Raw genomic sequence first — 55,221 nt, 5'->3', positions numbered from 1 at the left:
TCGTTCAAGGGCAGCCAGTCGGGCAGGATCACCTGGATCGCACCAGGTGCCAGCGCGGCGGCTCGACGTACGCGATCCAACTGCAGCTGGGCGGACGGGTGGCTCGCGCCGATCTGGAACGGCTTGCCCGCTCCCGCGAGCAGCTCGTTGATCCGGTCGAACTCGTCCTCGGTCAGCGTTTGGAACTCGCCCGCCGTGCCGTGCGCATACAAGCCGTCCAACTGACTGGCGCCCAGCACATCTACTTGAGCCTGCAGACGCGCGAAGTCGATGGAGTCGTCGGCGTTGAGGGGCAACAACACAGTGGCCCACACACCGCGCAGCGAATCGGCGGTGAGTGGGCGCACAGGATTTAGGAAGATCTCAGCCGGTCATGCGGGCGCGGCGGCGAGCCGCGAGTTCATCATTCGCGTGCTGATCGCCGTCCTCATGACCGTCGGCCCGCTCGGTGGGCAGCTCGGACAGCGAGCCCTCGACCTCGCGCCAGACACCGCCGAGGGCGATGCCGAACACCCCCTGGCCGCCGGCCAGCAGATCGATCACCTCGTCCGGCGAGGTGCACATGTAGACCGAGGCGCCGTCGCTCATCAGCGTGATCTGGGTCAGGTCGTCGATGCCGCGCTTGCTCAGGTGGGCGATCGCGGTCCGGATCTGCTGCAGCGAGATCCCGGCGTCCAGCAGCCGCTTGATCACCTTCAGCAACAGGACATCACGGAAACCGTACAACCGCTGCGTCCCGGAACCGGTCGCCGGGCGCACGGACGGGGAGACCAGGCCGGTGCGGGCCCAGTAGTCGAGCTGACGGTAGGTGATCCCGGCCGCATGGCACGCCGTCGGTCCGCGGAACCCGACATCTTCCGGCATCGGCCGCAGGTCGTCGTCGAAGAGCAGGCCCTGGACGCCGGCGGCAGCGACCGCCTCGGCGCGTGCTTCGGACGTCGACTGCGCCGTCAGATCCGTGTCGCCGGTGCGTGTCACGCCTGAGCCTCCCTGGGTACCGACTGGAACGGGTCACTTCCGTGGAGTGACAACACCCCACAACTCCTTCAAGGTAAGCCGCCGACCAGGGAGGGTCAACGACAACCGCACCGAGCCGTGAGCGTGTCGCGGTTGCCGCTCGAATCGTTACCTACCTGGTCTTGTACCACGCGGGTCAAAACCAGCCCGGTCCTCAGCTCTTGTCGAAGTCCTCCGGAGTCACCTGGTCGAGGAACTCACGGAACCGCTCGACCTCCTCTTCCTCCTCCACCTCGTCGGTGTTGTTCGTCTCACTGTCCGGAACCGGGATGCCCGCCTCGGCCAGAATCTCCTCGGTGCAGAACACCGGTGTCCCGGTGCGCAGCGCCAGCGCGATCGAGTCCGACGGCCGGGCCGAGATCTCGGTCTTGTCGTCGAACACCAGGATCGCCTCGAACACGCCATCGGTCAGATTCACGATCCGGACCTGACTGAGCGTGTGCCCGAGCACTCGCAGGGTCTCGGCGAACAGATCGTGCGTCAACGGCCGCGGCGGCTCCATGCCCTGCTGGGCGAAGGCGATCGCGCTGGCCTCGGCCGCGCCGATCCAGATCGGCAGGTACCGCTCTCCGCCGACCTCCCGGAGCAGCACAATCGGCTGACTCGAGGGCATCTCAACCCGGACTCCGACCACGTCGACTTCGCGCACACCTTCAGCCTACTCCGCGGGGCAGGCCCGGGCAGTCCCCGGCGGGTGCCGTGGCCGATGGGCTCAGTGTGGTAGGCGGGAGCGGACCAGGGCGGCATGCAACCGGACCGCCAGCGCCGCGAGCTCGCCGGTCTGTTCGGTACGGCGTGGCCCGGTGACCTGCTCGATCAGGCCGGCCTCGCGGTCGGCCGCCGTACGGAACAGGCGCAGGTGCCGTGGCTCGATCCCGTAGCCGGCCAGTTCACCGGCCAGCTTGGCGACCAGGATCGCGTCGCCGTCGTAGTGGTTGCCGCGGGCCACCACCAGCCCGTGGCTCTCGACCTGGTCGAGCAACTCGGCGGAAATGCCCGCGGCGGCTCGCAGTTCGTCCCGGGTCAGCTTGAGCTCGATGCCCGCGGCACCGAAATCCTCCGCGACCGGCAGACCGGGCGTCTCCGGCAACGAACCCGGCGCGACCGGAGGACCCCCGGGCGCCGGGCGCAGGCCGCGGTCGATCGCGCCGAGATGTTCCTTGATCACCTTCAGTGGCAGGTACTGGTCGCGTTGCGCGGTCAGCACATAACGCAGCCGCTCGACATCGGCCGAGCTGAACTTCCGGTAGCCCGAGGCGGTCCGGGCCGGCGTCACCAGCCCCTCGGCCTCGAGGAACCGGATCTTCGAAATGGTGACGTCGGCGAACTCGGCCCGCAGGAGCTGCAGCACCTCCCCGATGCCGCGGCCTTCGGCGGACGATTCAGGCTTGGCCACTGGCGTAGTACACCAAGCGGTACTTGCCGATCTGGACCTCGTCGCCGTTGGTCAGCAGGACCTCGTCGATCCGGTCGCGGTTCACGTAGGTCCCGTTCAGGCTGCCCACGTCGCGCACCTTGACGCCGTACGGGTCCCGGCGGAACTCCGCGTGCCGGCGGGACACGGTGACGTCGTCGAGGAAGATGTCGCTGTCCGGGTGCCGGCCGGCGGTGACCACGTCGACGTCGAGCAGGAACCGGCTGCCGGCGTTCGGACCGCGCTGGACGATCAGCAGGGCAGAGCCGGCCGGCAGTGCGCCGACCGCGGCCTCGTCCTCCAGCGACAGCGGCTCGCCGGCCCGCTCGGGCTCCGGCTCGGCGCCGATCGGGGTCAGCATCGCTGTGTCGGTGACACCGGGGGTCGGCGGCGTCGCCGGGGCTGCCGCCGGGCGATCCGCGCCAGGAAGCATCGCTCCGCACTGCGAACAGAACCGGCTGCCCTCGGAGTTCTCGTGCCCGCACTGGTTGCAGAACGGCATGCTGTGATCCTCCCGATCGCCGGCGGTCCGGCGACGTTTTCGTAGACCCCGTATGAACAAGTGTGGACGCAGATTCGCGGACCTCAACCCTCGACCAGCGGTTGAGGTCCGGCCAACCTATCAGGAGCCGGCAAGCCGGCTCCGGTCAACTCCGGTCGAGCTGACCCAGGTAGGTCTCGGCGTCCATCAGCGCCTCGACCTCGGCGGTGTCCTCGACGTCGATGTCGAGCAGCCAGCCCTCGCCGTACGGGTCGCTGTTGACGAGGTCCGGCTGGTCGGCGAGCGACTCGTTGACCGCGGTCACCGTGCCGTTCACCGGGGCGAACAAGTCGCTCACGCTCTTGGTCGACTCCAGCTCGCCACAGGCGTCACCGGCCCGTACGGCGCTGCCCACCTCGGGCAGCTGGACGTAGACGATGTCACCAAGCGCGTCCTGCGCGAAGTCGGTGATGCCGACCCGCACCGGGGCGTCGCCGCCGGCCTTCACCCATTCGTGCTCGGCCGTGTACTTCAGGTCTTCGGGATACACCTTCGTTCCTCTTTCGCTCGAACAGCTACTTGGTCGGGCTGGGCGCCGGGCGAGCGTAGCGATGCTCCTCCGCGGCGTGCAAGGCGGTGATCTGGACCTGCGGAACCTCGGTCACCTCGGCTGTTCCGCCGACCTGCGGACCGGTCACCTCACTGACCAGGCCGCCGGGGAAGTTGGCCGCCTCGGCCAGATTGTGCGACTCCCCGATCGCCTCGATCACGTACGGCGAGTTCAGCTTCTGGCCGTCGATCCGGATTCCCGGGGCGTCGTCGACGAAGTCCGTACTCGCGACCACCCGGGCGGCGCCGTTGATCTGGATCGCCTCGGCGCCGGCGTCGCGCAGTTCCTCGATCGCGTCCAGCAGGTTGCTCGATGTCATCTTCGCCTCGGGGTCGTTCAGCGTGATGCGGACTCCCGGGCCCTGGGCGGGCAGTGTGCCGGCCAGGATGCCGAGCGTGCGGACCTGGGCTTCGGCCTGCTCGCGGGCGGTCTGGGCCTTGTCCGCACTCGAGGACAGCGAATTCTTCCGCTCCTCCAGCTCGGCGATCTCGCTCTCCAGCCGGCGGGTGTTCTGCCCCAGGCCGTCCAGGATCGCGATCAGGTCCTCACGGCGCGCGTTCTGGTACCCGTCGTCGGCGCGGTTGACCCGGACCTGGACGACGGCCACGCAGGCGACCAGCGCCAGTACGACGGCGACGATCGCCTGGCCGCGGGACGGCTTGAACCCGGTCCGCAGCCGGCGCAGTGCCAGGTTCGGCGTCCGGGGCTTGGGCTTGGCCTGCGGCATCGGGGTCGGCTCGTCCGGATGCGGCTGCTCGACCGGGTCCGGCTTGTTGGTCTCGGGGGTGTCGTCGCTCATGTCAGGCCCGGAAGATGTGCCGCCGGATCGCGGCCATGTTGGTGAAGATGCGGATGCCCAGGACGACGACCACGCCGGTGGACAGCTGGGAGCCGACGCCGAGCTGGTCGCCGAGGTAGACGATCAGCGCCGCGATCAGCACGTTGGACACGAACGACACGACGAACACCTTGTCGTCGAAGATCCCGTCCAGGAACGCGCGCAGCGCCCCGAACACGGCGTCGAGCGCGGCCACCACCGCGATCGGCAGGTAGGGCTGGGCCCACTCCGGGACATCGGGCGCGACCAGCAGGCCGATCACGACACCGATCACCAGTCCGAGTACGGCGATCATCTCGGTCCACTCACCTTCGCGTATCGCAGCGCGATGGTCGCATCGGCCGGCACCAGCAAGGAGTCCTCCGTCGTGATCGTCATCCGGACATCGAAGTTGCTGACCAGGTACTGCACCCACTGGCCGCCCGAGCTCTGCGAGAACCGGGCCGGCATGGTCGTGGTGTCACCGATCGCGAGCACCGTGTACGGCGGGGTGAGCGAGCTGTAGTCGACCGTGATCGCACTCCCGGCGCCGCGGATCGCGGTCATCGAGGTCAGCCGGTGACCGTTCACCGAGATCGCCTCGGCGCCCGCGGTCCACAGCCCGTTGACCAGCTGCTGCAGGTCGACGTCGAGCAGCCGGCCCTCTTTGTCGGCGTCCTTCGCGTCGTCGATGACCGCCTTGATCCCCGGCCCGGTGGCCGCGATCGCGCCGGTCTGCAGCTCGACGGCGTCCAGCTGCTGCTGCAGCACCGCGCCCGAGCTCGTGTTGCTCAGTGCACTCGCCTGCAACCGGCGTACCTCGTCGGCCAACTGCGACTGCCGGGTGCGCAGGCCGTTCAGCTGGGTGTCGGCCTGGTTGATCCGGGTGATCAGCTCTCTGCGCTGCTTCTCCGCCTCGGGCGCGCTGCGGTAGTTCTGCGAGGCCGCGACCGCGAGGAGGAACCCGAGGACGAGCAGAGCCACCACCAGCATCACGCGGTGCCGGGTCTTCGCCGGGCGGCCGTCCTGTTTCGGGCGGGTCCGGGCCGCCACGGCGTACCCCTCGTCGAGCGGGTGGGCCATGAGGTTGTTCAGCAGCGACATCGACGCGTCGACGCGCCGCGGCTTGGGTGGGCCCTCTTTCGGTGGCGCTGACTGGGTCACGGTTCTACCCGGCCGGGTCGTTGATCGGTTTCACCGTCTGGACGAGGTGGCGGAGCTGGGCGAAGTACAGGACACCGGCCCAGTAGTACAGCCCGGTCCCCCAGATCGCGAACGCCCAGCCGAACACCCTGGCGAGCAGGTTGAGGGTGCTGTCGCCGTCACCGAGCAGGAGCAGCGGGAACGCGTACAGCAGGCAGAAGGTGGCCGACTTGCCGAGGAAGTGCACCGGCAGCGCGTTGAAGCCGCGGCGGTGCAGCGCCGGCAGGGTGAAGGTGAGCAGCAGGTCCCGCAGCGGCAGCGCGATCGCCAGCCACCACGGGATGATGTCGCGCAGTGCCAGGCCGATCACTGTGGCGAAGATGTAGAGCCGGTCCGCGACCGGGTCGAGCATCTGCCCGAGCCGGGTCGTCTGGTTCATCCGCCGGGCGATCTGGCCGTCGGCCCAGTCGGTGAACCCGGACACGGCCAGCACCAGCAGCGCCCAGCCGTCCTCCTGCGGCCCGAGGATCAGCCACAGGAACAGCGGCACTCCCAGCAACCGGAGGAAGCTGAGCGCGTTCGGGATCGTGAGTACCCGATCGGACACTTCCACATCCGGCACGCGACCCCTCCCTCTCACCCTGGATACCGGTCGTAACTGTACTTGGGCGGCCGGACAGGTTTACGCCCGGCCATCCCGGGGCATGCCCCAACATTCCCCTGATACCAGAACGCGACGCCACCGATCCCGCTACGCCCGCTGCAAACCAGTGACCCGATCGATACGCAAGGGTGATGCTTAGCCTCGATCCGTGGATCCTGGCAGCAGCGAGCAGGTGCTCGGCGGAGTGCAGCGCAAGGCGGAGGGCGAGGCTCGGAGTGGGTTTCTCCGTGCCTCGTCCTCCAACGCCGCGATGTGCCCGCCGAGTGCCGCGCAGCGCGCCAGGACCCACGGATGGAGGCTTAGCTTGGAGAACGGGAGGGGTGGCGATGAAGTTCCTGGTGCTGATCTACGGCAATCCGGAGTCGCGCAAGGTCTGGGACGCGTTGAGCGACGAGCAGAAGAAGGAAGGGATGGCCGGGTACGCCGCCCTGCACGAGGCGCTCGCGGCCCGCGGAGAGCTGGTCGCGTCGGAGTCGCTGGACGACCCCGCCGCCACCAAGCAGGTGCTCATCCGCGACGGTCTCCCGATGACCACCGACGGCCCGTTCGCCGAGGTCAAGGAGCAGTTGGCCGGGTTCTACCTGCTCGACTGCGACTCCATGGACCGTGCCGTGGAGATCGTCGGGCAGATCCCGGAGGCGCCGTTCAGCATCGTCGAGGTACGGCCGGTCCGCGATCTGTCGGCGTACACCTGATGCCGATCGAGGAGCTGCTGCGCGAGCAAGCACCTCAGGTCCTGAGCGCGCTGGTCCGCCGGTACGGCGACTTCGACGCGTGCGAGGACGCGGTCCAGGAGGCGCTGCTGGCCGCGTCGCAGCAGTGGCCGGGTGACGGCGTACCGGACAGCCCGCGCAGCTGGCTGATCACGGTCGCGTCGCGGCGGCGGATCGAGGTACTGCGTAGCGAGGCAGCTCGGCAGCGGCGCGAGGAGACGGTCGCGTTGGAGACTCCGCCGCCGGATCCGGCGCCGTCGGTCGACGACTCGCTGACGCTGCTGATGCTGTGCTGCCACCCGGCGCTCACGCCGCAGTCGCAGATCGCGCTCACTCTGCGGGCGGTCGGCGGCCTCACCACCGGCGAGATCGCCCGGGCCTTTCTGGTGCCGGAGGCAACGATCGGGCAGCGGATCAGCCGGGCGAAGGCGAAGCTGCAGGGTGCCCGGTTCGCGCTGCCGCCGGCGGCCGAGCAGCCCGAGCGACTGGCCGCCGTACTGCAGGTGCTGTATCTGATCTTCAACGAGGGGTACACCGCGTCGTCCGGCTCGTCGCTGCACCGGGTCGAGCTCAGCACCGAGGCGATCCGGCTGGCCCGGCAGTTGCGCGAGCAGTTGCCCGACGAGGGCGAGGTCGCCGGGCTGCTGGCGCTGATGCTGCTCACGGATGCCCGCCGGCCGGCCCGTACGACGGCCGACGGTGCGCTGGTGCCGTTGCCTGAGCAGGACCGCTCGGTGTGGGACGCCGGCGCGATCGCAGAAGGTACCGAGCTGATCGCCTCGACCCTGCGCGCCGCACCGGTCGGGCCGTATCAGCTGCAGGCGGCGATCGCGGCGGTGCACGACGAGGCGAAGCGCGCCGAGGACACCGACTGGCGCGAGATCCTGATGCTGTTCGAACTCCTCGAGACGATGGCACCCGGCCCGATGATCACGCTGAACCGGATCGTCGCCGTCGCCATGGTGCACGGCCCCACGGCCGGGCTCGCGCTGCTCGACGACGCCGACCCGGCGTTGCGGGACCATCACCGGCTGGCCGCCGTACGCGCGCACCTGCTCGAGCTCTCCGGCGACCGCGACGCCGCTCGGGATGCATACCAGGAGGCGGCGCGGCTGACGCAGAGCGTCCCCGAGCAGCTCTACCTCCAGGGTCGCGCGGACGCCCTCTAAGGTGCGAGCGGACGGCCCCAGCTCAGCTGGGCGACCACCTGCAGTTCCAGCACGCCTTCCTTCGCGTACGGCGTGACCGCCTGCTCGACCGCGGTGTCGAACTCGACAGCCTCCTCGTCGGACATCAGGTCCCGAGCGAGTGACGAGGTCGAGTGGAACTGCTCGATGTAGTCGGCAACGCGCTGCTCGAACGTGATCGGCGTGGTCCGCACCGTGCCCGTCGGCTCCAGCAGTCCCCGCTCCTGGATGGCATCGACCACGCTGTACGCCGGGTTGTAGTTCTGGTTGCGCGAATGACGCTTGGTCGTGACCGCGACGTCGTCCCACCACGGCATCTCCACAGGACCGTGCTCGATGATCACCAGCTGCGCGTTCGGTGCCAGGTGCGGGACGATCCGGGCGAACGTCTCCTCCCAGGGCATCCAGTGGATGCTCGCGCCCGCGGTGACCAGGGCGTACGGACCGTGCAGCTCGGCAGTCTCGATGCCGCTCACCTGCCAGCGCAGGTTGGGGTGATCACCGCCCGGCCGGTCGCGGCCCGCGTCGACCATCGCCGGAGAGATGTCGATCGCGTCGACCCGCTCGACCCTCGGCGCCAGCGGCCGCGCGATCGCTCCCTCGCCGGCGCCGATGTCGAGCACCGTCCTCGGCTCGTCGGTGATCAGCGCTGCGAGCCGGTCGAACACCTCGTCCGGGTACGGCGGACGATGCTGATACGCCTCTGCCACGGCCTCGTACTGGAACGTTCCCGCCAGGTCGCTCATGCCGACAGCCTCGCACGAACCTCGTCCATCGCCCGGTCGGTCGACCAGCGGGCCAGCTCCGGCCAGGTGTGCTCGCGGCGCAACGCCTGGATCAGGCGAGTGCCGACGAAGTAGCCGATGCGCTTCGGGAAGCCGGTCTGTCCGCTCATCGTGAGGTAACGACCGCTGACGGCGTCGTCCTCGGAGTCGAGGTCCGCCAGGATGGCCGCCTCAGCCTCCTGCCGCCGGCTCTCACAGTCGGCGAGCCAGTCGTCGTACCCGGGTCCGAACCAGAGGTGCTCGGCGAGGTCGTACTGCGGGAAAAGCTCCGCGGTCAGTGCGGTGGCGAAGCCCTCGCTGTAGATCGACTGGCCGAGGGGTCCGTCGTCGGGCCAGGGGTGCTCCGGCAGTGGGAGCTGCAGCGCATGGGCGATCTCGTGGGCTGCGAGGATCTCGGCCGACCGCTCGTCCGGGATCATCTCGACCGCCAGGTACAGGGTGCCGTTGTCGACCCAGCCGTTCGACGTACCCAGTCCGACCATCGCGACGCCGTGAATGTCGACGTGCTCCGCCTCCAGCACGGGTACGACGCGTGCCGCCGCCTCCTCGATCCAACGGGTGGCGTGTGGTGCGTTGGCGCGGATGCGTGCTTCTAGTTCGGGGTAGGTCGCAAGGGCCTTCTCCAGCCGCTCGGGCTCGAGGGTGCGTCCCGTGCGGGTGAAGTCGTTGAGCACTTCCGGGTGCTGCCCGGCGTACTCGTCCCACTGTCTGTTCGGGTTGGTCCAGAACTCCAGGAAGGCGGGCACGAGGTCCCGGACGACGACTGTCATTCACTCCCCCACACGGTCGAGTGTTCGGCGAAGTACTCCGGCTCGCTGTGCACCGGAATCACGCAGAGCAGGTGCCCACCGGGTGCCCGCAAGGTATGACAGCCCTGCCAGCTTGATACCTCGACGGCACCCAGCCCGGTCAGCCGCGCGACCTCTGCGGCGACGTCGTCGGTCTCGATGTCCAGGTACCGCGGCGCGTCGTCGATCGACTGGATCGCCAGCACATACCCGGGCACTCCGTCGTGCAACGACGTGAACTGCGGCTCCCCGGGCGGCGACGAGGTCCGCACCCCGAGCGCCTGCGACCAGAACCCGACCGCTCCGGGCACCTCGTCCTGGTGCACATCGATCAAGAACGTCGACACCCTGCTCCTGTGCATGCAGCCAACCTAGACGGGCCGCGGTCCTCCGATCGCGGCATTTCCGGTCGGCCGGCTGGGGCCGGCTCGGTCGGCTCGGCCCGGGTCAGTCGGCTCAGTCGTAGGTGGCTTGGGCTTGCCAGGTGGTTCGGTGCAGGGTGAAGAGCCAGGCGCGGGTGTCGGCGGTCTGGAACTGGAAGCGAGCCTGGCGGGACTCGGTGCTGGGGTCCCACCAGCGTTCGTGGGTCAGCCAGGGGCCGGCCCAGGCGGTGATCGGATGCAGCTTGTTGCTGTCGGCAACTTGTGGGGCCGGGTCCAGGCGGAAGGCGGTGGGGGCGCCGGTAAGGGCGCCGCGGGCGCTGACCGAGACCTCGCTGCCGTCCTCGGCGTACACCTTCGCCCGCAGCGGCGCGGGGAAGATCGTGGTGGGTGCGAGCGTCGGCCAGCGAGCCGGGTCGACGGAGCTGATCGCGCCCGGCCACGGCTGGTCCGGCGGATGAGCCGGCACCGGGCGGTCGCCCCACGGGATCAGGGTCTGCCGCTCCGCGAACCCCCGGCCGCCGCCGATCACCACCGACGCGACGGCACCGTGACCGAGCATGCTCTGCACGCGGGACAGCGCCCGGTGGATCCGCTCGTCCGGCCCGCCACCCCACAGCCCGTCGACATGGGCACCGACCGGGTCCGCCTGATCGGGGACCAGCCGCAGCCGCACGACGGGTGAGGTCAGCTCGCTGGTCGCCGTACCGCTCCCTTGCAGCTGCCAGCGGACCCGGTCCACCACGTCGGCCGCGGAGAACCAGCGCGGATGCAGCCACTCCCGCTCATGGATCCGGCCGGACTCGGTGCCGACCTCGACCCGGAGCGTCGTACACACCAGGCCGAGCTCGGTCAGCCGGGCGATCAGCTCGTCGGCGACCGAGCGGACCGCGAAGGCGACCTGGTCGACCCGGTCCACGGCCGGCTCGAAGTCGAGGGTCCGGGTGAGCTCGGGCGGGATCTCCCGGGCCACCACCGGACGGTCGTCGGACCCACGGGCCAGCCGGTGGGCGAAGGCACCGTCGGGACCGAACCGGGTCAGCACCTCGGTGCCGGACAGTTGCGCGAACGCACCCAGCGACCGCAGTCCGAGCCGGCGGAGCAGATCCGCGAGCTGCGGTTGCTCGAGTACGTCGACGGTGAGCGGCGCGAGGAACTCCGGCGACCCGCCGGGCGGGACCACCAGGATCCGCGTCCGTGCCGAGCTCGCCCGGGCCGCCTGCTCGGCCGCGAACGGGCCGTCGGCGATCCCGACCCTGCCGCCGAGGACCTCGAAGGTCTCGAGCCGGTCGAGCAGCTTCTCCGCAGCCTCGGACTCACCGCCGTAGAACCGGGTCGGGCCGCGCGCCTTCAACGCACACATGCCCGGACGGATCACCTGGATGCCGGGGGTGATCGCCTCCAGGCAACTGATCACCGGGTCGAACGCCCGGGCGTCGATCACCGAGTCGTACTTCAGGACGACGAGCTCGGGGCAGCGTGACTGCGCGTCCCGGGCGCGCAGACCGCGGCGAACCCCACCGGCCCGCGCCGCGGCGGAGGTGGCGAGCACCTTGCCCTTCTCGAGGATGGCGATCGGTTCGTCCGGGGAACGGCCGGCGGCCACAGCGGCCGCGGTCACCGGCCAGTCCGGCACCCAGATCACCAGCGTGCGCGTCAGCCCACCACCCATCAGCCCACCGCCACTGTGCAGGACAGCCCGTGGTCGCCCATCAGCCCACCGCCTCCTCCGGCCAGGCCGTTCCTTCGGCCCAGGCCGTTCCTTCGGCCCAGGCGGTCTCTTCGGGCCAGGTGGTCTCTGCCGGCCAGCCTGGGGCTTCCTCAGGGGCGGGGTCGACCGAGCGGATGGTGCCGTCCGGGGCGGGGAGCCAGAGCTGGTGCCGCCGGGGCCCACCGACGACTCTGCGGCCGCTCACCACGACGGTCGCCTGCCGCGCCGAGAGCAGCCCTTCGCCGTCGCCCAGGCCGGTCCAGGCGTTGCTCTCCACCTCCAGCCGTGCCTCGCTCCCCGGCCAGGAACCGACCGAGATCAGCGTCGCCTTCCGGGTCCGCAGGCGGGCGGCGAGCCGGGACGCCTCCCCCGGGGTCACCTCGCCGGGCGGCCTGACGACGACCACGGTCAGGGCGTCGACCAGCGCTGCGACGACGTTGAGCCAGTCCTGCCCGGGGTCCGGCACCAGCACCAGGCGCTCCAGGTCGACCCCGAGCCCCCGCGCCGCCTCCGCGCCGAACGACGGCATCCCGACCACTCCGCACCAGGCGCCCTCGGCGGACGGACCGGCCATCATCGCCATCACCAGGGCGGTCGAAGTACGCACGGAGTAGACCGCCCCGCTGCGCAGACCGGCCCCGGGCAGAAGCTCGGCGACAGCAGGCAGCGTAGGCAGCTGCCGATCCACCTCGCCGGCGTCCAGCGCCTGCTGCACCCGCCGCATCCGCTCCGCAGAAGGCACGAACCGAGCAGGCTCGGCGGACGAGCTGGAGTGGGACAAGGGGAAGCGGGAGGAGGTGGGGTCGGACAAGTCGCCGGGCGGGGCGGGGCGAGCAGGGTCGGTGGGAGGGGCGAGGTGAGCGAGTTCGCCGCCGGAGGGAGGGGCGGAGGGGGTGGGGCGGGTGGTGGGGGCGAGTTCGGGGTCTGGGGGCTGGGTTTGGGCGGCTTTCTGGGCCTTGGCTCGGGTGAGGAGCTGGCGGGCGTGGTCGAGCGCCGTGACCTTCTGGTCCGGCTTCTGGTCGATCGCGCTGACCCCCGTCATAGACCTATGTTCGAACACCTGTTCGATCATGTCAATGCGGCCGTCCACAGCCCTCGCGACAGCCGGAGTCCCGGCATGCGACGGGTCGATCATCCGCGGTTCATCACCGCTGTGCAGCGGATCGAGGACAGTATCGACGCCGCCTGGCAGCGGTTCTGCGCCGATTCCGGCGTCCACCAAGGTACGCCGGACGAGCGCGAACTGGCCGAGGTCGTGCTGCAGGACACCTCCGAGTTCGAGTGGCGCGTGGTGGACGGTGCGCTCAAGCAGCTGACCTGTCCGGAATGCGGCTCCGGCCTGGGCGCAGGCCCGACCGGTTGCACGAGTTGCGACCGGATCAACGGCTACCGGTTCGCCGCCCGCGAAGCACCTGATCAACCAGCTCACCGACGACGAACTGGAGCAACTGATCACCCCAGCGGACCTCCCCGCGCGCTGATCGAACATAGGGTGGGAGGCATGCCGAGGACCATTGCCACCAACACCAAGACCGATCTGGACGGACTGCTGGAATTCGTCCGGCCCCGTCACCACATGCTGCTGATCACCACCCGCGCGGACGGTACGCCGCAGGCGTCGCCGGTGTCCGGTGGTGTCGACGGCGAGGGCCGCATCGTCATCTCGTCGTACCCGGAGCGGGCCAAGAGCACCAACGTGGAGCGCGACCCGCGGACCAGTGTGGTCGTGCTGTCCGACGAGTGGAGCGGCGCGTGGGTACAGGTGGACGGCCGGGGCGAGGTCATCCAGCTGCCGGACGCGGTGGAGCCCCTGGTCGACTACTACCGGTCGATCTCCGGTGAGCACCCCGACTGGGACGAGTACCGCGAGGCCATGCGGACGCAGGGCAAGTGCCTGATCCGCATCACCCCGGAGCGCTGGAGTCCCATCGCGACGGGTGGGTTCCCGGCCCGGCTGGCCGACTGACCACGGGATGCGTACGGCGCTCGTAGTCCACGCCCACCCGGACGACGAGGTCTTCGCCACCGGCGCCGCGACCTGGGTGCTGAACTCCACCGGCTGGCGCGTCGTCCTCCGCGTCGCCACACCGGGCATGGGTACGGCGGCCGAGCGGCTGACCGGCTCGTGCGAGCTGCTCGGGATCGACGAATGGGACTGGCTCGGAGAGTCCGGTCAGTGGATCGACGACGGCGGCAGGAACGGACCGCGGACACTGGCGCGTGCTGACCAGGGCGAGGTCGCGGAAGCGGTCGAGAGGACCGTCCGCGACATCTCGCCGGAGCTGGTGCTCACCGTCGGCAGCGACGGCCTCACCGGTCACCCGGACCACATCGCCGTCTCCCGGGCCGTGCAGCTCGCCGTCCAGGGACATCCGTGCCGCACTCTGGGAGCCCGGCTGCGCGCCGAGGACGTCCGCGCCGGCGAGGAGCTCGTGCGCCAACTGCTGCCGGACGAGCAGGTCGGCTCCGGACAGGTGGTCGGCTGCCCCGACAGCAGAGCCCTGGAGGAGATCTCCGGCGCACCCGAGCTGTCCCGACGCCGAGCGATGGACCAGTACTACGACGGTCTCGGGACCAAGGCGCTCCCCGACCTCGTCACCACGTACGGCGGCCGCGGCGACGGGCTGCTCCTCAGAGCGGTCTTCGACGCCACGGGTTGGCAGCAGGACCGGTTCGAAGTAGTCGCCTAGGGCTTGGCGGAGCGGCGGGCCATCGTCTCGCTGATGCGCTGCATGGCGCCTTCCAGGTGGTCACGCAGCGCCGCCTCCGCGCCCTCCTCGTCGTGCGCGACGCACGCGTCCAGGATGGCCTGATGCTCGCGCCGGGTCTGCTCGATCCGCGCCTTCGTCTGCCGGGATCCGAACCGGTAGCGCTCGCTGTTCTGCCAGACCGGCTCGATCGCTCGCGGCAGCCACCGGGATCCGCCGGCCCGGTAGATGGCGAAGTGGAATTCGGTGTGCGCCTGCCGGGATGCGATGTTGTCACCGAGCTTCGACAGCCGCACGTGCTCGGCCAGCGCGTCGCGGGCCTGGGTCGCGTCCGAGTCGGCGAACCGGGTCGCGGCCGCCCGGACCGCCAGCGTCTCCAGGGAGAGCCGGGTCTGGTGCGTGTCGCGCAGATCCTCCATCGAGAGCTCACGCACCCACGCGCCCTTGTGCGGCACGATCTCGACCAGTCCGAGCGCCGCCATCCGCCGCAGTCCTTCGCGGATCGGCATCTGGCTCATGTCCAGCCGCTTGGCGAGCTCCTCCAGGCGGAGCGCCGTACCACTCGGGAGCTCACCGGAAAGGATCAGTTCGTGCAACTCGGCGGCGGCTTCTTCGGCGAGAGTACGACGGCCGGTCGGTCCCCCAGGTGTGAGCTCGAGTCGTCGGGTCATCGGGTACGGGCTGCCTCTCTCCTTCATCGCAGACAAGCTCTGGGAGGTAACCGTATCCGCCACCGGGTGATCTCGGGCATTCCGACAACAGATTGCCCAGCCCGGGGCATCACCGGTGTAGGCCAGGCAGCCTAAATCAGGCAGTCAGTTCAGCGTCGTCAAGTCCAGCAGAACGCGTCCGCCGATCGTCGACCCGTCCAGAACCTCGCCCACGCGGTCCGCCGCCACCAGTACGGCGTCCGCTCTGGGGCGTGCGAGCGCGATGTCCGCCAGCGCCTGGCCGACCGCACCGGGCTCGATGGTGGTCCGCTGGACGTTCACCGGCAGCACCCGCAAGTCCCGGCCGATCAGCTGGTGCAGGTCGATAGTGGTGAACTCGCCGGCCTTGTAACCGAGTACGGCGATCCGTCCACCCGGAGTGATGTGTCCGAGCACTCCACTGGTCACAGGACCGCCGACGGTGTCGATCGCGGCGTCGCACCACTGCAGCTCGCGGCCGACCTGCCCCAGCTCGTCCACCCGGACGATCTGGTCGACCAGCCCGGACACCGCATCGACAGGCTCCCCGGCCCAGGCCAGTCCGATCACCCGCGACGCACCAGCCGACCGCGCCACCGCAGCACACAGGCGCCCGACCAGTCCGCCGATCCCGGTGATCACTACCGACTCACCCTCGAGTACGCCCGCTACCCGCCGTACTGCGGTGTGGGCGGTCAGCGCGGGAGTCAGCAGGGTCACTGCGGCCGCGGGCTCCAGCCCAGCCGGCAGACGATGTACGGCGGCGTCCGGTACGACGGCGTACCGGCCCCAGAGGCCCTGCCTGGTGACGCCGACGCCCTCGCCGCGGATCACCACCGGAGTCCCTGCCTCGTGGAAGGCAGAGCCAACCACGACACCGGCACCCTCTGAGCCCGGAACGAACGGCTGGGTCGGCTGCTTGCCGGCCACCACCGACCGGTCCTGTTGGGTCACGGCGGCAAGCCGCATCTCGACCAGCGTCTCCCCCGGCCCCGCGGCCAGTTCGATGTCCTCGGTCTTGAACTGCAGTCCCGGCCCATGACTTCGCAGGACCGGCCCCCGTACGTTCATGCCTCTACCCCGTTCACGATTTGATATCTGATCACACCCACGCGCTGACGAAGAGCGCGTCTCACTGAGCGACAACCTCCTGAGCCAGCGGCCGGGTCAGCTCGTCGGCCGCGGTCGCCCGGGCGGCCACGATCGAGTCACTGCCCATCGGGAACGGCCAGTCGCTCCCGGCCAGCACCCGCTCCGCCCCGAAGGTCTTCCCGAGCAGCTCCACCACCCCCTCGTCGTACACCAGATCGTCCACGTAGAACCGGCGCAACGCCTCCGCCACCGGCAAGGAGGGCGCGACGATGCCCGGCCGCGCCTGGTCGATCCCGCGCTGCCACCGCCCCGCCACCGCTGCCGTCACCCCACCCCCATGGCACAAACAGAACCGGATCCCCGGAAACCGGCCCACCACATCCGCGAAGACCAGTGACGCCGCGGCCAGGCCGGTCTCGTACGGATTCCCCAGCAGGTTCGTCAAGTAGAACGACTGGAGGCGCTCGTCGTCACTGTGGCCCGGGTGAACAAGAGTGAAAGCCTCGATTTCGTGCAGCACCCGCCACACCGGGTCCAGTCCGGCGTAGCTCGGCGTACCCAGGGCGAAGCCGCTGAAGACGCCCTCACCGGCCAGCGACGCGGCAACAGACGGTGCCTCGGCATCCAGTAACGGCAGGTGGCCGAGCACGCGCAACTGCGGTGTGGCGAGCTCCCGAAGGCCCTGGTTGACCAACTCGGCCCACTCGACGCCGGCGTCGTAGCGGAACAGTGCAGGCGGCACAGACACGACCGCGCCGTCCAGGTCCTGCTCGTCGATCCAGTGCAGCAGTGCGGCCGGGTCTGCCAAACGCTTGAGCGGCAACCGCTCCCCGTCGACCAACAGCGAGCCGCTGTCGACGGCCAGCCCGAACTCACCCTTGTACGCCGCCGACAGGACGGTCGGCGGGATCAGGTGGGTGTGGATGTCCCAGCCACCCATGTCAGCGGGCGTCCTCGTCGTTGTCGTAGAACGACGGGCGCTCCGGATAGTGCGGCCCGTCGTACACCTCCAGCAGGATCGAGGTCTCCTCGGCCCGGGTCGGACCGTGCACCACACCCTTGGGGTTCCAGTAGAAGCTGCCCTTGGTCAGCGTGGTCCCGGTCGGCAGGTACACGTACCGCCCGGACAGGCAGAACATGAACTGGTTCGACGCGTGCTTGTGCTCCGACGGGATCCCGGACCCCTTCTCGAACCGCACCAGCGCGATCGACGCCTCGGTCTCCGGGTCGCGCCACAGCATCTTGTGCGACAGCCCGGCGAGCGACTTCTCCACCCACTCCAGGTCGTCCGTCTGCAGCAACACCTCCCGCAGCGGCTCGTCGAAGCTCACGGGACCTCCCGGCCGGTCACATGTGTGTACAGCTCCTCGGCCACACCGGCGGCCATCGGAGCCACCGCGGCGATGTGTCCATCCGGCCGGACCAGTACGACGCTCTCCGCGGGTACGCCGTACCTGTTCGTGGCAATGCTGCCCGGGTCGAACAGGGACCGGTCCCGGAGACCGGAGTCGTGTGGCGCGTCCCAGCGGGAGACGGCGTAGTGCTTCAACGCCGGCGAGTCGTTGACCGGGATGTCCGGACGACGCCGTACGTCGGTGAAGTACAGCGCGACGAACGAGTCGCGGCACAGGTCGTGGATCGTCACGCGACCAGTCGGGCTCTGCAGCACGAGGTCTGGCGCTCGGTCACCGGCCCGTACGGCTGGAGGGGCTGCGGCGGTGGCCACCATCGACCAGTCCCCTGTGCCCTCCACGTCCAGCCGGACGCTGAGCAGCGTGCGGTTGTACGCCGTCGCCCAGTCGCCCGCGGTCTCGGTGACGGCACCACGCTGGTGCGACATGTACATGCGGGCGGCCTCGGCCATCTCACCCGAGCCGTTGATCGCCACCGGGCGCTGCTCCTGCTCGTAGCCGTCCAGCAACGACGGATCGGCCCAGCCGCGCAGTACCCAGGCCAGCCGCCACGGCAGGTTGGACGCGTCCAGAGCACCCGTGTTCAGGCCCAGCGCCCACATCGGCGTGATCAGGTGTGCCGCATCGCCCATCAGGAACACCCTGCGGTCCGCAGTCCACTGCTCAGCGACCCGGTGGTGCACGTTGTAGACCACCGAGCCCATCAGCTCGATCCGGTCCACCTCGCCGATGAACTGCTTGACCTTGACCAGCATGTCCTCGTCGCCCGGCGGCTCCGTCCCCGGGCCGAGCGGGAACAGGAACCGCCAGTTGTCCGGCTGCCGGATCAGCACCATCCACTCGGACTTGTCCGCGAAGTACGCCAGATACGGGTAGTCGCGAGCGTTGTCCACATCCAAGTCGACGATGACGTCGATCAGCATGTACCGCTCGGGCAGGGTCTCCCCCACCACCTTCACACCGAGCGCATCCCGGATCTTGCTGCGGCCACCGTCACACGCGAGCAGGTGCGACGCCTCCAGCTCACGCGGCCCGTCCGGCGTCTCCAGTTGCAGTACGACGCGGTCGTCGCGCACCTCGAACGACGTCATCCGGTGCCGGGTCAGGACCGGCTGCGGCAGCGCGGCCGCGAGGATCGGCTCCATCTTCTGCTGCGGCAGGTTGATCACGAACGGGAACTGGGTGTCGTTGACCAGCTCGGCCAGCTGCACCGAGGCCCGCGCCGTGTTGGTGGCCCGGTCGATGTCACCGATCTCGTCGATCCGCAGCGCGGCCGCCAGGATGCCGTCGACGGCGCCGTACCGGTTCCAGATCTCCAGGGTCCGGCTGAGCGTCGTCCCGGCCTTGGTGTCGGAGGACAGTACGGCGTCCTCCTCGAGCAGCACGAACGGGACACCGTAGTGGGCCAGCCCGAGGGCCGTCGTCAGGCCGATCGGCCCGGCCCCCACCACCGCAACAGGCAACTGATCAGTCACACATCACTCCACAAAGCTCGTGAGCTTGGCAAAGGCGCGTTCCCGGGTCAGCATCGACCCGGTCATCGCCGCAGCGTCGGACAGCAGGAACAGCAACGGGCCGACCACGTCCTCGGGGTCGCCGATACCTATGGTGTCGCGCCAGTGGTCCCGGTCCGCACCGGCGTTCGCACCGCGGAACTGCTCGGTGTCGATCACCCCCGGCGAGACCACGTTCACCCGGACCCGGTGCTCGGCCACCTCCGCGGCCAGCGACTTGCCGAAGGCGACCAGCGCCGCCTTGCTCGACGCGTACGCCGACGCACCCGGATAACCGCCGGCGGCCATGCCGGACGTGAACACGACCACCGATCCGGACCGCCGCGCCACCAGATGCGGTACCACGGCCTGACACACCCAGACCACGCCGTCGAGGTTGACCTGAAGGGCGCGGGCCCACTCGGCCGGATCCGTGTCCAGCACCTGCGAGCGCGGCTGCACTGCCGCTCCGGCGACCAGACCGTCGATCCGCCCGTGCTGGGTCAGCACTGACGCGACGGCCGACTCCACCGCCGACCGGTCGGCCACGTCCACCTCGACGTACTCGACGGCGGCGTCGGCCGGCTTCACGACATCGAAGACGACCGCCGTCCCACCACAGGCGTTGACAGCCGCGGCCAGCGCCGCACCGATGCCCTGCGCGCCGCCAGTGATCACCACGACCTCGCCGGTCGCGTCGAAGCGCGCCTTCATGACGTCTCCTTCTGCTTCGACGGGCCGTGCTGATTCCCCTCGGCCCGCCTCGTCATGGTCTCGGTGATCCGCTGGAACGCGCCGGCCAGATGGTTGCGCAGGGCCCGCTCCGCCGCATCCGAGTCGCGAGCGACACACGCGTCCAGGATGGCCTGATGCTCCTGCCGGTTGCGCTCGATCAGGAAATCGGTCGGCCGGCTGCCGAACCGGTACCGCTCGCTGTTCTGCCAGACCGGCTCGATCGCCCTGGCCAGCCACTGCGAGCCGCTGGCCCGGTAGAGCGTGAAGTGGAAGTCCGCGTGCGCCTGCCGAGCGCCGATCGAGTCCTCTGCCCGCGACAACCGCAGGTGCTCGGCCAACGCGGCCGCGGCCCGCTGGAAGTCTCCGTCGGCGAACCGTTCCGCCGCCGCCCGCACCGCCAGGCTCTCCAGCGCCAGCCGGGTCTCGTGTGTGTCCCGCAGATCCTCCAGCGACAGGTCGCGGACCCACGCACCGCGGTGCGGGATGATCTCGACCAGTCCGAGCGCCTCCAGCCGCCGGAGTCCTTCCCGGACCGGCATCTGACTCATCTCGAGCCGGTTCGCCAGCTCCACCAGGCGCAACGGCGTACCGCTGGGGAGCTCTCCGGACAGGATCAGCTGGTGCAGTTCGGCGGCGGCATGTTCTGCGAGGGTACGACGGCCGCCGCGTCCGCCGCCGGGCAACAGCTCGAGTGGGCCGGTCATCACAGCACCTGCCGTACGACGGTGTTGCGCAACTCGCCGATCTTGTCTGCCCGCGTCACCACGACGTCACCTTCCTGCAGGAACATCTGCGGCAGCTTCGGAGTAAGGGATGTTCTCCCCCGTCGACACGCGCCGGTCTCGATCACCGCCGTCAGGTCCTTTGCCTCCAGCAACAGAATCGAGTCCTCGTCGAGCACGCCCGGACGCTCCTGGCCGGCGTGCTCCACCATCACGTACCGCATCTCAGGTCCACTCGACGCCGCGCATCATTTCCCCCCAGGTCATGAGATCACCGCGATCGCGTTGATCTCGATCAGGTAGTCAGGGTGCGCGAGCTTGCTGACCTCGACCATCGTCGAGGCCGGCAGCGGTTCGGCGAAGTACTGCGCCCGGATCTCGTGGATCTTCGCGAAGTCCTCCATGTTGCGCACGTACACATCCACCCGGCACACGTCGGCGAGCGTGCCGCCGGCGGCCTGGACCGCCGCCTGCACGTTCTCCAGCACCTGCCGCGTCTGCTCCCGGATGTCGCCGGCGCCGGCGATGCTGCCGTCCGGACGGCGGGCGGTCATCCCCGAGACGAACACCAGTCGGCCCGTCGCCTCGATCGTGGTGGCCTGTGAGAACACCCCGTTCGGGCTGTGCAGCGTGTCCGTCGAGATCTGCTTCTTCGGCATCAGCTCAGTACCCCTCCCGCCGGAACGACAGCACCGACCGCCCGTGCGGCCGCCAGCAGCGCGTCCAGCCCCGACCTCTCGATCAGTACGCCGTGCCGCCGCTGGTGTGCTGCCCGTTCCGCCTCGATCTCCCCCGGCAGGTACAGCCGGTTCACCCCCGGCGCGGTTGCACTGCCGCGCACCCGCGCGGCCAGCCCGGACGAGCGCCGACGGAAACTCTCCACCCCGCCCATCAACTCCGGGTCGATGGCCAGGAACAGATGCGCGCAGTCGTTCGGCCGGTCCGGCTCCCGGTACAGCGGGCGGACCTGGTCACCCCAGCCGCCACCGCTCAGTACGCCGGTCAGGACGTCGATCATCAGCGCCAGACCGAAACCCTTGTGCCCGGCGGCCGGCAGCAGCATGCCCAGGACGGCCTCTTCCGCATCCGTGGTCGGCGTGCCCGACGGGTCGGTGGCCCAGGTTTCCGGGATCGGCCGCCCGGCCGACGCGGCCAGCCGGATCTTGCCCAGGGCAACGGCCGACAGGGCCATGTCGAGCACGATCTCCACCCCGGCCGAGGTGGGCACCGCGATCGCCAGCGGGTTGTTGCCGACGATCCGCTCGGCGCCACCGGGCGCGGGCATCAGCGGCGTGGTGTTGGACATCGCCACGCCGATGCATCCCGCCTGCCCGGCCTGCATGGCCCAGCGGCTGGCCGCACCGAAGTGGTGCGCGTTGCGGACCGACACCAGGCCGAGGCCGTAGCGGCCGGCTCGCTCGATCGCATGGCCCATCGCCTGTGGGCTCGACAGTTGCCCCATCCCGCCGCGCGCGTCCACGACCATCGCCGCACCCGCGTCGTACAGCATGTCGAGCTCGCGTTCCCGGGTGACGCCGCCGGCGTTGAGGCGCTCGACGTACATCGGGACGAGCATGATGCCGTGCGAACTCACCCCGCGTAAGTCCGCCTCGACGAGGGCGGCGGCGATCTTGGTGGAGTCGGCCGGGTCGAAGCCGAGCGCGGTGAAGACGGCTGAGACGGTGGCTTCCAGCCAGGCCGGCCGGACCAGGACCCGGCGGTCGGCGTCGGAGGCTTGTGCGGTCACCGGGCGCTCACCGCGATTCCTGCGCCCAGGGCAGGAACAGGTGCTCCAGCAGGACCAGGATGTAGAACAAGACGATGCTCAGGATGCTGAGCAGGGTGATCGCGGCGAACGCCAGCGGCGTGTCCGCACTCGCGCCCGACTGGTAGATCACGTAGCCAAGGCCGTGGGTCGTGCCAACGAACTCGGCGATCACCGAACCGATCACCGCCAGCGAGATCGCCACCTTCATGCCGGTGAACATCTGCGGCATCGCGTAGCGCAGCCGCAGCTTGAAGAACTCCTGCGCCCGGCTCGCATTCAGCGACCGGAGCAACTCGACCAGCTCGATCGGCGTCGATTTCATCCCCTGTGCGGTCGAGATGACGATCGGGAAGAAACAGACCAGCAGCACCATGACCACCTTCGGCCACTGACCGAAGCCCATCCAGACCACCAGCAGCGGAGCGATCGCGACCTTCGGGATCGCGTTCACCATCAGCAGCAGCGGGTACACCAGCCGCTCCAGCAGCACCGACCGGACGATCAGCAGCGCGATCGGTACGCCGACCACGATCGCCAGCAGGAAGCCCTCGACCGTCTCCAGGATCGACGTCCCGGTCTCGGTCAGCAGGTACGACGGCTGGTCCATGAAGCTGATGACGACGTCCTTCGGACTCGGCAGCAGGTAGGACTCGATCCCGAACACGATCGTGGCCAGCCACCACAGCGCGATCGCACCGGCCAGGCCGATGATCGGCAGCAGCACCGCCGCGACCGGCGAGTCCTTCAGCCAGGACCGTTTGGTCATCGCGGCCGCACCTCGTCCACCTGCCGCGGCGCCGGCTCTTCAACCGGCGCCACCTTCTCCGCCAGCAGACCGTGCAGCAGTCCGCTGATCCGGGCGACCTCGGTCAGGTGTGCGTTCTGGCCCAGGGTGCGCGGGCGCGGGATGTCGATGTCGACGATCTCGCGCAGCCGGCCCGGCCGCGGGGTCAGCACGACCACCCGGTCGGCCAGCAGCACGGCCTCCTCGATCGAGTGGGTAACGAAGACGATCGTCGTGTCCAGCTCCATCTTGATCCGCTGCAGCTCGTCGGACAGCTCGGTCCGGGTGAGCGCGTCGAGCGCGGAGAACGGCTCGTCCATCAGCATCACCTGCGGGTCGCGGATCAGCGACCGGCACAGTGAGACGCGCTGCTGCATGCCGCCGGACAGCTCGTGCGGCAGCCGCCGCTCGAATCCGGTCAGCCCGGTCAGCTCCAGCAACTCGTGGGCCCGGTCGCGGTACGCCGCCCGGCCCCGATCGCCCTCGCCGCCGTCGATCTCGATCGGCAGCATGACGTTCGACAGCACCGACCGCCACGGCAGCAGCGCCGGCCGCTGGAACATGAACGAGACGTCCCGGCGCGGACCGGTGACGGGGTCACCCGCCACCCGGACCGTGCCGGACGTCGGTGAGATCAGTCCCGCGATCAGCCGGAGCAGTGTGGACTTGCCACATCCGGACCGGCCGATCAGCGTGACGAACTCGTTCTGCTGGACGTGCAGGTCGATCTCCTCGAGGGCCGTGACCTGGCCCTCGCGTCCGTCGAAGACCTGCCCCACACCGTCCAGCCGGATCATCGACGAGATTCAGCTCTTCGGCGCGAGGTCGATGCTGACGACGTCCTCGGACTTGACCGAGCCCGCGGGCGTGATCGCGCCGGCCTCGTCCAGCAGCTTCAGGATGGTCTGCACCCGCTGCGGGTCGACCGAGCCGAGCGGGTCGTTGAAGCCGTCCGGCTTCACGTACGGCTTCATCAGCTTGAGCTCTTCGGTGGCGACGCCGAGGTCGGTCTGCGGCACGTACTTCTTCAGGATCGCGGCGGCCGCGGCCGGGTCGTCGATGGTGTCCTGCAGGCCCTTGAGCAGCGCGGCGGTGAACTTCTTCACCTGGTCCGGGTGGTCCTTGGCCAAATCGGTCCGGGTGATGATCGCGTTGCCGTACAGGTCCGGCAGCACCTCGCCGTAGGGCAGGACGACGGCCTTGCGGTGCTTCGGGTCCGCCTTCTCGACCAGCGGTACGCCGACCACGAACTGGCCGATCGCCGGCACCTTCCCGGACGCGAGCAGCTGCGGCAACGCCGGCGGCGGGGACGGGATGAAGTCGGTCTTGTCGGCGGGAATCTTGGCCGCCTTGGCGTAGACCGGGAACATCACCGTGTTGGTCGAGCCCGGCTGGTCGCCGACGGACTTGCCGACCAGGTCCTGCGGCTTGGTGATGCCGTAGCCCTCCAGCGAGACGATCGCGGCCAGCGAGCGCTGGTGGATCATCCCGACCGTGGTCACCGGCAGCTTCTGCTTGCCCAGGGTGATGACGGCGCCGGTGAAGTCACCGATGCCGTAGTCGGCCTGGCCGCCGGCCACCAGCTTCATCACGTCGACCGTGCCGGAGCCCGGGTTGATCGTGACGTCGAAGCCGGCGTCCTTGAAGTAGCCCTTCTCCAGGGCCACGTAGGCGTAAGCCTCCCGGCCGAAGGTGTTGAAGGAGGTCAGATAGCTGACCTTCGTCAGGCCGGTGTCGGCCTGCTTTCCCTCATCGTCGTTGTTGCACGCGCTGACCAGGGCGAGCCCCAGGACCGCCACCAACGCGATGACGGAACGCCTCAACCTCATATCGACCTCTCTCGTCCGATATTTGATCAAACATCAAATTCAGAAAGGTGGTCAATCGGCCTTTGGGGACTTCACCGGGACTTTACGTCCCCGTGCCAGGTCCCCGCAGAGCCCTTCGGCCACCCGTTCTGGAGCCGTTTCCCCTACCCGTCCTGTCTAGGACCGGCATCCCGCCCCGACCACAGACCGTACCTGCCCGGACAGCAGATCGCGACGGCCGCAGGCTGCGAAACCGTCTGTTCGGTGTCAATTTGTGTAAACCGTCAGTTTCGAGTGACGCACGGCACGTAACCGGAACCGTGACCCAGCCATGACCCAGCCATGACCCGGCCATGACCCGGCGTCGAGCGCCCGTCGCGGTCCTCACTCCCCGGAGGGAGGTCTCCGGCTCCCCGGAGGGAGGTCTCCGGGCCGGACGTTTGACACCATGGAGGGGTGGCGAACGGGCTGGTGCGCGGATCGGCGCGTCCCGTGCGTGGGGCGCCGGCCCTGCTGCGTGCGGTGACCAGCCTCGGCCGGGCGTCGACGTACCTGCGCTGGGTCTACCTCCTGCTGGGCGCGGCCCTGGTGCTCGCGTTCATCCTGGTGGACAGCGCGCTGGTCGCGGTGGCCCAGGATCTCCAGCTGCCGAAAGTTGCCATCGGCATCGTCATCGCCGTGATCGCGGCCGGTCCGCCGATCGCCCTCGGCGTACTGCCCGCGGTCCGTGAGGTCGAGGGGATCGCGGTCGAGTCGCTGCTCGGCGTCCGGTTCGAGGAGCGGCCGCTCGGTCCGGCGCGGACCTGGCCGCAGCGCCGCCGGACGGCGAGCTGGTTCTGCCTGCACCTGGTCGCGGGCGGCACGGTGGGCATTCTCAGCACGATCGTGTTCGGCGTCGGAGCGATCTGGCTCGCGGTGCCGTTCCGCTCCCCCGGTACCCGGGACATCGTGCCGGGCTGGACATACGAGATCACTGGCGGCTGGGGCGATCTGTGGCTGCCGGCCGCGGCCGTGGGCGGGATCGTCGGCCTGTTCCTGCTCTCCGCCGCCGTGGGTGCCCTGCTCGCCCACCTGGCCCCGCGCGTGCTCGGGCCGACCGCCGCGGAGCGCATCGAGCTGCTCGAGCGTCGTACGGCGACACTTGCCGAGCGCAACCGTCTGGCCCGGGAGCTGCACGACAGCGTCGGGCACGCGCTCAGCCTGGTCACGATCCAGGCGGCCGCGGCGCGCCGGGTGCTGGCGACCGATCCGGAGTTCGCCGAGACGGCGCTGGCCGCGATGGAGACGTCCGCCCGCTCCGCGCTGGCCGAACTCGACCACGTGCTCGGACTCCTGCGCGACGACCGGCGCCCCGGGTCGCAGACGACGCCGCAGTCGACCCTCGGCGACCTCGACCGGCTGGTCGACGCCACCCGGGCCGGCGGCATCACGGTCGACGTACGGCGAGACGGCGACCTGGAACGACTGCCCGCGGCCGTCTCCCGGGAGGCCTACCGGATCGTCCAGGAGGGCCTCACCAATGCGATCCGCCACGCCGGCCACCGTGCGGGTGAGCTCACGATCGACCTCTCCATCCGGCTGGACGGTTCCGGTCTCCGCCTCGAGCTGACCAACCCGGTCAGCGGTACGTCGGACCACGCGGGCGGTGGCCGTGGTCTGGCCGGTATCCGTGAAAGGGTCGCCGTACTGCAGGGCACCGTGGCAGCAGGTCTGGACGGACCGCTCTGGCGGCTGGCCGTGACCCTGCCGGTCGCCGTGACGACGAAGGGATGACATGAATCTGTCGGTGGTCGTGGTCGACGACGAGCCGCTGATCCGCAGCGGGCTGCGCGCCATCATCAACGCCGAGCCCGACCTCACGGTGGTGGGCGAGGCCGGCGACGGCGCGGAGGTGCTGCCGGTCGTCCGCCGTACCGGCGCCGACGTGGTGCTGATGGATGTCCGGATGCCCGCTGTCGATGGGATCCAGGCGACCCGGCTGCTCCTGGAGAACCTCGACCCCGCGCCGCGTGTGCTGGTGGTGACGACGTTCGAGAACGACGACTACGTGTACGACGCGCTGCGCGCGGGAGCCTCCGGGTTCCTGCTCAAGCGGACGCCGCCGGACGACATCATCGCGGCGATCCGCACAGTCGCCGGGAGCGAGTCACTGCTGTTCCCCGAGGCGATCCGCGCGCTGGCCCGGGCCCACGCAGGAGGGCAGTCGCCGCGGCCGACCGGCTTGGACGAATACCAGCTGACCGAACGGGAGCAAGAGGTACTGCGTCTGATGGCGCGCGGACTGTCGAACGCGGAGATCGCCACCGAACTCATCCTCGGCCTGCAGACGGTCAAGACCCACGTGGCGAACGTCCTCGCCAAGCTGAACGCCCGGGACCGCACCCAGGCCGTCATCCGGGCCTACGAGTCGGGCTTCGTCCCGCTGCACTGACCTGACCGGTCAGGTGTCGGCCGGGTCCACGTTCTCGTCGGCGAGGACACAGGCGTTGTGCAGCGGGTCGACGGTGTCGGCCTTGACCGCCACACGCTGCAGGAGCATCCGGAAGCTGGAGCGCTCGGAGTCCTCCAGACTGCCGAGGACCTCCTCCTCGGCCGTCGCAAGTCGCTGCTCCAGCTCACACAAGGTCTCCCGGCCCTGCTCGGTCGCCACGATCAGCCGCGCCCGGCGATCGGCCGGGTCCGGCTGTCGCTGGACCAGGCCGGCCTTCTCCAGGTCGTCCAGCAGGTAGGTCATCACGGTCCGGTCCACGCCGAGCTGCGCCGCGAGGTCGAGCTGCCGCTTCGGGCCCTCCCCATGTGCGGCCGCCAGCACCTGGTAGCCGCGCGGTCCACCCGGTACGTCGTCGAGCACCGCGGCGGCCGTCTTGGCGTACCGCCGGAAGACGACGCCCAGCGCCCAGCCGAGGTCCGTCTCGACCGGCGCACCGCTGGCGGTCCGGTGGGGCGCTCCTCTGGCTGCCCGGCTCCCGACGTCGGGCGAAGTACTGGTCACGCCCCCATCGTACGTGGTGTACGCCACTCGGAATACGATCTGACTTGAATATGTTCTGCTTCACAGATTATCTTCAGGACAGCTCATATGAGCCGCCCCTAATCTGATGGAGATGAACGAATGACCACCCTGTTACGCGTCGACGCCAGCATCCGGGTCGAAGGATCGGTGAGCCGCGCTCTGGCGGACAGCGCCGAGGCGGCCTGGAAGGCGGAGCACCCGGACGGCATCGTGGTCCGCCGCGATCTCGGGTTGTACCCGTTGCCGTCGACCATCTGGCCGACGCTGGCCGCCGCGCAGGTGGGTGCCGAGCCCGCCGACGGCGCCGACCGCACCCCGCTCGCCGAGGCGAAGGCCCTCGCCGAGCAGCTCGCGAACGAGGTCAAGAATGCGGACGCCATCCTGCTCGCCGTCCCGCTGTACAACTACGGCATCGCCAACAACGTGAAGACCTGGATCGACCTGCTGCTGATCGACCCGGAGCTGGTCCGCGGCACCGCTGGGACGGCGGGCCGGCCGGTCATCTTCACCCTCGCCCGCGGCGGCGGCTACAGCCCCGGTACCCCGAAGCACGGCTGGGACCACGCCACGCCGTACCTGGAGCGGGTCTTCGCGGACATCTTCGGCATGAACGTCCGCACCGCCGCCGCCGAACTCACGCTGGCCCCGGTCACCCCGGGTATGGAGGAGCTCGTCGACGCGTCCAAGGTCTCCGAGTCGGAGGCCCGGGTCACCGCTGAGCAACACGGCACCGTGGTGGCCCGCGAGCTCATCGGCAACGCGGCCTGACCTCCACGCGTCGTGCTCGCCTGACTGCGAGCCTGGTGCGGTGCCGTGCTAGCCGGCACCGGATCAGGCGACCTGCCAGGTCGACAGCGTGACCGACAGCGTGACGATCGAGGGTTCGGGCAGTACGGCGATCCGTTGCGCCAGCTCGCGATAGTTCAGATGACGCGCACTCGGCGTCATCAGCACCAACTGCTCCACCGCACCCCGGTCGAGCCGCATCGTCTCCTCGACGACTTCCCGTCCGGTGTTCACGAACGCACCGGCGAGTGATTCCCGCAGCCGGCGCTCCTTCTCCTCGTCGACCGTGACGAGCCCCAGTACGCCGACCAGTTCGGCGAGGTGCTCCTGATTCGGTGTCACCACCAGGAGCGAACCGCCGGGCGCGAGGACCCGGGCCATCTCGGCGGCGTTGCGCGGCGCGAACACGTTCAGCATCAGGTGCGCGGAGTTGTCCAGCAGTGGCAGCTGCTGCCACGCGTCGCACACCACGGATCCGATCCGCCGATCCACCTTGGCCGCGCGGCGGGCGGCGTACCTCGAGACGTCCAGGGCGAGGCCGCGACGGGCGGCTGTGGCACCCACGACACCGGCGAGGTAGTAGCCGGTGCCGGCGCCGACCTCGACGACCAGTTCCTCGCCGTCCGGCCGCAGGCTCGCGGCGGCGTTGAGGATCAGCGCGTCCCGGATCGGGGTGTAGTGGCCGCCGCCGAGGAAGACCGTCCGGGCACCGACCATCGCGGCCGAGTCGCCGTCGATCCCGGTGGATGCCGAGGGCAACAGATTGAGGTAGCCCTGCTTCGCCAGGTCGTACGTGTGCCCTTGCGGGCAGCGCGCCGTACGGTCGGTCAGGGCGAGTGCGTCCGCGCAGACGGGACAGCGCAGTACGGCGACCAGGTCGGCATCCACCGACCCAGTGTCTCAGTCCACCGGGTGGGTCAGGTGATGTCCCGGCTGGTGAGGCGCGCCCAGGCGGCCGTGTAGAAGACGACCAGGTAGGCGGCCTGCACGAGCAGGTTGCGGACGATCTCATGCCAGTACGGCGGATCTCGGAGCAGGTCGGCGAACGACTGCCACCGGTACATCAGCAGCCACGGATGGATCGCGTGCAGCTGCGGGATCGCGGTCATGATGCCGAGCACGATGAACGCGCCGAAGGTCGCCGCCATCGCGGCCAGCGGGGTCGACGTCAGCGACGAGACGAAGAGGCCGATTCCGGCCAGCCCGAGCAGCGACAGCGAGATCACCACTGCGATCAGGAGAGCGCGGAACAGGCCCTCCCCCAGCGAGACCGTCGTCCCGGACAGCAGGAGTACGTCGCCGACCGGGAAGAGAATGAAGCCGACGATCAGCCCGGAGATCCAGATCGTCATCGTCGCGGCCAGGCAGAACACCGCGAGCGCGACCATCTTGGCCGCGAGCAGCCGACTGCGCCCGGCCGGTGCGGTGAGCATGGTGCGCAAGGTGCCGAGGCTGGCCTCGCCGGCGAGAGACTCGCCCGAGATGACGGTGACCGCGGTCGGAAGGAAGAACGGCAGGGAGAGGCCGAGGCTCGCGACGATCAGGAACAGGCCGTTGCCTGCGACCTGCCCCAGGAAGCCCTGCGCGTCGCCGTCGGAGCCGGAGAGCTTGATCGCGATCCCGATCAGCAGCGGGACGGCGGCGAGGACGCCGAGTCCGGCCTGGGTGCGGGCGCGCCCGAAAACGAGCCGCAGCTCCGAACGGAACAGGCCGAGCGTGTGCTGGCCCGCGGTCACCCGCCGGCCGCTCTCGACAGTGCTACTCAGCGACATCGAAACCCTCCCCCGTGAGCGCGACGAAGGCCTCCTCCAGGCTGGGGCGTTCCAGCCCGAAGCCATGGATGCGAACATCGGCGGCGACCAGGGCCGCCGCGAACTTGTCGACCGGGAGGTCGCCGGAGTCGCCTTCGACGGTCTCCTCTGTGGTCTTCAGATCGGTGGCGCCGAGGCTCTTGAGGGTCTCGGCCGCCTGCGCGAGGTCCGGCGTGCGGACGACCAGACGCGGACGGAGCTCGGCGCGCAGGTCGGCCACGGTCGACTGGCGGACGAGTTTGCCGCGGCTCATCACGGCCGCGTGGGTGCAGACCTGCTCGACCTCGGCCAGCAGATGGGTCGAGGTGAAGACCGTGGTGCCGTCGCTGGCCAGCTCGCGAATCAGGTTCCGGACCTCGCGGGTGCCTTGCGGGTCGAGGCCGTTGGTCGGCTCGTCGAGCACCAGCAGGTCGCGACGCTGCATCAACGCGACCGCGATCGCCAGCCGCTGGCGCATACCGAGCGAGTAAGCCCGGACTTTCTTGCCTGCGGCATTGGACAGTCCGACCCGCTCGAGGGCTTCGGCCGCGCGGGCCTTGCGCGTGCGTGGGTCAGCGGTCCGGTCGGCCGCGTCGAAGCGCAGCAGGTTCGCCTGTCCGGTCCAGAACGGGTAGAACGCCGGCCCTTCGACCAGCGCGCCGACCCGCGGCAAGACCTTCAGCTGGGCCTTCGGCATCGATTCGCCGAGCAGCTCGACCGACCCCGAGGTCGGCGCGATCAGCCCCAGCAGCATCCGGATGGTCGTCGTCTTCCCGGACCCGTTCGGCCCGAGGAACCCGAACACGCTCCCCGCAGGGACCTCCAGGTCCACGGTGTCCACCGCCACCTGGCCACCGTGGAAACGCTTCGTCAGTCCCCGCGTGACGATGGGTGGGGCGGCCGATGCCGCGGGTGGCGGCGGCTCCTGCGGGGTCGTCACGTCAGCGGGGAGCCTTGGCTGCGGCGGCCTGCAGGGTGTCGGGGGTGACCAGACCGGCGAAGACGCGGCCGTCGTCGGTGATCAGGGCGCTGACCATCTTGCTGGTCAGGATCTTGCCCTTGCCCCAGGAACCCTCGACCGTACGAGCGTTGGCGAGCAGCTGGTCGACCGGGCCGTTGCCGGTGGTCTTCACGCCGCGGACCATCACCACGCTCTCCCAGCCCGTGCCGATCACGGTCGGCTTGTCGCCGCGCTGGGCCGGCGCCTTCTCACCCTTCGGCCCGACCGCCTTCGGCGGCTTCACCGGGTGCGGGGCCTCGCGCGTCGCGGGCACCTTCTTGTCCGTCACCTTCACACCCTTCGGCGGGGTGAAGCTGAACGTACTCGCCGCCGGTACGTCGAACGACACCGAGGAGAAGCCGAGTTCCACGGCCGGGTCGTTGCCGGTCCGCGGCATCACGGTCACGTCGAGCGGGACCCACGTCTTCGAGTCGATCGCCAGTGTCACCGAGCCGACCGTCGTACGGTCCGTCTTCGGCACCAGGCGCAGCTTGTAGGCGTCCCGGCCGGCGACCTTCTCCGTGCCGCTCACCTCGACCTTGGTGGTCGGGTCGATCGCGTCCAGGAACTGCTTCGCGACCGCCTGCGGGTCGTAGTTCTGCGGCGCGACCTTGGGCTTGTCCGGCTTCGCGGAGCGCGCCGGCAGTGTCAGCTTGACGGCCTCACGCCTCGACGAGTCGTACGCCCAGGCGGACTTGCCGTCGGTCGTCCAGACCCGCTCGGCCTGGTTGTCCAGGACGGACACCCGGGCCTTGTCCGGGGTCGCGAAGGCGACGCGGGCGGTGTGCTGACCGCTGAGCAGCTCGGAGACCGGGTTGCCGCCCTCGACACCAGGGATCGCGGGCAGACCGAGATCCGCGGAAGAGCGGACCGTGCCGCTCAGCCCATCGACCTTGGCCGTCTGCACCTTGGCGAGCAGATCCTGCGCCGTGATGCCGGGCAGCTTCGGGGAGGCGTCCGCGACCACTGGCCCGAGTGCCGCCACACCTGCCACTACCGCGATTGCCGTAACCGGAACCAACCACCGTCGACTGCGCTGCGTTACGCCCATGTAGTCAAGACTCGCACCGCGTCGCGGCGGAACCAAGAGGTCTCAGGGTGGGTTCACCCAAAAGAGTGAGCCGCGCGTACTACCAGGGTCGTACGCGGGGCCTGGTACGGCGGCTCAACGGCTCTGCAGCGCGTCCAGGGCCACGGTCATCGCGGCGGCCACGCGGAAGTCGAGGCGCTGGTCCTTGACGGTGACCCGGTACCGGTCCCGGACCGTGAGCCTGCGCTCCACCGACAGTACCGGCTGACCGCTGTTCACGTCGGTGAAGTCGAAGTGGAAGATGAACGGCAGCGGGATCTCGCCGACGAACGGCACGAACTCCCAGATCCGGCGGACGATCGCGATCGTGGGGTTACGCTCCGTCCCGCTCGAGTGCACATGGCCGCCGCTCAGCTGCCAGCTGGACCGCAGCAGGCTCTTGCCGAACTCCTTCTTGAACCAGCCGATCGGCTGGCCGTCGGCGTCCATCACGTCGTAGCCCGAACCCAGGTCGATCGACTTGCGCGCCTTGAACGAGAACACCGGCCGGGTCTTGGTGTCGTCGGTGTAGAACGTGACCTGCTCCTTGAACGCCATCCGCTTCTGCTGCGCGAACGCCAGCAGCGGCCCGTCCGAGCCGTCCGGGTTGGTCGTGATCAGCTCGTACTTGTTCGCCATCATCGTGACCCGCTGCTTCATCGAGAACGCGGGCACGTACATGGCGGCTGGGCCCTCAGGAGGAACGGTCATGCCGAGGAGTCTGACAGCTTTCCCGCTCATCCAGCAGTCGTCACTCCGCAGGCCGATGCACCGACGCGCAGTCCCCGCGCCATCGCATCGGCCAGTTCGGATTGCTCGACGATCTGGACAACGAACTCGCCTACGCCCTGCAACGCCAGGTCCCGTGCGAGCTCGACACCGAGCTCCACCGCCTCGACCGGCGTACGAGCAGGCCGCCACAGCACACCGAAGTCGGCTGTGGGTTTCTGTGGATTCAGCTGTACGACGAGCGCCTCGGGCTGCTCCAAGTACTGCGCCGGATCGCCGCCGACGATGAGTCGGACAAGCTGTCGGCTGTTTGTCTGTACGGCGTTCTGCTGTGCCTGCACCGCGTCGTCGACGATCGACGTGGGTGCGACGCCGGGGAGGCCGCGTCGGCCCCATTCCTCTTGGTGAACTGCCCAGGCGAGTGGGCGGCGTGCGGCCCAACCGGTGCGTACCAACTCGGGTGCGGTGGCGAACTCCTCGACGTACCCGACACAGAGGTAGCCGACGAGCTCGATGTGGGTGGGGAGGTCGAGTACTGCGGCGACCTCGGTGGGCTCGAAGAAGGAAACCCAGCCGACGCCCAGTCCTTCGGCTCGCGCGGCGAGCCAGAGGTTCTGGATCGCGATCGCCACGGAGAACCAGGTGGTCCGTGGGTCCGCGTGCCGACCCAGCACATGCCGCCCGCCGCGGCCCGCGTCGCAGGTGACCGCGATGTTCAGCGGGGTGTCCAGGATGGCTTCGATCTTCAGGCCGTCGAATGACTGCCGGCGGTCGGACGGCAGACTCGCCGCGAACGCGTCCCGCTGAGCCGACGCCAGGTCATGCACCTTCCGCCGCGTGGCCACGTCCCGAATCAACAGAAAGTCCCACGGCTGACTCAACCCCACACTCGGAGCCCGATGCGCAGCCTCCAACACCCGCCCCAACACATCATCGGGAATCTCTCGCTGCAGAAACCCCCTCCGCACATCCCGCCGCTCCGCAATCACCCGATGGACGATGTTCCGTTCTGCAGGTGCATAGCCAGGAGCAGCAGGCAAGCGGCCGATGGCTGTTGTCGCACGAGCTGAACGACGCTTCGTGACCAGCAGTTCGGCGCCGGTGAGGAGCACTGCAGCCTCTGCAACGCCTGGCGTGCCGGTCAGTTGGTCGACCTTCTCGCTTGGGGTGGGGACGGACTCGCGGGCCAGCTCTTCGGCGGGCGCGGTTTGTAGGTCGGCGTTCAGGGAGGCAGCCAGGCGTTGGACACCTGGCTCGGCTTCGCGGCCGGCGACCGTGACGACGAGCCGGACCGTGCCTCCACCAGCCTCCTGTAGTGCGTCGTGCACGAGGTCACGGAGTTCGCGGTACGGCGTACCGGAACGGAGGCCGATGCCGACGACGAGGTTCACTTCTCGAGCCCCGCATGCACACGTGCTTCCGCGACGAAGCGGGCCGGGACGTCCGGGCTCGCCGTCCAATGCAGATGCAGGTACGACGCGTGCACCCGAGGCAATGCGATGCCCTCGACACCAGCGGGCAGGTGCCACGCGGGATCGACCTGGGCGTCCAGCTCGATCGCCGTCCGGTGGAACTCGTGACCGCGGACCCGACGACCCTCGTCGAAGAACGCAGTCGTGGTGGCGGCGATCGCCGTCCGGTAGCCGAGGGTCAGGCGGTCGGTCATCCGAGCGGTCGCAGGGAGCACACCCGTCATCGGATGGCCGTCCAGCTCGCGACACAGATAGAGCAGTCCGGCGCACTCGGCGATGACCGGCAACCCGGCCGCGATCTCGGTCGCCACCTGCCGACGGAGTACGTCATTGGCCGACAGCGCTTCAGCGTGCAGCTCCGGGAAGCCGCCACCCAGATACAGCGCCGAGGTCGCTTCAGGCAATGGATCGGACAGCGGGTCGAAGGCAACAACATCGGCGCCCGCGGCAACCAGCAGCTCGGCGGTCTCGGTGTAGCGGAACGAGAACACGGGGCCACCGGCAACCGCCACCACCGGCCGACCTTCACCCGCCTGAGTCACCTCCGCGGTCGGGTCCCACGCCTCGACGTCGAGATCTGTGGCGGCACGGGCAGCGGCGACGAACGCTTCCAGGTCGACGCCTTGGCGGACCAGTTCGGCGGCAGCCTCAACCGCCGCCGAGGCTTGCTCCCGCTGCTCGTCGGCGGGGACCAGACCGAGGTGACGACTGGGCACGGTGAGGCGGGTGTCGCGCCGAAGTACACCGAGCACCGGTACGCCGGTTGGCGCCACTCCGGCCCGTACCTCGGCCTCGTGACGGTCCGAACCGACCTTGTTCAGGATGACACCCACGATCCGGATCTCGGTGTCGAAGGCAACGAAACCCTGGACGACGGCGCCGACGCTTCGACCCGCAGCCGACGCGTCGACCACCAGCACCACAGGTGCCTTGAGCAACTTCGCGACGTGGGCGGTGGACGAGAACCCTTCGGTCCCGAGGGCGCCGTCGTACAGCCCCATCACGCCTTCGACAACGGCGAGGTCTGCGCCAGCGGCACCGTGTGCGAACAGCGGGCCGACGCGCTCCTCGCCAGACAGCATCGGATCGAGGTTCCGCCCGGGACGACCAGTGGCGACCGCGTGGAACCCAGGATCGATGTAGTCCGGCCCCACCTTGAACCCGGCGACCGTGTGCCCGGCCCGCCGTAGCGCCGCCATCAACCCAACGGCGACCGTGGTCTTCCCAGCCCCCGAAGCCGGCGCCGCCACCACAACCCGCGGGATCACAGCGTCACCCCAACTGCGGCGCGTTCCCTGACCCCGCCGGGCGTTACCACTCGATGCCCTTCTGGCCCTTCTGGCCTGTGTCCATCGGGTGCTTGACCTTGGTCATCTCGGTGACAAGGTCGGCGGCGTCCAGCAGGCGCTGGTCCGCGTTGCGTCCGGTGATCACGACGTACTGATGGCCGGGCCGGTTCGTCAGCGTCTCGACCACCTCGTCGACGTCGACCCAGCCCCACTTCATCGGGTACGTGAACTCGTCCAGGACGTACAGGTCGTGTGTCTGCGCGGCGATCCGGCGCTGGATCTCGCGCCAGCCCTCCAGCGCGTCGGCGGCGTGGTCCTCCTCGGTGCCGGCCTTCCGCGACCAGCTCCACCCCTCGCCCATCTTGTGCCACTCGACCGGCCCGCCCTGACCGGTCGCCGTGTGCAACTCACCGAGCGCCTTGAACGCTCTCTCCTCGCCGACCTTCCACTTCGCGCTCTTGACGAACTGGAACACGCCGATGTTCCAGCCCTGGTTCCAGCCGCGCAGAGCCATCCCGAAGGCGGCCGTCGACTTTCCCTTCATCTCACCGGTGTGCACCATCAGCAGCGGCCGGCTCCGGCGCTGGCGGGTGGTCAGGCCGTCCTGCGGCACCACACTGGGCTGCCCCTTCGGCATCAGGCCGCCCTCCGGTCCGTCACCGTGCGGATGAGGTTGCCAGCGGCAACGTCACCGAGGTCGAGGTACTCGGCGCCGAGGTCGGCTGCGAGCTCCCCGGCCAGCCCGAGCCGGACGCCGCGGCGCGGCTCGCAATCGACGACCACCGTGGCGATCCCGTGCTGGGCAAGCCAGCCGGCCGCCTGGCGGGCGCGGGCGAACGCGTTGTCTCCGTGGGTGGCTCGGCCGTCGGTGACGAGCACGAGCAGTGGGCGTCGACGTGGGTCGCGGATCGCGGCGATCCGCAGTACCTCGGCGGCTTGCAGCAGTCCCTCGGCGAGCGGCGTACGTCCGCCCGTCGGCAGCGATTCAAGCCGGCGTACGGCGGTCTCGACGCTGCCGGTGGGCGGCAGGGCGACCGTCGCAGCGGCACCGGCGAACGTGACGAGGCCGACGGTGTCACGGCGCTGGTACGCGTCCAGGAGCAGCGAGACGATCGCGGTCTTCACCTCACCCATCCGCTTCTTCGTTCCCATCGAGCCGGACGCGTCCACGCAGAACAGCACGAGGTTGCCCTCGCGCCCTTCTCGTACGGCGAGCCGCACATCCGCCGCCCGCACCGCGAGCCCCGGCCCGGTCCGCCCGCGCGCATGCTGATGCGGAGCCGCGGATCGGATAGTTGCCAGGAGATGCGGGCGGCCTGCCTCACGTCCTGCCCGTGAACGGTCGCCCACCACGCGCCCGACCTCGGTGATCGCCCGGGACCGCCGACCGGCGACGCCTGTCCCGGCGGCCTGCACACTGAGCAACCGCGCCTTGTAGGGCTCCGAGCTGCCGACTACCTCACCAGCCGGCGCCGGCCCAGGCCGGCCACTCGCCTCGCCGCCTTCTGGCCCATCCGGGTCGACTCCGGCCGGGTCTGCGGTGGAGTCGGCAGGGTCCGCGTCGGCCGGGCTGCCGTCGTCCGCGGGATCCGCTCCCCCGCCCGGACCGCCTGGACCGTCCGGATCGTCGTCCGGGTCCTCCGGGGGCGGAGTGCTGTTGTTGATCGCCTCTTCCAGCTGGTCCTCGTCAAGACCTGGAGCGTCGAACGGATTTCGACGACGCCGGTGCGGCAACGCCAGCTTGGCGGCCGCGCGCACATCATCCACCTCGACCACAGTGCGCCCGGACCAGGCAGCGTGGGCAACCGCCGTACGCGCGGTGACCAAGTCGGCCCGCATCCCGTCGACGTCGAACGACGCGCAGATCTCCGCGATCTGACGCAAAGCGGGGTCGGTGAGAATCACCTCGGTCAGCAGGGCACGAGCCTTGACGATGCGCTCGGCGAGCTCGCGCTGCGGACCGTCGTACCGAGCAATGAAGGCATCCGGATCAGCCTCGTATCCGAGCCGAGCCCGCATCACCTCGACCCGGACGGCAGGATCCCGGCTGGCGACGACATCAACAGTCAGCCCGAACCGGTCGAGCAACTGCGGCCGGAGCTCACCCTCCTCCGGGTTCATCGTGCCGACCAGCACGAACCGCGCCGGGTGCGTGACCGACACCCCGTCCCGCTCGACCGTCGCACGTCCCATCGCCGCCGCATCGAGCAGTACGTCGACCAGATGGTCGTGCAGCAGATTGACCTCATCGACGTACAGGATCCCGCGGTGCGCCGCGGCCAGCAGACCAGGCTCGTACGCCGTGATGCCCTCGGCCAGCGCCTTCTCGAGATGCAACGACCCGAGCACACGGTCCTCGGTCGCACCCACTGGAAGCTCGACCAGCCGGGCCGGCCGGGATTCGCTGACCGACGAATGCGGCCCGTCGGGACAGGCCGGGTCCGGGTGGTCGGGGTCGCAGGAGAAGCGGCAGCCCGGTACGACGTCCACCGTCGGGAGGATCTCGGTCAGTGCGCGGACCGCGGTCGACTTCGCCGTACCCTTCTCGCCCCGGATCAGCACCCCACCGATCGCCGGCGAGATCGCCGCCAGAATCAGGGCGAGCTGAAGATCGTCCATCCCGACCACGGCGGTGAACGGGAAACCACTGGACGGTGAGGCAGGCCGCATGAGCGGTGGATCCCTTCGTCGAGCGGGTATCCACGCCCGCCGGCAGCTGGTACGCCGTACCACGGAGACCGCAGTCCGACGGACGGAGGTGGATGTCCTGGCTTCCGGGATTCACCCCGGTCACAGTGGCGGGACCGCCCCGGACTCCCGGCCGAAGCCGGTCACCGGTGTTCCTCCACAACCGTCCGCCCGATCATGACACACGCCACCCATCCCTCAGCGACCAGGTTCACACCCGCACCCGGCGGTGGTGGGCCTGTCGGTTGGGCGCGGATGGGTGTTCACTGAGGTGACATGGGGGGTCTTCGGGCCGATCATCGGTTTGCGGGACGGGCCGTCGAACAGGAACTGCTCGGCGATGTGCTGCGCGACGCCGTCGGCGGGATCCCGCGCGCGATCGTGATCCACGGTGAAGCCGGCATCGGAAAGAGCCGCTTGGCGCGGGAGATGTGCCGGGATCCGCGGCTGACCGTCCTGTGGGGATCGTGCGTGCACTTCGGTGGCGCGTCGGTTCCGTTCGCCCCGATCAGCGGCGCACTGCAGGACTGGCTCAGCCAGGCCGACGCGGACGAGCGGGAGCGGATCCTCGCCGCGACCGATCGGCTGACCGCCTTGCTTCCCTCGATCGGCACGAACGGCAGCGGCGACGCTGCCGACGGCATCGACTCGACGCGGCTGCCGATGCTGGTCGATCTCGTGCTGAACCGGATCGCGGACCAGCGCCCGACGGTGGTCGTCATCGACGACCTGCAGTGGGCCGACGTGGCCTCGCTGGACGTGCTGTCCTACTTGATCGCCGGATTCCGGGTCCAGCGGCTGGTCCTGATCGCCACCTGCAGGACCGAGGAACGCGGCGAGGGGCATCCACTCCACTCCTGGCTGGCCGACATGCGCCGGATGCCGTACTTCGGCGAGACTTCCTTGCAACCGCTCGACCTGGGGGCCGTCAGCAACCAGATCGAAGGACTGCTCGGCCACACGCCCGACATCGAGCTCGCGACCGAGGTCCTGGCCAGGTCGGACGGCAACCCCTATCTCGTCGAACTCATGGTCCGCGGCCTGTCCGGCGCTGAGCGAAGTCTGCCTCCAACGGTCCCGGCCGCACTCGGGGAAGCGCTGCTCGCCACCTGGCACGGCCTCAGCGAACGGGCCCGGCTGCTCACCAGAGTTCTCGCCGTTGGCGGTCGCCCGACGTCGTCCGCGGTACTGAGCCAGGTCGCATCCGGCCATGGGATCGACGCGAATCAGATCACCCCCAGCCTGTCCGAGGCGCAGGACCGTGGGGTCGTGCGCAACGACAGCGGTAGCTGGTGGTTCCGTCATCCGCTGCTGGCCGAGGTTCTGTACGACGGTCTGTCGCCCGACCAATCGATCGAGCTGCATTCCGACTATGTCCGCGTACTCGAGTCGCGACCCGCCGAGTTGACGGCCGCCGACCTGGCGGTCCACAACGAACGAGCCGGCAACATCGATGCGACCTTCCGCTGGTCGCTGGTGGCGGCCGACCAGGCAGCGCAGCTACGGGCCCCGTCCGAAGAGGCGATCCAACTCCGCCGCGCGTGCGCTCTCTGGGAGTCGGCATCACCAGCGATCCGAGGCGGGCGTGACGACAGAATCCGCTTGTTGCGACGGACAAGCACGATCTGTCTCCGGGCAAGCCTGGCCGACGCGGCCGTCCCGCTCCTGACCGAGGCATTGAGCCTGGTGGACAAAACGCGCGAGCCGTTGCTGGCCTGCGATCTCCTGGTCGCGCGGTCCGACGCCCGCTGGAGCTCGACCGCGCCCGGCATGCCGGACCTGGCCGACGTTCGGGAAGCGATCGAGTTGACGACCGACTTCCCCGCGAGCGCAGAGCGCGCCGTCGCGTTCGCGGAGCTGTCCGAGAGCGAGACGCTGCACGGCCTGCCAGACGACGTACTGCACGCAGAGGAAGCGGTCCGGATCGCGCACAGGTCAGGCTCGGCGCAAGCCATCGGGCGAGCCTTGGGTGCATTGGCGGCTGTGTCCGACAGTCGCGCGCCGCTCGAGTCGCTCGCCGGTGCGGAGGTTGCGGAGCAGCTGGCCAGGTCCTGCGGAGATATCGACACCGCCACCAATGCCGCCATCTTCCGTTTCAATGCCCTCCACACGATCGGCCCGCGATCCGACGCAGCCGAGGTCACTCGCGCGTCGTATGTCGAGGCGGTCTCCGCCGGCGCCGGTGTCTGGGCGTATTTCCTCGCCTTCCAGGCCGCCGGTGAGCTGATCGAACTCGGCCGGTGGGACGAGTGCCATGACTTGTTGCGGTCAGCGTTGGCCGCCCGCGCGGCCGATATCCCTGGAGCAGGCGTGAGGCTGGCCGCAAGCCTGCTCGCCGTCAGGTCGGGCCGGACCGAGGAGGCCCGGCAGCATTTCGATCGGGCGTTGGAGCTGATCTCCGACGACTTCAATCCGCTCCGCCCGTACATCACCCGCGTCGGCATCGAGCTGATGACGGCGGAAGGCAAGGCCGCAGACTCCGTGGCCTGGGCACGCCCACGTCTGACCGTGCTGGATCAGGCGCCTGAGGGGTGGGATGACGAGGTACTTCCGGGCTTCGCCCAGGCGGCGGCCGACGCAGCCTGCGCCGCCCGCGACCGCGGCGAGGTCGCCGCCGTCGCTGCGGCCGCGGACGCGCTCGACAGCGTCATCGACGGATGGCCGCGGGCGCCCTTCGCCGACGCCATGGGTGGCGTGGATGTCCAAGCGATGAATGAGGCACTCCTTGCGGCCGAGATCGGCCGCTGCCGGAACACCCTGGATCAAGCTGACCTGTGGCGCCGCGCGGCAGACGCGTGTGGTGTTGCCGGAAGTCGCTGGGATCAAGCGGTCGCGCAGTGGCGGTGCGCCGAGGCTGAGCTCACCAGTGGACCGACTTCGGCGCAGGCACGCGGCCTCCTGCGGCAGGCTCATGAATGCGCGGTCGAGTTGGGCGCCGAGCCCTTGCGTCGAGAGATCGAGTCGCTCGCGCGGCGGGCAAAGGTTGACTTGAGCCCGGTCGAGGACGTGCCGTCCGTCGACGACTCACGGCTGGCAGCGCTCACCGGGCGGGAGCGGGAGGTGCTGACGTTTCTCGTGGCCGGGCGGTCGAACTCCGAGATCGCCAAGGATCTGTTCATCAGTGACAAGACGGTCAGTGTTCATGTCTCGAACATTCTGCGGAAGACCGGGACTACGACCCGGGTGGCAGCCGCCGCTCTGGCTGAGCGGCGGCTGCCTGGTCAGTGAAGGTGGACCGGATGGCGACGTCGGTAGGCCCAAAGAGCGGCCAGGGCGATACCGGCCCCACCGATGGCGCTTGCGCCGGCCTGCCGAGCTTCGTCGAGGTTGTCGTCGACCTCGATCGTCGGGCTCGGATCGTGGACGACCACGACAGGCTGCCGGTAGTCGTCTTCGGGATAGATCTCGCGCGCCGAGGCCTGGGATGCGATCGCCAGGGTGATGCCGACGGTCAACACAGGTACGGCCACGAGGGTACGGATGTGCTTCACGGTTCCTCCTCACGGCGCGGATCGCCGTCTGCATTCACCCTGCGGCCGGGCCCGGAGTCGCCACATCGGGCAGTCCACCTCAGATCCGCGGCGTACCCCCTTAGGTAGCTTGGGGCCGTGCTGATCAAGGCGTGCCTGAACGGTGATCGGTCGCGAGCGGATCACCGCGGCGTACCGGTGACTCCGGAGGAGTTGGCGGCGGAGGGTGCGGCTGCGGTGCGGGCGGGAGCGCAGGCGTTGCATGTGCATCCGCGCGGAGGTGATGAGCGCGAGAGCCTGCGGTGGGACGACATCCGGGCCGCGGTGGAGGCGGTGCGGGTGAGCTGTCCGGGGGTGCCGGTCGGGGTGTCGACTCGGGAGGAGATCGTGCCTGAGTTGGCGGCGAGGTTGCGGCTGATCGGCGAGTGGGAAGCCGGGCCGGACTTCGCGAGTGTGAACTTTCATGAGGACGGCGCGGAGCGGGTTGCGGAGTTGCTGATCGCGCGTGGGATCAGGGTCGAGGCTGGGTTGTTCACGCCGACGGCCGCTGACAAGTACCTCACCTGGGGTGGGACGGTGGTGCGCGTGCTGGTCGAGGCGATCCCGGGGGTGTCGCCGGGATCGGACGGTGTGGAGGCGGCTCAGGCGGTGCTCGGCGTGCTGCCGACGCGGGACGTGCTGGTGCATGGCGAGGGCGAGTGGGCCTGGCCGGTACTGCGCTGGGCCTCGGCGCAGGGGTACGACGTACGGGTCGGGCTGGAGGACATGCTGACGGGCCCGGACGGACAGCCCGTCAGCTCTAACGCGGACCTACTGGGCTACCTCTAGGAGAGGCGCTTCGCGAGGGCCGTGGCGGCCGCGTCGTCCTTGACCTCGCGGATGCCGACGATCGGGGTGACGGTGACGTATCCGGCCTTCAGGAGCGCCTCGTCGGAGTCGGATACCGGGTTGGGCGAGGGTGGTTCGAGCTCGATCATCGGCTCGCCACTCGGAGCGGTGGTTCCAACGACGCGCGAACGCTTGATCGGCGCCAGCGAGGCGTGCCGGACACCGCTGAGCTGGTCGAGCGGGCGGTCCGGAACGTTGATGGTCAGGACGGTACCGGCCGGCTCCGGCACGATCCAGGTGAGCGCCTCGGCCGCCACCGAGGCCGCTGTCGGCCAGTGGTCCGGGTCCTCGGAGTCGATGCTGATCGCCACCGCCGACAACCCCTGTCCCGCCGCGGTCAGCGCCGCGGCGACGGTGCCGGAGTGGAAGATCGGTACGCCGATGTTGTGGCCGCGGTTGATCCCCGACAACACCACGTCCGGGGCCCGCCCGAACGCCCCGACGGACGCCAGCGTCACCGCGAGAGCCGGCGTACCGTCGACGCCGATGTAGGTGACGCCGTTCTCCTCGAACGTCGCCGTCCGGATCGGCCGCCCGACCATCCCGGCGCGCGCCGAGCCGACACCGCTCTCGTCGTACAGCGGGGCCAGCACGAGCACCTCATGCCCGAGCGCGGCGATCGCGGGTGCGAGCGCCCGGATCCCCGGAGCCTGGTAACCGTCGTCGTTGGTGATCAGGACTCTCAACTGTTGAGGCGCCATACCCCCACCCAATCACAGGACGTCAGCCGCGGTCCTCGATATCGCCTTCCGTCTCAAGTACTGCGCTGCGGAGCGTCTCCAGCGCCTCCGGTGACGGTTCTGCCCAGAGTCCTCGCTGGGCTGCCTCGAGTAGGCGTTCGGCGATGCCGTGGCGGGCCCACGGGTTGGACTTGCGGAAGAACTCGGCCATCTCGGGGTTGGCGACGTACTCGGTGGTGAGGGTCTCGTACATCCAGTCGTCCACCACACCGGCGGTCGCGTCGTACCCGAAGAGGTAGTCCACCGTCGCGGCCATCTCGAAGGCACCCTTGTACCCGTGCCGCCGCATCGCCGTCATCCACCGCGGGTTCACCACCCGGGCCCGGAAGACGCGCTTGGTCTCCTCCTCCAGGGTCCGCGTCTTCACCTGCGCCGGTACGGCGGAGTCCCCGACGTACGCCTTGGGGTTGGACCCGGTCAGGTGACGGACCATGGCGATCATGCCGCCGTGGTACTGGAAGTAGTCGTCGGAGTCCATGATGTCGTGCTCGCGAGTGTCCGCGTTCTTCGCCGCCACCTGGATCCGGGCGTAGGCGCGTTCCATCGAGCCGCGGGCCTCGGCGCCGTCGAGGCCCTTGCCGTACGCGTACCCACCCCAGACCGCGTACACCTCGGCCAGCTCGGCGTCGGTCCGCCAGTTCCGTGCGTCCACGAGCGGCAGCAGGCCGGCGCCGTACGAGCCGGGCTTGGAGCCGAACACCCGAGCGGTCGACGACCGTACGTCGTTGCCGGCCGCAACGTCGGCGTCAACGTGTGCGCGGAGGTAGTTGTCCGAAGCCCCTTCCTCCAGGGCGGCGACGGTACGGACCGCCTCGTCCAGCAGCGTGACCACGTGCGGGAACGCGTCCCGGAAGAAACCGGAGATCCGGATCGTCACGTCGACGCGTGGCCGGCCGAGCTCCTCCAGGCCGACCACCTCGAAGCCGGTGACCCGCCGTGACGCGTCGTCCCAGACCGGGCGGCAGCCGAGCAGCCACAACACCTCGGCGAGATCGTCGCCCTGGGTCCGCATCGCCGACGTACCCCAGATCGTCAGGCCGACCGATCGCGGCCACTCCCCCGTCTCGGCCTTGTGCCGGGCCAGCAGCGAGTCGGCCAGCGCGACCCCGACATCCCAGGCGTTGCGGCTCGGGATCGCCTTCGGGTCGACGGCGTAGAAGTTGCGCCCGGTCGGCAGCACGTTGACCAGACCGCGGGTCGGCGAGCCGGACGGACCGGCCTCGACGAAGCGGCCGTCCAGGGCGCGCAGTACGTTCGTCAGTTCGTCACCGGTGCGTGCGAGCCGCGGCACGACCTCCTCGGCGGCGAAGGCGAGCGACGCCTCGACCTGTTCCGACGACCGCCCGAGCACCTCGATCACGACGACCGGGACCTTCGCGGCCTCCCAGCTCAGCGTCTCCATCCCGACGACGAGCTTGCGCGCGACGGCTTCGAGCAGGTCGACACCGTCGGCGCCACTCACCGCCGGCAGATCCGCGAGCGTGGCCAGCTCGGCAAGCTCCGGCACGGCCCGGCCGGGATCGGCGAGCATGGCCGCCTCGTCGACTCCGAAGGTCTCACCCAGCGCCGTGCGCAGACCGGGAATCGAGTACGACCCGCCCCAGAGTTGCCGCGCACGCAGTACGGCGAGCACCAGGTTGATCCGTGCCTCACCGGCCGGTGCACCACCGAGGATGTGCAGACCGTCGCGGATCTGAACGTCCTTGATCTCGCACAGATAGCCGTCCAGGTGCAGGACGAACTCGTCGAAGTCGTCGTCCTCGGGCCGCTCGGACGTGTGCAGGTCGTGATGCAGTTGGGCCGCCTGGATCAGGGTCCAGATCTGCGCACGCAGCGTCGGCACCTTGTCCGGGTCCAGAGCCGACACGGTCGCGTACTCGTCGAGCAGATACTCCAGCTTCGCCATGTCGCCGTACGTCTCGGCCCGCGCCATCGGCGGGACCAGGTGGTCGACGACGGTCGCGTGCGCGCGCCGCTTCGCCTGCGTCCCCTCACCGGGGTCGTTGACGATGAACGGGTAGACCATCGGCATATTCCCGAGGACGGCGTCCGGCGCGCAGCCGGCCGCCATCCCGATCCCCTTGCCCGGCAGCCATTCGAGCGTGCCGTGCTTGCCCAGGTGGACGACCGCGTGCGCACCGAAGCCGCCATCCGACGGCGGGGCCTCCAGCCAGCGGTACGCCGCCAGGTAGTGGTGCGACGGCGCCATGTCCGGGTCGTGGTAGATCGCGACCGGATTCTCCCCGAAGCCGCGCGGCGGCTGGATCATCAGTACGACGTTCCCGAAGCGCAGCGCCGCCAACGCGATCGCGGGCTCGTCCCTGGACGTGTCGACGTACAGCTCACCGGGCGGCTCGCCCCACGCCTCGGTCATTGCCTCGCGCAACGACTCCGGCACGCGACCGAACCACTGCTGGTAGACCGACCGCGGGATCGTCGCGACGGCGTTGGCCAACTGCTCGTCGGTGAGCCAGTCGACGTCGTGACCGCCCGCCGCGATCAGTCGGTGAATGAGCCCGTCCGCGCCGTCCGCGCCCTGCAGTTCACTGAGGTCGAGGCCGCCGAGGTCGTACCCGGCGTCCTCGAGCTGCCCGAGCAGGACGACCGCCGAGGCTGGAGTGTCCAGGCCGACCGCGTTCCCGATCCGGGCGTGCTTGGTCGGGTACGACGACAGCACCAGCGCGAGTCGCTTGTCGCCGTTCGGCACGTGCCGGAGCCGTGCATGCGCCACCGCGATTCCTGCCAGCCGGGTACACCGCTCCGGGTCCGGCGCGTACCGGGCCAGACCGTCGGCGTCGTACGCCTTGAAGGAGAACGGGATCGTGATCAGTCGTCCGTCGAACTCGGGGATCGCCACCTGGGTCGCGGCGTCCATCGGACTGATCGCGGCGTCGCTGGCCAGCCACTGCTCGCGGGTCGAGGTCAGCGCGAGGCCTTGGATCAGCGGGATGTCGAGGGACGCGAGCGCGCCGGCGTCCCAGGCATCATCCGAGCCGCCTGCGCTCGCGTTGGCCGCGACGGACCCGCCGGCGGCCAGGAGGGTCGTGACGAGGACGTCGCACTTCCGCAGCAGGTCGAACAGTCCGGCGTTCTCATCGCTGGTCGGGTCGAGTCCGCGGAGCGTCCCGCAGTACACGGGCAGCGGCTGCGCGCCGGCGGCCTCGACCGCACTTGCCAGCGCATCGACGAAGGCCGTGTTCCCGGAGATCTCGTGCGCTCGGTAGTAGACGATGCCGACCACCGGCCGCTCATCCTCGACGAACGTCCCGCGGACGCCGTACGCCGGGAGTGCGCGGGGCGGGTCGAACGCGTCGCCCGTCAGCAGCAGCGTGTCGCTCAGGAAGCCGGCCAGGTTGCGCAGATTCTCGGATCCGCCTTCACGCAGGTAGGCCAGCGCCTCGGTCACCGCGCCCGCAGGCACGGTCGACAACGACATCAGTTCGGCGTCGGGCGCGGCCTCGCCACTGACCACGACCGCCGGCTTGCCGGAGGCGAGCACCGCGTCGAGGCCCTCCTCCCAGGCCCGGCGACCGCCGAGCAACCGGACCACGACGATCTCGGCCGCGTCCAGCAACGGGGCCAGGTCGGCGAGGTCGAGCCGGGCGGGGTTCGCGACCTTCCAGCCGGCGTCCGCCTCGGCGGCGGCGAGCAGATCGGTGTCGGCGGTGGAGAGCAGCAGGAGGTTCGCGGGCATGCGCGACCGGTCCTTCCTCGGGGTGTCCACGCCCCGTCCGGAGGTGCGACAGCGGCAGTTCCTGACTCCCCTACGCCTGACTACGGCGCTGGGTCACAGTGGCGGGACCGTCCCGGACTCACACCGGGTTCCTGCAGTTGCCATCGCTTGACGCCGAGACTCTATCGGACGCGCCCACTTATGCTGGACGTGACCAGAAGGCGGCTGAAGGAGAATCCGGTGCGCCGCGAACACCCTGGACTCGTCATCGCTCTCGCTGCCGGTCTCGTCGCCTCGGCCGTCCTGGTCCCGACCAGCCTGGCGACCGGCATTCGCCAAGGCGACGGCACCGACGACACGGATCCGGCGGTGGTCACGACCTGGAACGCGATCGCCGAACGGACCATCCTCACCGAGAACTCCACCCCGATTCCCGTGTCCGGGCAGTACTTCGGCTTCGTGTCGATCGCCGTGTACGACGCGGTCGTCACGATCGAGGGTCACTACCGGCCGTATCTGAAGCAGCCACGAGCCCAGGCCCACGCATCGACGCAGGCCGCGGCCGCGACCGCGGCGTACCGCGTGCTGAGTCACTACTTCCCGGCTTCGGCACGGCAGCTCGAGGCTGACTACTCCGCGTCGCTCAGCGACGTCTCGAGCGGCCCAGCGAAGGCGCGGGGGCAGGAGGTCGGTCAGGCAGCCGCGGATGCGCTGATCGCGGCACGGCGCAACGACGGGCGCGATGCCGCACGGTCATTGGACGTCACGCCCGGACCGGGCAGGTGGCGGCCGGCGAACAGTGAGCCGATGCGAGTGCAGTGGCTCGGGTTCGTCCGGCCGCTCGTGCTCAAGTCGCCGAAGCAGGTAGAGCTGCCTGGTCCCGACCCGCTCGACTCCGAGGCCTACGCCCGCGAGCTCGCGGAAGTGACGAAGAAGGGCGCGAAGGACGGCTCCAGTCGTACGGCGGAGCAGACCGAGACCGCGCTGTTCTGGAGCGCGAACCCGGTCGCGCAGTACCAGCAGGCGCTGCGCGACAAGGTCACCCGGCGCGGACTGGACACCGTCACGAGTGCGCGTGCCTTCGCGCTCCTCGGCACCAGCACCGCCGACGCCCTGGTCGCGTGCTGGCGGACCAAGTACGACTTCGCCTTCTGGCGACCGGGTACGGCGATCCACCTGGCCGACATCGACGGCAACGGCGACACCACCGGCGATCCGGAGTGGAAACCCCTGATCGCGACACCACCGGACCCGGAGTACGTCAGCAGCCACGCCTGCATCACCGGCGCGGCGACGGAGACCTTCCGCCGGCTGTTCGGCGGGCGTTCACTCGACCTGAACGTCTCCTCGCCGGTGACCTCGACGACCCGGCACTTCGACTCCGCCCTGCTGCTGGACGACGAGACGAGAAGCTCCCAGGTCTGGCAGGGTCTGCAGTTCCGCCAAGCGGTGGACGACGGGAACCGGCTCGGCCGCCAAGTCGCGAACTGGGTCGCGACCCACCAGTTCCGCTGAATCGCTCAGCGGTGCATCGCGTAGTGGGCGGCGAGGAGGTCGGTGCCCCAGTCGTTGCGGAGGTCTCGCCAGACCGAGTGGATGTGGTTGGCGTCGTCCTGGGTGTTGTCGTACTCGGCCAGGAACGTCGGGCCGGCGATCGAGTAGTAATGGCGGTGACCGATGCCGGGTTCGGTCGCGCCGGCCCAGGCGAAGCTGAGGCGCTCGATGCCCTGGTCGGTGATGTCCTGCCAGGTCTGCAACCCGATCGGTCCGGCGGCCCTTCCGACGTACTGGCCGATGAGGAGGCTGAACAACTGCCGTTGTTCCGCGGTCATGTCGCCGTACGCGAGGCCCTGGTGGAGAAGGCTGGCGTCGGCGACCGGGTCGTGCCGGGTCAGGATGTCGTCGGGTGCCTCCGGTGAGACGACGGCCACCTCACGCTGGGCCGGCTCGAGCGCGTGCAGGAGCTGGAAGCCCAGGTCCTGCTCGGCGGCGAGGAAACGCCGGCCGGCCTGCGGCCCGGACCGGACCTCGGCCGGATTCGACCCGAGGAACTGCGGGGTGAACGAGATCGCCCCGTCCACGAGCGTCACGTGCAACGCGAGGTGGTGCCCGTTCAGCCGCCAGGCCCACGGCTCCGTCCCGGCCGGATCGCCCAGCACCCGCAGGAAGTACCGGTCGCCGACGACGGATCCCTCCCACTCGCCGCTCGGCGGCAGGGCCGGGATCCCGCGCACGATGATCTCCGCGTCCCACACCGCCCAGACGTCGGCCACACCGCGCTCACTGCACCCGATCGCGACGAGCCGCTCCACCAACTGCTGCTGGGCCGGAGTCAGCTCCGTCAGCGGAAGGCCCGGTACCGCACCCGGCAGGTAGGTCCACTGCTTGTGGTCCGGGGTGTCGAACGCCGCCTTGATCTTGTCCAGCTGCGCCGGTGACAGGCTCGCCAAGAGTTCGAGAACCGCTTCCCGGGTCTGCTCCACAACCATGCCGATGCTCCCGTTCCGTCGACCAGAATGCCTCGCCCAGCCTACGACCACCACCTCGCCCCGGTCGCGACACGTAAGAACCCGACGCCGTCGTACGCTGCGCTGGTGTCTGGACGGTCAGGGGCTCGCGGCGTGGTCTCTGTCGCGGTGGGGTCCCTGAGCAGGCCTGGCGCGATGCTGGCCGTCTACCTGGTCTTCCTGTTCGTTCTGTACCTGGTCACTGCGGACCCTTACAAGGCGATCACGCTTCCGTTCGCGGCCGTCATCGGCGCGCCGGGCTTCGCAGTTGTGCGGTGGGCGTGGACCAAACGCATCCACCCCTGGTGGATCCTTCGTCGGCGCGGGGACGATCCGGAGCATCCCGGGCCGCGGAGTGGGGCGTTCACCATCGGCCTCGCAGTCCTGCTGATGGTGCCCGGGGTGGCGGCGATGCTGCTCGCGGCGTTGTTCATCCTCGCCGCCGTGCGCGGGTGAACCTGTCGGCTGCCGCGTTACAGCCAGGCCGATCGCTCCCGTTCCGTCGGTTCGTACGTCGTCCACTGTTCGAACGGCCGGTCCAGCTTGTACCGGAAATCCGGCTGCCGCAGCAGGACCCGTGTTTCGGCATTGTCCGGGTTCCGCAGTGTCTCGAAGAACTTGACCGACCAGTGGAACCAGCGCATGCAGAACAGCCGCATGGTCAGCCCGTGCGACACCAGCAACACGTTCCGCGGCGCGTCCGGGGACTCGAAGTCGCGGTGCATCGTCTCCAGGAACGTCGACACCCGGTCGTACACGTCCGACCCCGACTCACCGTGGGTGAACCGGTAGAAGAAGTGCCCGAACCGGTCCCGGAGCACCTCCTGCCGCTCGATGTCCGCGGTGTCCTGGTAGTTGGCCCAGTCCTGCTCCCGCAGCCGCGGCTCCTCCCGGGGCTCACCGATCAGGTCGTCCAGCCCGAGTGAGTCCAGCGTCTGCAAGGCCCGCACGTACGGCGAGACGTACACGCGGGCCGGCTCGTTCTCGAACAGCTCCCGCAGGTACTTGCCCGCCTTGGCCGACTGCTCGTGCCCGTGCGGCGTGAGCGGGATCGCGTGGTCGGGTACTCGCTCGAAGATCGACTTGTCCAGGTTCGCCTCGGACTCGCCGTGCCGGATCAGTGCGATCCGCATCGGGCGGTGACTCAACCCCATCGTGTTCCCTTCCGGCCGGCGACGGCCAGGATCGCGGCGACCCCGGCGGCAGCCACACCGACACGCCTGGCCAGCGCGGCGGTACGGCGTACGTCCGCAACCGCCGGTGTGGGTCCGTCGCCCAGTGTGCCTCGGTCCTCCTGGTATGACCCGTAACTGTTCGTGCCGCCGAGGGTCAGATCGAGTGCACCGGCGAACGCGGCCTCGACCGGCCCGGCGTTCGGGCTCGGGTGCTTCCGCGCATCCCGCTGCCAGACCTGGATGGTCTGTCCGGGCCGGCCGGCGGCGAGTCCGGTGAGCAAGGCGCACACGCGAGCAGGCAGCAGGTTGAGTACGTCGTCCAGCCGCGCGGAAGCCCAGCCGAAGTTGAGGTACTTCGCGGACTTGTAGCCGACCATCGCGTCCAGAGTGTTGGCGGCGCGGTAGCCGAGCAGCCCGGGTACGCCGAGCACCCCGCCCCAGAGCAGCGGAGCGACGCACGCGTCGGAGGTGTTCTCGGCGATCGACTCGACAGTCGCGCGGGCAAGCTCGTCGGCTTCCAGGCTGGTCGCGTCTCGCGCACACAGGTGGCTGAGACGGTCGCGGGCCGCCGGGATGTCCTTCTCCTCGAGCAGCCCGGCCATCGTCTCAGCCTCGCGCTCCAGACTGCGGGCGCCGAGCACCGTCCACGTCGCGGCCGCGGTGACGAGCGTGTGGACGATCGGACGATTCCGGCTGAGCCGCTCGAGCACGGCTCCGGCGGCTGCCGTCGTACCGACCAGGGCGACCGTGTACGCCGTACCGGCCGCGCGGGAATCGGCGTACCAGCGGGACTCCACGCGCGACGCCGCCTGCCCGAAGCCGGCCACCGGGTGGAAGTGGCGGGGATCACCGAGAACACGGTCGGCCGCGAAGCCGAGGAGGAGACCGATCGCCCTGGACACCCTTGGCAGTCTGCCAGGTGGAGGTGTGTGGTTGGGTGATCGGCATGGGAATCGCGGAACTGCTCCGGGACGTCGACGGGAGCGGCGCCTTCGGGGTTTGGCTGGGGCGGCTGGACGGCGTACCGGTGTTCGAGCATCTGGCGGAGCGGACGCACTACTCCGCGAGCACGATGAAGCTCCCGGTGGCGATGGCGATGATGCGCAAGGTCGAGGCGGGTGAACTGGCGCTCGACCAGCCGGTGACCGTGCACAACGACTTCGCGTCCGCGGCCGGCGGGCGGTTCGGGGTGGACCCGCACGAGGACGAGGCGCCGGCGACCTGGACGAAGCTGGGCGAGCAGGTGCCACTCGGGTGGCTGGCGACCGAGATGATCACCCGGTCCAGCAACCTCGCGACGGACCTCGTGCTGGAGCAGGTCGGGATCGGCGCCGCCCACGCGGTGCTCGCGGAGTACGGCCCTGGAGACAGCGCGATCCGGCGCGGGATCGACGACGGGCCGGGCGTGCGGGCCGGCATCAGCAACCTGATGAGCCCGGCGGGTCTGGCCGGCGTACTGATTGCTGTCGGCAATCAGCAGGGCGCCTCGGGCAACTATCTGCGCGACCTGCTCGCCGGCAACCAGTGGAACGGCGAGATCCCTGCCCTCCTGCCGGCCGGGACCCGGGTCGAGCACAAGAACGGCTGGGACACCCGGATCCGGCACGACGGCGGCATCGTCCGCCCACCCGACGCCGAACCGTTCGTGCTGGTCGTGTGTACGACGTCCGACCTGGCCGACGCGGATGCGCAGAAGCTGATCGCGAACATCGCGCTCGAAGCCTGGAACCACCGGCGCGACCTCGGAGGGGTCCGATGAAGGTCAGCACGCATCTGGTCTCGGCGCCGCTGCACACGCCATTCATCACGGCACTGCGGACTGCAACGCACGCGGACTCGCTGCTCGTCGAGGTGAGCGACGGCGAGCTCAGCGGTTGGGGCGAGGCTCCGCAGGTGTGGAAGGTGACCGGCGATTCGCTCGCCGGGTCGCAGGCCTGCGTCGAGGGACCGATCACCGCGGCCCTGGACGGTCTCGGCCCGGACGACCTCACTGAGGCCTTGCGCCGCGTGCAGAACGCCGCGGCCGGCAACTTCGGCGCGAAGGGTGCGGTCGACGTCGCGCTGCACGACCTCGCCGCTCGGCGTCGCGGGCAGACGCTGCACGGTTTCCTCGGCTCGACCGTCGACATCGTGCGCACTGACATGACGCTGTCCGTCGGCGATCCCGATGCGCTCGCGGCCGCGGCACAGGCCCGGCTCGCGGACGGTTTCGACGTACTGAAGGTCAAGGTCGGCACCGACGCCCGCGCCGACGTCGAGCGGGTCCGGCGGGTTCGCGAGGCGATCGGCCCGGAACCGACGCTGCGGCTGGACGCCAACCAGGGCTGGTCCCGGCACGACGCGGTCACCGCCATCCGGGCGATGGAGGACGCGGGCTGCGACCTCGAACTCGTCGAGCAGCCGGTCGTTGCCGCCGACCTCGAGGGCATGGCATGGGTGACCGACCGGGTCCGTACGCCGATCCTCGCCGACGAGTCGGTGTACGGCGTACGCGACCTGGTGACCATGATCCGGTACGGCGCCGCGGACATGGTGAACGTGAAGCTGGCCAAGTGCGGCGGACTCGGGCCGGCCCGGACCCTGCTGGAACTGGCCCGCGAGCACGGGATCCGGACGGTCGTCGGCTCGATGATGGAGAGCCACGTCGGCATCGGCGCGGCGGCCGCGCTGGTGTCGGCCTACCCGACGTCCGCGGTCAACGACCTCGACGCCGCCTGGTGGCTGAAGCAGGCGCCGGTGACCGGCGGGATCCGGTACGACGGCGCGCTGATCCACCTGCCTGAGGCTCCTGGCCTCGGCGTGACAGGCTTGACCGTATGAAGCTAGTCGCCGCCAAAGTCCCGGTCAGTACCGTCTGGACCGCGCCGGATGCGCCCCGTGACATCGATGCCGCGGCCGTCGCCGCCCAGCCCGATGTCGCCGCGTGGGCGAAGTCCATGGACACCGAGACCCGCCTCGGCCTGCACGGCCGGACCCTGACCCAACTGCTGTTCGCCGAACCTGTCCTGGTCCGCTCGGAGCGGGACGGCTGGTCGGAGATCCTGGCACCCTGGCAGCCGTCGTCCAACGACGAGCTCGGGTACCCGGGCTGGGTGCCGTCGAGCCACCTGGGTGAGCTGCCCAGCAGCGCGACCGCGCCCGTCGCGATCACGGTCCCGACCGCGACGCTGCTCGCTGAGCCGGGCGCGGGCGCGCCGCTGGGCGAGCTCTCGTTCGCGACCGTCCTGGCGTCGACCGAGCACGCCGACGGGTACACCCGGGTGGCTACCCCGGATGGCGGGTCAGGCTGGCTGGCGGACGACGTACTGCGGTCCGTCGAGGAGCCGTCCAAACCTGAGGATCGGCTGCGGTTGGGGGCGTTGTTCCTCGGGCTGGAGTACCTGTGGGGCGGAACGTCGGCGTACGGCATGGACTGCTCCGGCCTGACCCACGCGGTCTGTCGGGTGCTGGGTGTGCGCATCCCTCGCGACGCGCACGACCAGGCCGCCGCGCTGGAGAACATCAGCGTCGACGAGGCGCAACCCGGCGATCTGTACTTCTTTGGCCGGCCCGGCAAGCAGGTCCACCACGTCGGCTTCGTCTCCCCCACCGGGATGCTGCACGCGTCGGAGACCGGCAAGCGCCTGGAAGACGCGCCGGTGCGCGACGAACGCAGAGCCACCCTGGTCGCCGCGGCCAGGCTCTGACCGTCTCGACGCGACGTCGCCCCGGACCAGGTCGGTCCGGGGCGACGGTCGTTTCTTCAGGTCAGGACTCCTCAGCGTCCGAGGGTCAGGACTTCTTGGCGTCCGACTCCTGCGGCTCGGGCTCGCGGATCGAGTCGAGCTCGGCCTGGGTCTTCGGGTCGAGCTCGGCCGTCGTACCGTTCGGGCTGTCGACCGGGGTCGACTCGTCCAGCTCGCCGCCCTCGGCCGGGGCGTCGGTCCCGTTCTCCTGCTTGGTGATGCGGGACTTGCGCAGGCTGGCGACCGTGGTGATGCCGAGGGTGATGATGATGAAGCCCAGCGAGAA

General features: G+C 69.7%; 59 protein-coding genes and 2 riboswitches (2 of these 61 only partly in view). Of the genes, 14 read left to right on the top strand and 45 right to left on the bottom strand.

Features of this window, described 5'->3' with window-relative positions:
- The 10 genes from ACIBG5_RS03405 to ACIBG5_RS03360 all read right to left on the bottom strand — a co-directional run.
- On the bottom strand, positions 1-347 hold the beginning of the coding sequence (locus tag ACIBG5_RS03405; RefSeq protein WP_396389824.1) for a dihydrodipicolinate synthase family protein. Its footprint begins 547 nt before the window's first position; only the first 347 of its 894 coding nucleotides appear in the window; it begins with the start codon at positions 345-347; the stop codon falls past the left edge of the window.
- Between the two features lie 16 nt (positions 348-363).
- Positions 364-978, bottom strand: a complete 615-nt coding sequence (locus ACIBG5_RS03400) for a MerR family transcriptional regulator (RefSeq protein ID WP_396389823.1) — start codon at positions 976-978, stop codon at positions 364-366.
- A gap of 193 nt (positions 979-1,171) precedes the next feature.
- A complete protein-coding gene (locus tag ACIBG5_RS03395) occupies positions 1,172-1,666 on the bottom strand; it encodes a bifunctional nuclease family protein (protein ID WP_396389822.1) in 495 nt (164 codons plus the stop codon).
- Positions 1,667-1,729: 63 nt separating this feature from the next.
- A complete protein-coding gene (locus ACIBG5_RS03390) occupies positions 1,730-2,413 on the bottom strand; it encodes a MerR family transcriptional regulator (protein WP_396389821.1) in 684 nt (227 codons plus the stop codon).
- The gene (locus ACIBG5_RS03385; protein ID WP_396389820.1) at positions 2,400-2,933 is read right to left on the bottom strand and encodes an FHA domain-containing protein; all 534 of its coding nucleotides are present in this window, start codon (positions 2,931-2,933) and stop codon (positions 2,400-2,402) included. The genes ACIBG5_RS03390 and ACIBG5_RS03385 overlap by 14 nt, the downstream gene beginning before the upstream one ends.
- 145 nt (positions 2,934-3,078) lie before the next feature.
- Positions 3,079-3,462: a glycine cleavage system protein GcvH gene (gcvH, locus tag ACIBG5_RS03380; protein ID WP_396389819.1), complete on the bottom strand. Its 384-nt coding sequence runs from the start codon at positions 3,460-3,462 to the stop codon at positions 3,079-3,081.
- 25 nt (positions 3,463-3,487) lie between these two features.
- The gene (locus ACIBG5_RS03375) at positions 3,488-4,321 is read right to left on the bottom strand and encodes a DUF881 domain-containing protein (protein WP_396389817.1); all 834 of its coding nucleotides are present in this window, start codon (positions 4,319-4,321) and stop codon (positions 3,488-3,490) included.
- 1 nt (position 4,322) lies between these two features.
- The gene (locus tag ACIBG5_RS03370; protein ID WP_131352136.1) at positions 4,323-4,655 is read right to left on the bottom strand and encodes a small basic family protein; all 333 of its coding nucleotides are present in this window, start codon (positions 4,653-4,655) and stop codon (positions 4,323-4,325) included.
- Complete coding sequence (locus tag ACIBG5_RS03365; protein ID WP_396389816.1) at positions 4,652-5,503, bottom strand: DUF881 domain-containing protein; 852 nt, start codon at positions 5,501-5,503, stop codon at positions 4,652-4,654. The genes ACIBG5_RS03370 and ACIBG5_RS03365 overlap by 4 nt, the downstream gene beginning before the upstream one ends.
- 4 nt (positions 5,504-5,507) lie before the next feature.
- Positions 5,508-6,104: a CDP-alcohol phosphatidyltransferase family protein gene (locus ACIBG5_RS03360; protein ID WP_396389815.1), complete on the bottom strand. Its 597-nt coding sequence runs from the start codon at positions 6,102-6,104 to the stop codon at positions 5,508-5,510.
- A gap of 368 nt (positions 6,105-6,472) precedes the next feature.
- Between ACIBG5_RS03360 and ACIBG5_RS03355 the strand changes: the two genes are divergently transcribed.
- Together ACIBG5_RS03355 and ACIBG5_RS03350 are read left to right on the top strand one after the other, a co-directional pair.
- Positions 6,473-6,841, top strand: a complete 369-nt coding sequence (locus ACIBG5_RS03355; RefSeq protein WP_360439857.1) for a YciI family protein — start codon at positions 6,473-6,475, stop codon at positions 6,839-6,841.
- Positions 6,841-8,028: an RNA polymerase sigma factor gene (locus tag ACIBG5_RS03350; protein WP_396389814.1), complete on the top strand. Its 1,188-nt coding sequence runs from the start codon at positions 6,841-6,843 to the stop codon at positions 8,026-8,028. Before ACIBG5_RS03355 ends, ACIBG5_RS03350 begins: the two co-directional genes overlap by 1 nt.
- Here the strand turns inward: ACIBG5_RS03350 and ACIBG5_RS03345 are convergent.
- The 5 genes from ACIBG5_RS03345 to ACIBG5_RS03325 all read right to left on the bottom strand — a co-directional run bounded on the left by ACIBG5_RS03345 (position 8,025) and on the right by ACIBG5_RS03325 (position 12,752).
- Complete coding sequence (locus ACIBG5_RS03345; protein ID WP_396389813.1) at positions 8,025-8,792, bottom strand: class I SAM-dependent methyltransferase; 768 nt, start codon at positions 8,790-8,792, stop codon at positions 8,025-8,027. The genes ACIBG5_RS03350 and ACIBG5_RS03345 overlap by 4 nt on opposite strands.
- The gene (locus ACIBG5_RS03340; RefSeq protein ID WP_396389812.1) at positions 8,789-9,601 is read right to left on the bottom strand and encodes a hypothetical protein; all 813 of its coding nucleotides are present in this window, start codon (positions 9,599-9,601) and stop codon (positions 8,789-8,791) included. Before ACIBG5_RS03340 ends, ACIBG5_RS03345 begins: the two co-directional genes overlap by 4 nt.
- Complete coding sequence (locus ACIBG5_RS03335) at positions 9,598-9,981, bottom strand: VOC family protein (protein ID WP_396389811.1); 384 nt, start codon at positions 9,979-9,981, stop codon at positions 9,598-9,600. Before ACIBG5_RS03335 ends, ACIBG5_RS03340 begins: the two co-directional genes overlap by 4 nt.
- A gap of 94 nt (positions 9,982-10,075) precedes the next feature.
- Positions 10,076-11,671, bottom strand: a complete 1,596-nt coding sequence (locus ACIBG5_RS03330) for a DNA polymerase Y family protein (RefSeq protein ID WP_396389810.1) — start codon at positions 11,669-11,671, stop codon at positions 10,076-10,078.
- Positions 11,672-11,711: 40 nt separating this feature from the next.
- Complete coding sequence (locus tag ACIBG5_RS03325) at positions 11,712-12,752, bottom strand: hypothetical protein (RefSeq protein WP_396389809.1); 1,041 nt, start codon at positions 12,750-12,752, stop codon at positions 11,712-11,714.
- Between the two features lie 459 nt (positions 12,753-13,211).
- Between ACIBG5_RS03325 and ACIBG5_RS03320 the strand changes: the two genes are divergently transcribed.
- On the top strand, positions 13,212-13,676 hold the full coding sequence (locus tag ACIBG5_RS03320) for a PPOX class F420-dependent oxidoreductase (RefSeq protein ID WP_396390758.1): 465 nt from the start codon (positions 13,212-13,214) through the stop codon (positions 13,674-13,676).
- 7 nt (positions 13,677-13,683) lie between these two features.
- Positions 13,684-14,400: a PIG-L family deacetylase gene (locus ACIBG5_RS03315; protein WP_396389808.1), complete on the top strand. Its 717-nt coding sequence runs from the start codon at positions 13,684-13,686 to the stop codon at positions 14,398-14,400.
- On the opposite strand, the gene ACIBG5_RS03310 is transcribed toward ACIBG5_RS03315, so the two are convergent.
- The 13 genes from ACIBG5_RS03310 to ACIBG5_RS03250 form a co-directional block, all read right to left on the bottom strand.
- On the bottom strand, positions 14,397-15,116 hold the full coding sequence (locus tag ACIBG5_RS03310) for a GntR family transcriptional regulator (RefSeq protein ID WP_396389807.1): 720 nt from the start codon (positions 15,114-15,116) through the stop codon (positions 14,397-14,399). The genes ACIBG5_RS03315 and ACIBG5_RS03310 overlap by 4 nt on opposite strands.
- 117 nt (positions 15,117-15,233) lie before the next feature.
- Positions 15,234-16,178 (bottom strand): zinc-binding alcohol dehydrogenase family protein, encoded by a 945-nt coding sequence (locus ACIBG5_RS03305; protein ID WP_396389806.1) that lies wholly within the window; start codon positions 16,176-16,178, stop codon positions 15,234-15,236.
- A 61-nt stretch (positions 16,179-16,239) separates the two neighbouring features.
- Positions 16,240-17,139: an amidohydrolase family protein gene (locus ACIBG5_RS03300; protein ID WP_396389805.1), complete on the bottom strand. Its 900-nt coding sequence runs from the start codon at positions 17,137-17,139 to the stop codon at positions 16,240-16,242.
- Between the two features lies 1 nt (position 17,140).
- Positions 17,141-17,530 (bottom strand): cupin domain-containing protein, encoded by a 390-nt coding sequence (locus ACIBG5_RS03295; protein WP_396389804.1) that lies wholly within the window; start codon positions 17,528-17,530, stop codon positions 17,141-17,143.
- Positions 17,527-19,086, bottom strand: a complete 1,560-nt coding sequence (locus tag ACIBG5_RS03290) for an FAD-dependent monooxygenase (RefSeq protein ID WP_396389803.1) — start codon at positions 19,084-19,086, stop codon at positions 17,527-17,529. Before ACIBG5_RS03290 ends, ACIBG5_RS03295 begins: the two co-directional genes overlap by 4 nt.
- Positions 19,087-19,089: 3 nt before the next feature.
- On the bottom strand, positions 19,090-19,818 hold the full coding sequence (locus ACIBG5_RS03285; RefSeq protein WP_396389802.1) for an SDR family NAD(P)-dependent oxidoreductase: 729 nt from the start codon (positions 19,816-19,818) through the stop codon (positions 19,090-19,092).
- Entirely contained in the window at positions 19,815-20,543 is a 729-nt protein-coding gene (locus ACIBG5_RS03280; RefSeq protein WP_360439907.1) for a GntR family transcriptional regulator, read from the bottom strand. Before ACIBG5_RS03280 ends, ACIBG5_RS03285 begins: the two co-directional genes overlap by 4 nt.
- On the bottom strand, positions 20,543-20,785 hold the full coding sequence (locus tag ACIBG5_RS03275; RefSeq protein WP_396389801.1) for a hypothetical protein: 243 nt from the start codon (positions 20,783-20,785) through the stop codon (positions 20,543-20,545). The genes ACIBG5_RS03280 and ACIBG5_RS03275 overlap by 1 nt, the downstream gene beginning before the upstream one ends.
- 39 nt (positions 20,786-20,824) lie before the next feature.
- The gene (locus ACIBG5_RS03270; protein ID WP_396389800.1) at positions 20,825-21,220 is read right to left on the bottom strand and encodes a RidA family protein; all 396 of its coding nucleotides are present in this window, start codon (positions 21,218-21,220) and stop codon (positions 20,825-20,827) included.
- Positions 21,220-22,308, bottom strand: a complete 1,089-nt coding sequence (locus ACIBG5_RS03265) for an Ldh family oxidoreductase (protein ID WP_393384360.1) — start codon at positions 22,306-22,308, stop codon at positions 21,220-21,222. The genes ACIBG5_RS03270 and ACIBG5_RS03265 overlap by 1 nt, the downstream gene beginning before the upstream one ends.
- Before the next feature lie 7 nt (positions 22,309-22,315).
- The gene (locus ACIBG5_RS03260) at positions 22,316-23,095 is read right to left on the bottom strand and encodes an ABC transporter permease (protein ID WP_396389799.1); all 780 of its coding nucleotides are present in this window, start codon (positions 23,093-23,095) and stop codon (positions 22,316-22,318) included.
- A complete protein-coding gene (locus tag ACIBG5_RS03255) occupies positions 23,092-23,910 on the bottom strand; it encodes an ABC transporter ATP-binding protein (RefSeq protein ID WP_396389798.1) in 819 nt (272 codons plus the stop codon). Before ACIBG5_RS03255 ends, ACIBG5_RS03260 begins: the two co-directional genes overlap by 4 nt.
- 9 nt (positions 23,911-23,919) lie before the next feature.
- Positions 23,920-24,942 carry an ABC transporter substrate-binding protein gene (locus ACIBG5_RS03250; RefSeq protein WP_396389797.1) on the bottom strand — a complete coding sequence of 341 codons (1,023 nt, stop codon included), beginning with the start codon at positions 24,940-24,942 and terminating at the stop codon, positions 23,920-23,922.
- 435 nt (positions 24,943-25,377) lie between these two features.
- On the opposite strand from ACIBG5_RS03250, the gene ACIBG5_RS03245 reads away from it, so the two are divergent.
- Together ACIBG5_RS03245 and ACIBG5_RS03240 are read left to right on the top strand one after the other, a co-directional pair.
- The gene (locus ACIBG5_RS03245) at positions 25,378-26,694 is read left to right on the top strand and encodes a sensor histidine kinase (protein ID WP_396389796.1); all 1,317 of its coding nucleotides are present in this window, start codon (positions 25,378-25,380) and stop codon (positions 26,692-26,694) included.
- A gap of 1 nt (position 26,695) precedes the next feature.
- The gene (locus ACIBG5_RS03240) at positions 26,696-27,352 is read left to right on the top strand and encodes a response regulator transcription factor (protein ID WP_360439931.1); all 657 of its coding nucleotides are present in this window, start codon (positions 26,696-26,698) and stop codon (positions 27,350-27,352) included.
- Between the two features lie 9 nt (positions 27,353-27,361).
- Here the strand turns inward: ACIBG5_RS03240 and ACIBG5_RS03235 are convergent, their stop codons facing one another.
- A complete protein-coding gene (locus ACIBG5_RS03235) occupies positions 27,362-27,913 on the bottom strand; it encodes a MarR family winged helix-turn-helix transcriptional regulator (RefSeq protein ID WP_396389795.1) in 552 nt (183 codons plus the stop codon).
- A 120-nt stretch (positions 27,914-28,033) separates the two neighbouring features.
- Here ACIBG5_RS03235 and ACIBG5_RS03230 point away from each other — a divergent pair, with 120 nt between their 5' ends.
- The gene (locus tag ACIBG5_RS03230) at positions 28,034-28,702 is read left to right on the top strand and encodes an FMN-dependent NADH-azoreductase (RefSeq protein ID WP_396389794.1); all 669 of its coding nucleotides are present in this window, start codon (positions 28,034-28,036) and stop codon (positions 28,700-28,702) included.
- Positions 28,703-28,765: 63 nt separating this feature from the next.
- Here the strand turns inward: ACIBG5_RS03230 and ACIBG5_RS03225 are convergent, their stop codons facing one another.
- From ACIBG5_RS03225 to ACIBG5_RS03185, 9 genes are all read right to left on the bottom strand, one after another.
- Entirely contained in the window at positions 28,766-29,608 is an 843-nt protein-coding gene (locus ACIBG5_RS03225) for a putative RNA methyltransferase (protein ID WP_396389793.1), read from the bottom strand.
- Positions 29,609-29,637: 29 nt separating this feature from the next.
- Positions 29,638-30,492, bottom strand: coding sequence for an ABC transporter permease (locus ACIBG5_RS03220; RefSeq protein ID WP_396389792.1), 855 nt, complete (start codon positions 30,490-30,492; stop codon positions 29,638-29,640).
- A complete protein-coding gene (locus ACIBG5_RS03215; protein WP_396389791.1) occupies positions 30,479-31,450 on the bottom strand; it encodes an ATP-binding cassette domain-containing protein in 972 nt (323 codons plus the stop codon). Before ACIBG5_RS03215 ends, ACIBG5_RS03220 begins: the two co-directional genes overlap by 14 nt.
- Before the next feature lies 1 nt (position 31,451).
- Positions 31,452-32,495, bottom strand: coding sequence for an outer membrane lipoprotein carrier protein LolA (locus tag ACIBG5_RS03210; protein ID WP_396389790.1), 1,044 nt, complete (start codon positions 32,493-32,495; stop codon positions 31,452-31,454).
- Between the two features lie 180 nt (positions 32,496-32,675).
- Positions 32,676-33,290 carry a hypothetical protein gene (locus ACIBG5_RS03205; protein WP_396389789.1) on the bottom strand — a complete coding sequence of 205 codons (615 nt, stop codon included), beginning with the start codon at positions 33,288-33,290 and terminating at the stop codon, positions 32,676-32,678.
- A gap of 26 nt (positions 33,291-33,316) precedes the next feature.
- A complete protein-coding gene (gene bluB, locus ACIBG5_RS03200) occupies positions 33,317-34,699 on the bottom strand; it encodes a 5,6-dimethylbenzimidazole synthase (RefSeq protein WP_396389788.1) in 1,383 nt (460 codons plus the stop codon).
- Entirely contained in the window at positions 34,696-36,048 is a 1,353-nt protein-coding gene (locus ACIBG5_RS03195; protein WP_396389787.1) for a cobyrinate a,c-diamide synthase, read from the bottom strand. The genes bluB and ACIBG5_RS03195 overlap by 4 nt, the downstream gene beginning before the upstream one ends.
- Positions 36,049-36,091: 43 nt before the next feature.
- A complete protein-coding gene (gene cobO / locus ACIBG5_RS03190; RefSeq protein WP_396389786.1) occupies positions 36,092-36,706 on the bottom strand; it encodes a cob(I)yrinic acid a,c-diamide adenosyltransferase in 615 nt (204 codons plus the stop codon).
- The gene (locus tag ACIBG5_RS03185; protein WP_396389785.1) at positions 36,706-38,739 is read right to left on the bottom strand and encodes a putative cobaltochelatase; all 2,034 of its coding nucleotides are present in this window, start codon (positions 38,737-38,739) and stop codon (positions 36,706-36,708) included. Before ACIBG5_RS03185 ends, cobO begins: the two co-directional genes overlap by 1 nt.
- Before the next feature lie 72 nt (positions 38,740-38,811).
- Positions 38,812-38,944, bottom strand: a riboswitch (cobalamin riboswitch).
- 89 nt (positions 38,945-39,033) lie between these two features.
- Here ACIBG5_RS03185 and ACIBG5_RS03180 point away from each other — a divergent pair.
- A complete protein-coding gene (locus ACIBG5_RS03180; RefSeq protein ID WP_396389784.1) occupies positions 39,034-41,985 on the top strand; it encodes an AAA family ATPase in 2,952 nt (983 codons plus the stop codon).
- Here ACIBG5_RS03180 and ACIBG5_RS03175 read toward each other — a convergent pair.
- The gene (locus tag ACIBG5_RS03175) at positions 41,979-42,248 is read right to left on the bottom strand and encodes a hypothetical protein (RefSeq protein WP_396389783.1); all 270 of its coding nucleotides are present in this window, start codon (positions 42,246-42,248) and stop codon (positions 41,979-41,981) included. The genes ACIBG5_RS03180 and ACIBG5_RS03175 overlap by 7 nt on opposite strands.
- A gap of 117 nt (positions 42,249-42,365) precedes the next feature.
- On the opposite strand from ACIBG5_RS03175, the gene ACIBG5_RS03170 reads away from it, so the two are divergent.
- On the top strand, positions 42,366-43,055 hold the full coding sequence (locus ACIBG5_RS03170) for a 3-keto-5-aminohexanoate cleavage protein (RefSeq protein WP_396389781.1): 690 nt from the start codon (positions 42,366-42,368) through the stop codon (positions 43,053-43,055).
- On the opposite strand, the gene surE is transcribed toward ACIBG5_RS03170, so the two are convergent.
- Together surE and cobN are read right to left on the bottom strand one after the other, a co-directional pair.
- The gene (gene surE / locus ACIBG5_RS03165; protein WP_396389779.1) at positions 43,052-43,816 is read right to left on the bottom strand and encodes a 5'/3'-nucleotidase SurE; all 765 of its coding nucleotides are present in this window, start codon (positions 43,814-43,816) and stop codon (positions 43,052-43,054) included. The genes ACIBG5_RS03170 and surE overlap by 4 nt on opposite strands.
- Positions 43,817-43,838: 22 nt before the next feature.
- Positions 43,839-47,549, bottom strand: a complete 3,711-nt coding sequence (cobN, locus tag ACIBG5_RS03160) for a cobaltochelatase subunit CobN (RefSeq protein ID WP_396389777.1) — start codon at positions 47,547-47,549, stop codon at positions 43,839-43,841.
- Positions 47,550-47,584: 35 nt separating this feature from the next.
- Positions 47,585-47,712, bottom strand: a riboswitch (cobalamin riboswitch).
- 26 nt (positions 47,713-47,738) lie between these two features.
- Between cobN and ACIBG5_RS03155 the strand changes: the two genes are divergently transcribed.
- Positions 47,739-49,043 (top strand): vanadium-dependent haloperoxidase, encoded by a 1,305-nt coding sequence (locus ACIBG5_RS03155; protein WP_396389776.1) that lies wholly within the window; start codon positions 47,739-47,741, stop codon positions 49,041-49,043.
- A 5-nt stretch (positions 49,044-49,048) separates the two neighbouring features.
- Here the strand turns inward: ACIBG5_RS03155 and ACIBG5_RS03150 are convergent, their stop codons facing one another.
- Complete coding sequence (locus ACIBG5_RS03150; protein WP_396389775.1) at positions 49,049-50,017, bottom strand: DUF3500 domain-containing protein; 969 nt, start codon at positions 50,015-50,017, stop codon at positions 49,049-49,051.
- Positions 50,018-50,122: 105 nt separating this feature from the next.
- Between ACIBG5_RS03150 and ACIBG5_RS03145 the strand changes: the two genes are divergently transcribed.
- The gene (locus ACIBG5_RS03145; RefSeq protein ID WP_396389773.1) at positions 50,123-50,491 is read left to right on the top strand and encodes a hypothetical protein; all 369 of its coding nucleotides are present in this window, start codon (positions 50,123-50,125) and stop codon (positions 50,489-50,491) included.
- A 17-nt stretch (positions 50,492-50,508) separates the two neighbouring features.
- Here the strand turns inward: ACIBG5_RS03145 and ACIBG5_RS03140 are convergent, their stop codons facing one another.
- Both ACIBG5_RS03140 and ACIBG5_RS03135 read right to left on the bottom strand, forming a co-directional pair.
- Entirely contained in the window at positions 50,509-51,168 is a 660-nt protein-coding gene (locus tag ACIBG5_RS03140) for a histidine phosphatase family protein (RefSeq protein ID WP_396389772.1), read from the bottom strand.
- An 11-nt stretch (positions 51,169-51,179) separates the two neighbouring features.
- Positions 51,180-52,112: a cobalamin biosynthesis protein gene (locus tag ACIBG5_RS03135; protein ID WP_396389771.1), complete on the bottom strand. Its 933-nt coding sequence runs from the start codon at positions 52,110-52,112 to the stop codon at positions 51,180-51,182.
- A 44-nt stretch (positions 52,113-52,156) separates the two neighbouring features.
- On the opposite strand from ACIBG5_RS03135, the gene ACIBG5_RS03130 reads away from it, so the two are divergent.
- The 3 genes from ACIBG5_RS03130 to ACIBG5_RS03120 are packed head-to-tail and all read left to right on the top strand — an operon-like array spanning position 52,157 to position 54,896.
- Positions 52,157-52,969, top strand: coding sequence for a serine hydrolase (locus ACIBG5_RS03130; RefSeq protein ID WP_396389769.1), 813 nt, complete (start codon positions 52,157-52,159; stop codon positions 52,967-52,969).
- On the top strand, positions 52,966-54,030 hold the full coding sequence (locus ACIBG5_RS03125) for a mandelate racemase/muconate lactonizing enzyme family protein (protein WP_396389767.1): 1,065 nt from the start codon (positions 52,966-52,968) through the stop codon (positions 54,028-54,030). Before ACIBG5_RS03130 ends, ACIBG5_RS03125 begins: the two co-directional genes overlap by 4 nt.
- Entirely contained in the window at positions 54,027-54,896 is an 870-nt protein-coding gene (locus tag ACIBG5_RS03120; protein ID WP_396389765.1) for an NlpC/P60 family protein, read from the top strand. Before ACIBG5_RS03125 ends, ACIBG5_RS03120 begins: the two co-directional genes overlap by 4 nt.
- Before the next feature lie 85 nt (positions 54,897-54,981).
- On the opposite strand, the gene ACIBG5_RS03115 is transcribed toward ACIBG5_RS03120, so the two are convergent.
- Positions 54,982-55,221: the 3' end of a TerC family protein gene (locus ACIBG5_RS03115; RefSeq protein WP_396389764.1), read on the bottom strand. It continues 894 nt past the right edge of the window; only the last 240 of its 1,134 coding nucleotides appear in the window; its start codon lies beyond the right edge, outside the window; the stop codon is at positions 54,982-54,984.

The organism is Kribbella sp. NPDC050241, assembly GCF_044459685.1.
GTDB lineage: Bacteria > Actinomycetota > Actinomycetes > Propionibacteriales > Kribbellaceae > Kribbella.
This window is presented reverse-complemented; position numbering and strand designations above follow the sequence as displayed.

What these genes read in the sequence shown, in the direction of transcription:
- ACIBG5_RS03385 (WP_396389820.1), bottom strand. Translation starts at nt 2,933, where the DNA reads ATGCCGTTCTGCAACCAGTGCGGGCACGAGAACTCCGAGGGCAGCCGG.
- ACIBG5_RS03375 (WP_396389817.1), bottom strand. Translation starts at nt 4,321, where the DNA reads ATGAGCGACGACACCCCCGAGACCAACAAGCCGGACCCGGTCGAGCAG.
- ACIBG5_RS03370 (WP_131352136.1), bottom strand. Translation starts at nt 4,655, where the DNA reads ATGATCGCCGTACTCGGACTGGTGATCGGTGTCGTGATCGGCCTGCTG.
- ACIBG5_RS03355 (WP_360439857.1), top strand. Translation starts at nt 6,473, where the DNA reads ATGAAGTTCCTGGTGCTGATCTACGGCAATCCGGAGTCGCGCAAGGTC.
- ACIBG5_RS03350 (WP_396389814.1), top strand. Translation starts at nt 6,841, where the DNA reads ATGCCGATCGAGGAGCTGCTGCGCGAGCAAGCACCTCAGGTCCTGAGC.
- ACIBG5_RS03345 (WP_396389813.1), bottom strand. Translation starts at nt 8,792, where the DNA reads ATGAGCGACCTGGCGGGAACGTTCCAGTACGAGGCCGTGGCAGAGGCG.
- ACIBG5_RS03340 (WP_396389812.1), bottom strand. Translation starts at nt 9,601, where the DNA reads ATGACAGTCGTCGTCCGGGACCTCGTGCCCGCCTTCCTGGAGTTCTGG.
- ACIBG5_RS03335 (WP_396389811.1), bottom strand. Translation starts at nt 9,981, where the DNA reads ATGCACAGGAGCAGGGTGTCGACGTTCTTGATCGATGTGCACCAGGAC.
- ACIBG5_RS03330 (WP_396389810.1), bottom strand. Translation starts at nt 11,671, where the DNA reads ATGGGTGGTGGGCTGACGCGCACGCTGGTGATCTGGGTGCCGGACTGG.
- ACIBG5_RS03325 (WP_396389809.1), bottom strand. Translation starts at nt 12,752, where the DNA reads ATGACGGGGGTCAGCGCGATCGACCAGAAGCCGGACCAGAAGGTCACG.
- ACIBG5_RS03320 (WP_396390758.1), top strand. Translation starts at nt 13,212, where the DNA reads ATGCCGAGGACCATTGCCACCAACACCAAGACCGATCTGGACGGACTG.
- ACIBG5_RS03315 (WP_396389808.1), top strand. Translation starts at nt 13,684, where the DNA reads ATGCGTACGGCGCTCGTAGTCCACGCCCACCCGGACGACGAGGTCTTC.
- ACIBG5_RS03310 (WP_396389807.1), bottom strand. Translation starts at nt 15,116, where the DNA reads ATGAAGGAGAGAGGCAGCCCGTACCCGATGACCCGACGACTCGAGCTC.
- ACIBG5_RS03305 (WP_396389806.1), bottom strand. Translation starts at nt 16,178, where the DNA reads ATGAACGTACGGGGGCCGGTCCTGCGAAGTCATGGGCCGGGACTGCAG.
- ACIBG5_RS03300 (WP_396389805.1), bottom strand. Translation starts at nt 17,139, where the DNA reads ATGGGTGGCTGGGACATCCACACCCACCTGATCCCGCCGACCGTCCTG.
- ACIBG5_RS03285 (WP_396389802.1), bottom strand. Translation starts at nt 19,818, where the DNA reads ATGAAGGCGCGCTTCGACGCGACCGGCGAGGTCGTGGTGATCACTGGC.
- ACIBG5_RS03280 (WP_360439907.1), bottom strand. Translation starts at nt 20,543, where the DNA reads ATGACCGGCCCACTCGAGCTGTTGCCCGGCGGCGGACGCGGCGGCCGT.
- ACIBG5_RS03275 (WP_396389801.1), bottom strand. Translation starts at nt 20,785, where the DNA reads ATGCGGTACGTGATGGTGGAGCACGCCGGCCAGGAGCGTCCGGGCGTG.
- ACIBG5_RS03270 (WP_396389800.1), bottom strand. Translation starts at nt 21,220, where the DNA reads ATGCCGAAGAAGCAGATCTCGACGGACACGCTGCACAGCCCGAACGGG.
- ACIBG5_RS03260 (WP_396389799.1), bottom strand. Translation starts at nt 23,095, where the DNA reads ATGACCAAACGGTCCTGGCTGAAGGACTCGCCGGTCGCGGCGGTGCTG.
- ACIBG5_RS03255 (WP_396389798.1), bottom strand. Translation starts at nt 23,910, where the DNA reads ATGATCCGGCTGGACGGTGTGGGGCAGGTCTTCGACGGACGCGAGGGC.
- ACIBG5_RS03250 (WP_396389797.1), bottom strand. Translation starts at nt 24,942, where the DNA reads ATGAGGTTGAGGCGTTCCGTCATCGCGTTGGTGGCGGTCCTGGGGCTC.
- ACIBG5_RS03240 (WP_360439931.1), top strand. Translation starts at nt 26,696, where the DNA reads ATGAATCTGTCGGTGGTCGTGGTCGACGACGAGCCGCTGATCCGCAGC.
- ACIBG5_RS03230 (WP_396389794.1), top strand. Translation starts at nt 28,034, where the DNA reads ATGACCACCCTGTTACGCGTCGACGCCAGCATCCGGGTCGAAGGATCG.
- ACIBG5_RS03220 (WP_396389792.1), bottom strand. Translation starts at nt 30,492, where the DNA reads ATGTCGCTGAGTAGCACTGTCGAGAGCGGCCGGCGGGTGACCGCGGGC.
- ACIBG5_RS03205 (WP_396389789.1), bottom strand. Translation starts at nt 33,290, where the DNA reads ATGACCGTTCCTCCTGAGGGCCCAGCCGCCATGTACGTGCCCGCGTTC.
- cobO (WP_396389786.1), bottom strand. Translation starts at nt 36,706, where the DNA reads ATGCCGAAGGGGCAGCCCAGTGTGGTGCCGCAGGACGGCCTGACCACC.
- ACIBG5_RS03185 (WP_396389785.1), bottom strand. Translation starts at nt 38,739, where the DNA reads ATGCGGCCTGCCTCACCGTCCAGTGGTTTCCCGTTCACCGCCGTGGTC.
- ACIBG5_RS03180 (WP_396389784.1), top strand. Translation starts at nt 39,034, where the DNA reads ATGGGGGGTCTTCGGGCCGATCATCGGTTTGCGGGACGGGCCGTCGAA.
- surE (WP_396389779.1), bottom strand. Translation starts at nt 43,816, where the DNA reads ATGGCGCCTCAACAGTTGAGAGTCCTGATCACCAACGACGACGGTTAC.
- cobN (WP_396389777.1), bottom strand. Translation starts at nt 47,549, where the DNA reads ATGCCCGCGAACCTCCTGCTGCTCTCCACCGCCGACACCGATCTGCTC.
- ACIBG5_RS03150 (WP_396389775.1), bottom strand. Translation starts at nt 50,017, where the DNA reads ATGGTTGTGGAGCAGACCCGGGAAGCGGTTCTCGAACTCTTGGCGAGC.
- ACIBG5_RS03140 (WP_396389772.1), bottom strand. Translation starts at nt 51,168, where the DNA reads ATGCGGATCGCACTGATCCGGCACGGCGAGTCCGAGGCGAACCTGGAC.
- ACIBG5_RS03130 (WP_396389769.1), top strand. Translation starts at nt 52,157, where the DNA reads ATGGGAATCGCGGAACTGCTCCGGGACGTCGACGGGAGCGGCGCCTTC.
- ACIBG5_RS03125 (WP_396389767.1), top strand. Translation starts at nt 52,966, where the DNA reads ATGAAGGTCAGCACGCATCTGGTCTCGGCGCCGCTGCACACGCCATTC.
- ACIBG5_RS03120 (WP_396389765.1), top strand. Translation starts at nt 54,027, where the DNA reads ATGAAGCTAGTCGCCGCCAAAGTCCCGGTCAGTACCGTCTGGACCGCG.